Annotated in this window: 53 protein-coding genes and 1 pseudogene (2 of these 54 cut by a window edge); 12 read left to right on the forward strand and 42 right to left on the reverse strand. The window is 68.0% G+C overall.

The features are described from left to right. Positions 1-721 carry the 3' portion of a LysR substrate-binding domain-containing protein gene (locus BMY35_RS10180; protein WP_093197746.1) on the forward strand. 203 nt of this gene lie to the left of the window's left edge, so the window shows 721 of its 924 coding nt (coding positions 204-924); the start codon falls outside the window, past its left edge; its stop codon occupies positions 719-721. Between the two features lie 31 nt (positions 722-752). Here the strand turns inward: BMY35_RS10180 and BMY35_RS10185 are convergent, their stop codons facing one another. The 3 genes from BMY35_RS10185 to BMY35_RS10195 all read right to left on the reverse strand — a co-directional run bounded on the left by BMY35_RS10185 (position 753) and on the right by BMY35_RS10195 (position 3,423). After that, the gene (locus BMY35_RS10185) at positions 753-1,286 is read right to left on the reverse strand and encodes a putative immunity protein (protein WP_093197748.1); all 534 of its coding nucleotides are present in this window, start codon (positions 1,284-1,286) and stop codon (positions 753-755) included. Positions 1,287-1,377: 91 nt separating this feature from the next. After that, the gene (locus BMY35_RS10190) at positions 1,378-2,451 is read right to left on the reverse strand and encodes an L-idonate 5-dehydrogenase (protein ID WP_093197751.1); all 1,074 of its coding nucleotides are present in this window, start codon (positions 2,449-2,451) and stop codon (positions 1,378-1,380) included. Between the two features lie 15 nt (positions 2,452-2,466). Beyond that, the gene (locus tag BMY35_RS10195) at positions 2,467-3,423 is read right to left on the reverse strand and encodes a 2-hydroxyacid dehydrogenase (RefSeq protein WP_093197753.1); all 957 of its coding nucleotides are present in this window, start codon (positions 3,421-3,423) and stop codon (positions 2,467-2,469) included. A 161-nt stretch (positions 3,424-3,584) separates the two neighbouring features. Between BMY35_RS10195 and BMY35_RS10200 the strand changes: the two genes are divergently transcribed. Genes BMY35_RS10200 through BMY35_RS10210 form a run of 3 tightly spaced genes read left to right on the forward strand, consistent with a single transcriptional unit; the run spans position 3,585 to position 5,294 of the window. Further along, positions 3,585-4,346 carry a glucose 1-dehydrogenase gene (locus tag BMY35_RS10200; protein WP_093197757.1) on the forward strand — a complete coding sequence of 254 codons (762 nt, stop codon included), beginning with the start codon at positions 3,585-3,587 and terminating at the stop codon, positions 4,344-4,346. Positions 4,347-4,350: 4 nt separating this feature from the next. Next, positions 4,351-4,911, forward strand: coding sequence for a gluconokinase (locus BMY35_RS10205; protein WP_256228292.1), 561 nt, complete (start codon positions 4,351-4,353; stop codon positions 4,909-4,911). A 44-nt stretch (positions 4,912-4,955) separates the two neighbouring features. Next, on the forward strand, positions 4,956-5,294 hold the full coding sequence (locus BMY35_RS10210; protein ID WP_093197761.1) for an antibiotic biosynthesis monooxygenase family protein: 339 nt from the start codon (positions 4,956-4,958) through the stop codon (positions 5,292-5,294). Here the strand turns inward: BMY35_RS10210 and BMY35_RS10215 are convergent. Then, positions 5,260-7,194, reverse strand: a complete 1,935-nt coding sequence (locus BMY35_RS10215; protein ID WP_093198449.1) for a glycoside hydrolase family 15 protein — start codon at positions 7,192-7,194, stop codon at positions 5,260-5,262. The genes BMY35_RS10210 and BMY35_RS10215 overlap by 35 nt on opposite strands. 288 nt (positions 7,195-7,482) lie before the next feature. On the opposite strand from BMY35_RS10215, the gene BMY35_RS10220 reads away from it, so the two are divergent. Further along, positions 7,483-8,139: a hypothetical protein gene (locus tag BMY35_RS10220; protein WP_143080669.1), complete on the forward strand. Its 657-nt coding sequence runs from the start codon at positions 7,483-7,485 to the stop codon at positions 8,137-8,139. Here BMY35_RS10220 and BMY35_RS10225 read toward each other — a convergent pair. From BMY35_RS10225 to BMY35_RS10275, 11 genes are all read right to left on the reverse strand, one after another. After that, the gene (locus tag BMY35_RS10225) at positions 8,129-9,076 is read right to left on the reverse strand and encodes a PhzF family phenazine biosynthesis protein (protein WP_093197766.1); all 948 of its coding nucleotides are present in this window, start codon (positions 9,074-9,076) and stop codon (positions 8,129-8,131) included. The two genes, BMY35_RS10220 and BMY35_RS10225, sit on opposite strands and share 11 nt — an antisense overlap. Positions 9,077-9,089: 13 nt before the next feature. Further along, positions 9,090-10,085, reverse strand: coding sequence for a Bug family tripartite tricarboxylate transporter substrate binding protein (locus BMY35_RS10230; RefSeq protein WP_371287146.1), 996 nt, complete (start codon positions 10,083-10,085; stop codon positions 9,090-9,092). 129 nt (positions 10,086-10,214) lie between these two features. Continuing rightward, positions 10,215-10,988, reverse strand: coding sequence for a helix-turn-helix transcriptional regulator (locus BMY35_RS10235; RefSeq protein ID WP_093197771.1), 774 nt, complete (start codon positions 10,986-10,988; stop codon positions 10,215-10,217). A gap of 148 nt (positions 10,989-11,136) precedes the next feature. Then, on the reverse strand, positions 11,137-11,907 hold the full coding sequence (locus BMY35_RS10240) for a class II aldolase/adducin family protein (protein WP_093197774.1): 771 nt from the start codon (positions 11,905-11,907) through the stop codon (positions 11,137-11,139). Next, the gene (locus BMY35_RS10245; protein WP_093197776.1) at positions 11,904-13,610 is read right to left on the reverse strand and encodes an ABC transporter ATP-binding protein; all 1,707 of its coding nucleotides are present in this window, start codon (positions 13,608-13,610) and stop codon (positions 11,904-11,906) included. The genes BMY35_RS10240 and BMY35_RS10245 overlap by 4 nt, the downstream gene beginning before the upstream one ends. Before the next feature lie 4 nt (positions 13,611-13,614). Continuing rightward, the gene (locus tag BMY35_RS10250; protein ID WP_218152982.1) at positions 13,615-14,505 is read right to left on the reverse strand and encodes an ABC transporter permease; all 891 of its coding nucleotides are present in this window, start codon (positions 14,503-14,505) and stop codon (positions 13,615-13,617) included. A gap of 22 nt (positions 14,506-14,527) precedes the next feature. Continuing rightward, positions 14,528-15,469: an ABC transporter permease gene (locus BMY35_RS10255; protein ID WP_093197778.1), complete on the reverse strand. Its 942-nt coding sequence runs from the start codon at positions 15,467-15,469 to the stop codon at positions 14,528-14,530. 39 nt (positions 15,470-15,508) lie between these two features. Next, positions 15,509-17,086 (reverse strand): ABC transporter substrate-binding protein, encoded by a 1,578-nt coding sequence (locus tag BMY35_RS10260; RefSeq protein WP_093197780.1) that lies wholly within the window; start codon positions 17,084-17,086, stop codon positions 15,509-15,511. Positions 17,087-17,140: 54 nt separating this feature from the next. Next, entirely contained in the window at positions 17,141-18,586 is a 1,446-nt protein-coding gene (locus BMY35_RS10265) for an amidase (protein ID WP_093197783.1), read from the reverse strand. After that, on the reverse strand, positions 18,583-19,098 hold the full coding sequence (locus tag BMY35_RS10270; RefSeq protein ID WP_093198454.1) for a RidA family protein: 516 nt from the start codon (positions 19,096-19,098) through the stop codon (positions 18,583-18,585). Before BMY35_RS10270 ends, BMY35_RS10265 begins: the two co-directional genes overlap by 4 nt. A gap of 251 nt (positions 19,099-19,349) precedes the next feature. Next, positions 19,350-20,036: a helix-turn-helix domain-containing protein gene (locus tag BMY35_RS10275; protein ID WP_093197786.1), complete on the reverse strand. Its 687-nt coding sequence runs from the start codon at positions 20,034-20,036 to the stop codon at positions 19,350-19,352. A 233-nt stretch (positions 20,037-20,269) separates the two neighbouring features. On the opposite strand from BMY35_RS10275, the gene gabT reads away from it, so the two are divergent. The 3 genes from gabT (at position 20,270) to BMY35_RS10290 (ending at position 23,437) form a co-directional block, all read left to right on the forward strand. Beyond that, on the forward strand, positions 20,270-21,550 hold the full coding sequence (gabT, locus tag BMY35_RS10280) for a 4-aminobutyrate--2-oxoglutarate transaminase (protein ID WP_093197788.1): 1,281 nt from the start codon (positions 20,270-20,272) through the stop codon (positions 21,548-21,550). 95 nt (positions 21,551-21,645) lie between these two features. After that, entirely contained in the window at positions 21,646-22,485 is an 840-nt protein-coding gene (locus BMY35_RS10285; RefSeq protein ID WP_093197791.1) for a 2-hydroxyacid dehydrogenase, read from the forward strand. 4 nt (positions 22,486-22,489) lie between these two features. Continuing rightward, positions 22,490-23,437, forward strand: a complete 948-nt coding sequence (locus tag BMY35_RS10290; protein WP_177213602.1) for a helix-turn-helix domain-containing protein — start codon at positions 22,490-22,492, stop codon at positions 23,435-23,437. Positions 23,438-23,443: 6 nt separating this feature from the next. On the opposite strand, the gene BMY35_RS10295 is transcribed toward BMY35_RS10290, so the two are convergent. The 27 genes and pseudogenes from BMY35_RS10295 to fliE all read right to left on the reverse strand — a co-directional run bounded on the left by BMY35_RS10295 (position 23,444) and on the right by fliE (position 51,613). Next, a complete protein-coding gene (locus tag BMY35_RS10295) occupies positions 23,444-24,256 on the reverse strand; it encodes a carbon-nitrogen hydrolase family protein (RefSeq protein WP_218152983.1) in 813 nt (270 codons plus the stop codon). Next, entirely contained in the window at positions 24,256-25,944 is a 1,689-nt protein-coding gene (locus BMY35_RS10300) for a flavin monoamine oxidase family protein (RefSeq protein WP_093197795.1), read from the reverse strand. Before BMY35_RS10300 ends, BMY35_RS10295 begins: the two co-directional genes overlap by 1 nt. A 240-nt stretch (positions 25,945-26,184) precedes the next feature. Continuing rightward, positions 26,185-27,137, reverse strand: a pseudogene (locus BMY35_RS10305) (IS481 family transposase). Positions 27,138-27,234: 97 nt separating this feature from the next. Then, entirely contained in the window at positions 27,235-27,969 is a 735-nt protein-coding gene (locus BMY35_RS10310; protein ID WP_093197798.1) for an RNA polymerase sigma factor FliA, read from the reverse strand. A gap of 21 nt (positions 27,970-27,990) precedes the next feature. After that, positions 27,991-28,791: a nucleotide-binding protein gene (locus BMY35_RS10315; RefSeq protein WP_093197800.1), complete on the reverse strand. Its 801-nt coding sequence runs from the start codon at positions 28,789-28,791 to the stop codon at positions 27,991-27,993. A 10-nt stretch (positions 28,792-28,801) separates the two neighbouring features. Beyond that, a complete protein-coding gene (flhF, locus tag BMY35_RS10320; protein WP_093197803.1) occupies positions 28,802-31,318 on the reverse strand; it encodes a flagellar biosynthesis GTPase FlhF in 2,517 nt (838 codons plus the stop codon). Then, positions 31,315-33,417: a flagellar biosynthesis protein FlhA gene (gene flhA / locus BMY35_RS10325; protein WP_093197806.1), complete on the reverse strand. Its 2,103-nt coding sequence runs from the start codon at positions 33,415-33,417 to the stop codon at positions 31,315-31,317. The genes flhF and flhA overlap by 4 nt, the downstream gene beginning before the upstream one ends. Further along, entirely contained in the window at positions 33,414-34,565 is a 1,152-nt protein-coding gene (flhB, locus tag BMY35_RS10330; protein WP_093197808.1) for a flagellar biosynthesis protein FlhB, read from the reverse strand. Before flhB ends, flhA begins: the two co-directional genes overlap by 4 nt. 132 nt (positions 34,566-34,697) lie before the next feature. Further along, positions 34,698-35,339 (reverse strand): protein phosphatase CheZ, encoded by a 642-nt coding sequence (gene cheZ / locus BMY35_RS10335; RefSeq protein WP_093197811.1) that lies wholly within the window; start codon positions 35,337-35,339, stop codon positions 34,698-34,700. 1 nt (position 35,340) lies between these two features. After that, the gene (cheY, locus tag BMY35_RS10340; RefSeq protein WP_164546721.1) at positions 35,341-35,736 is read right to left on the reverse strand and encodes a chemotaxis response regulator CheY; all 396 of its coding nucleotides are present in this window, start codon (positions 35,734-35,736) and stop codon (positions 35,341-35,343) included. Between the two features lie 36 nt (positions 35,737-35,772). Beyond that, positions 35,773-36,849, reverse strand: a complete 1,077-nt coding sequence (locus BMY35_RS10345) for a protein-glutamate methylesterase/protein-glutamine glutaminase (protein ID WP_093197816.1) — start codon at positions 36,847-36,849, stop codon at positions 35,773-35,775. Beyond that, positions 36,846-37,487, reverse strand: a complete 642-nt coding sequence (gene cheD, locus BMY35_RS10350; protein WP_093197819.1) for a chemoreceptor glutamine deamidase CheD — start codon at positions 37,485-37,487, stop codon at positions 36,846-36,848. Before cheD ends, BMY35_RS10345 begins: the two co-directional genes overlap by 4 nt. Further along, positions 37,484-38,353: a CheR family methyltransferase gene (locus tag BMY35_RS10355; RefSeq protein ID WP_371287147.1), complete on the reverse strand. Its 870-nt coding sequence runs from the start codon at positions 38,351-38,353 to the stop codon at positions 37,484-37,486. Before BMY35_RS10355 ends, cheD begins: the two co-directional genes overlap by 4 nt. A 66-nt stretch (positions 38,354-38,419) precedes the next feature. Next, positions 38,420-39,712: an EAL and HDOD domain-containing protein gene (locus BMY35_RS10360; RefSeq protein WP_093197822.1), complete on the reverse strand. Its 1,293-nt coding sequence runs from the start codon at positions 39,710-39,712 to the stop codon at positions 38,420-38,422. 20 nt (positions 39,713-39,732) lie between these two features. Next, the gene (cheA, locus tag BMY35_RS10365; RefSeq protein ID WP_093197824.1) at positions 39,733-41,826 is read right to left on the reverse strand and encodes a chemotaxis protein CheA; all 2,094 of its coding nucleotides are present in this window, start codon (positions 41,824-41,826) and stop codon (positions 39,733-39,735) included. A gap of 25 nt (positions 41,827-41,851) precedes the next feature. Then, positions 41,852-42,721: a flagellar motor protein MotB gene (gene motB, locus BMY35_RS10370; protein ID WP_093197827.1), complete on the reverse strand. Its 870-nt coding sequence runs from the start codon at positions 42,719-42,721 to the stop codon at positions 41,852-41,854. Positions 42,722-42,752: 31 nt separating this feature from the next. Continuing rightward, positions 42,753-43,613: a flagellar motor stator protein MotA gene (gene motA, locus BMY35_RS10375; protein WP_093197830.1), complete on the reverse strand. Its 861-nt coding sequence runs from the start codon at positions 43,611-43,613 to the stop codon at positions 42,753-42,755. Between the two features lie 76 nt (positions 43,614-43,689). After that, a complete protein-coding gene (gene flhC / locus BMY35_RS10380) occupies positions 43,690-44,286 on the reverse strand; it encodes a flagellar transcriptional regulator FlhC (protein ID WP_093197832.1) in 597 nt (198 codons plus the stop codon). Beyond that, positions 44,283-44,651 carry a flagellar transcriptional regulator FlhD gene (flhD, locus tag BMY35_RS10385; RefSeq protein ID WP_256228294.1) on the reverse strand — a complete coding sequence of 123 codons (369 nt, stop codon included), beginning with the start codon at positions 44,649-44,651 and terminating at the stop codon, positions 44,283-44,285. The genes flhC and flhD overlap by 4 nt, the downstream gene beginning before the upstream one ends. A 336-nt stretch (positions 44,652-44,987) precedes the next feature. Next, complete coding sequence (locus tag BMY35_RS10390) at positions 44,988-45,263, reverse strand: EscU/YscU/HrcU family type III secretion system export apparatus switch protein (protein ID WP_093197837.1); 276 nt, start codon at positions 45,261-45,263, stop codon at positions 44,988-44,990. Beyond that, positions 45,260-46,564, reverse strand: a complete 1,305-nt coding sequence (locus tag BMY35_RS10395; protein ID WP_093197840.1) for a flagellar hook-length control protein FliK — start codon at positions 46,562-46,564, stop codon at positions 45,260-45,262. The genes BMY35_RS10390 and BMY35_RS10395 overlap by 4 nt, the downstream gene beginning before the upstream one ends. 43 nt (positions 46,565-46,607) lie before the next feature. Next, the gene (locus tag BMY35_RS10400) at positions 46,608-46,940 is read right to left on the reverse strand and encodes a flagellar protein FliT (protein WP_256228295.1); all 333 of its coding nucleotides are present in this window, start codon (positions 46,938-46,940) and stop codon (positions 46,608-46,610) included. Positions 46,941-46,968: 28 nt separating this feature from the next. Beyond that, the gene (gene fliS / locus BMY35_RS10405; RefSeq protein ID WP_093197841.1) at positions 46,969-47,388 is read right to left on the reverse strand and encodes a flagellar export chaperone FliS; all 420 of its coding nucleotides are present in this window, start codon (positions 47,386-47,388) and stop codon (positions 46,969-46,971) included. Between the two features lie 33 nt (positions 47,389-47,421). Then, entirely contained in the window at positions 47,422-48,864 is a 1,443-nt protein-coding gene (fliD, locus tag BMY35_RS10410) for a flagellar filament capping protein FliD (protein WP_093197844.1), read from the reverse strand. Between the two features lie 49 nt (positions 48,865-48,913). Then, the gene (locus BMY35_RS10415; RefSeq protein WP_177213603.1) at positions 48,914-49,261 is read right to left on the reverse strand and encodes a flagellar protein FlaG; all 348 of its coding nucleotides are present in this window, start codon (positions 49,259-49,261) and stop codon (positions 48,914-48,916) included. Between the two features lie 184 nt (positions 49,262-49,445). Continuing rightward, a complete protein-coding gene (locus BMY35_RS10420) occupies positions 49,446-51,104 on the reverse strand; it encodes a FliC/FljB family flagellin (protein WP_093197849.1) in 1,659 nt (552 codons plus the stop codon). Between the two features lie 191 nt (positions 51,105-51,295). Beyond that, positions 51,296-51,613, reverse strand: a complete 318-nt coding sequence (gene fliE, locus BMY35_RS10425; RefSeq protein WP_093197852.1) for a flagellar hook-basal body complex protein FliE — start codon at positions 51,611-51,613, stop codon at positions 51,296-51,298. Between the two features lie 284 nt (positions 51,614-51,897). Between fliE and fliF the strand changes: the two genes are divergently transcribed. The 4 genes in view from fliF to fliI are tightly spaced (at most 5 nt apart) and all read left to right on the forward strand, a layout consistent with a single transcriptional unit that may run on beyond the window. Then, positions 51,898-53,637: a flagellar basal-body MS-ring/collar protein FliF gene (gene fliF, locus BMY35_RS10430; RefSeq protein WP_093197854.1), complete on the forward strand. Its 1,740-nt coding sequence runs from the start codon at positions 51,898-51,900 to the stop codon at positions 53,635-53,637. Further along, on the forward strand, positions 53,630-54,628 hold the full coding sequence (gene fliG, locus BMY35_RS10435; RefSeq protein WP_093197857.1) for a flagellar motor switch protein FliG: 999 nt from the start codon (positions 53,630-53,632) through the stop codon (positions 54,626-54,628). Before fliF ends, fliG begins: the two co-directional genes overlap by 8 nt. Next, positions 54,615-55,442: a flagellar assembly protein FliH gene (gene fliH, locus BMY35_RS10440; protein ID WP_093197859.1), complete on the forward strand. Its 828-nt coding sequence runs from the start codon at positions 54,615-54,617 to the stop codon at positions 55,440-55,442. Before fliG ends, fliH begins: the two co-directional genes overlap by 14 nt. A gap of 5 nt (positions 55,443-55,447) precedes the next feature. Then, on the forward strand, positions 55,448-56,588 hold the 5' portion of the coding sequence (gene fliI, locus BMY35_RS10445) for a flagellar protein export ATPase FliI (RefSeq protein ID WP_093197862.1). It continues 344 nt past the right edge of the window; 1,141 of the gene's 1,485 nt are visible here — the first part of the coding sequence; the start codon lies at positions 55,448-55,450; its stop codon lies beyond the right edge, outside the window.

The following is a 56,588-nucleotide window of genomic DNA, read 5'->3' on the forward strand; positions in this document are numbered from 1 at the left end:
GCGCGGCATCCTGCGCGACGTGGAGGCGGCCAAGGGCGAGGCGCAGAGCGCGGCCTCGGGCGAGGTCGGCAGCATCGCGCTGGGCTACACGGCGTCGTCGATGCTCTCGCCCGCGCTGCCGGCGGCCATTCTTCGCTTCCGGCGCGAGCACGCCCGGGTGATCCTGACGCTGAAGGAAATGACATCGCTCGACCAGCTCGACGCGGTGCACGGGCGCGGCCTCGACGTCGCCGTGCTGCGCCGGCCGAACGTGGAGATCCCTACCGGCATCGTGGTCGAGGAGTGGTACCAGTCGCCGCTGCTGGCCATCGTGCCGCGCGAGCACAGGCTCGCCGGCAAGCCGCTGCGCATCGCGGACCTGCGCGACGAGCCGCTGGTGATGTATCCGCGCAATGCCGGCATCGGCCTCTACTGGAAGGTGCAGGACCTGTGCGCCAAGGCCGGCTTCAGGCCGCGCATGGTGCAGGAAGCGCGCGAGGCATCGACCATCGCCGGGCTGGTCGCGGCCGGCGTGGGCATCGCGCTGGTGCCGGGCGACACCCGCTGCATCCAGCCGGACGGGGTGGTCTACCAGACGGTGCTCGACAAGGAGGCGGTGTCGAGCCTCTATCTCGCGCATCGTCGGGACGACCCGAATCCGTACGTGGCCCTGATCCTCAAGGAGCTTCGTGCGGCACTGAAGCGCAGGACGGCGCGAAGCGCGAAACGGCAGGTCGACTAGTTCCGCCCTTCCACCCGCAAAGGGCGGACCGTCAGCTGCGCAGGGCCGCGTCGATCCGATGGAACAGCGCGCTCGACGCTCCTTTACCGGGCGCCCGTGCCGGCAGGCGCCGCACCACCTCGCGGACCGCGGGCGACGCGTGATCGATCGCCCACCGGATCTCCGCTTCGCGGGTGCCGGCCTCGTCGGCGGCACCGCGCGAGATCGCCTGCACGCTGTAGGCCGCGGGGCCGATGATGTGATTCACCTGGTGCGCAGTCTCAAGCGGATGGGTGTAGGCCGACCCGGCGGCCGTGGATGCCGACCGCGCGGCGGCGGCCGCGGCCTCGTCGCCCACTTCGCGCGCAGCCGCCAGGGCGGCCCAGGCGAGCTTGCGCAGGTTCGCGGTCCGCACGCCGCTGCCGGCGAAGGCGCGCGCGGCCGCGATGGCCTCGCGCGGGCGGCTGTCGCCCGGCGCCCTTGCCTCGAACACCGGCAACGCCCGCTCCGCGCAATCGGCCGCCCAGAGGGCGACATGGCGCAGGTCTTCGTTGTTCAGCAGGGGGCGGACAGGCACTTGATCCATGGCTCGGCGTATTCGCTCCCGGCCGACTGTAGCCGGACCATGAGCGCCGCCTGCCAACCCGCGCCTGCGGCTCGGGTGCTTCGTCCTGCCCTCAGGCCGCGACGCTCTCCGCCCCCGCGTCCGCGAAATCGATCAGCACCTTCATCGCCTTCTGCCGGTCGCTCGCCAGCTCGAAGGCCTGGCGCGCCTGCAGCATCGGGAAGGTGTGCGACACGACCGGGGAAAGATCGACGCGCCCTTCGTTGATGAGCTTCACCGCCAGCGCGAACTCGGCATGGAAGCGGAACGAGCCGCAGATGCTGAGCTCCTTCGCCACCACCATGTTCTGCGGAATGCTCACGTCGCCGCCCAGCCCCAGCTGCACGACCACGCCGCGCGGGCGCATCACTTCCAGGCCGTCGCGCAGAGCGCGCTCGTTGCCGGAGCATTCGAGCATCACGTCGAAGGTGCCCTTGTCGGCCGAATGACGCGACACCCAGGCCTTGTCCTTCGCGACGTTGATGACGTCGTCGGCGCCCATGGCACGCGCGATGGCCAGAGGCTCGTCGACCACGTCGGTGGCCGTGATGCTGGCCGCGCCATGCGCGCGCGCCGCCGCGATGGCGAGCACGCCGATGGGCCCGCAGCCCGACACCAGCACCCGCTTGCCCAGCAGCGGGCCAGCGCGCGACACGCCGTGCAGCCCCACCGAGAACGGCTCCGCCAGCGCGGCGAGACGCAGCGGCACGTGGTCGGCCACCTTCACGCACTGCGTGGCCTCGCACAGCAGCATGTTGCGGAAGGCCCCCTGCACGTGCGGCGTGCGCATCGCGCTGCCGTAGAAGCGCATGTCGAGGCACTGGTTGGGCAGGCCCTCGAGGCAGAACTTGCAGGCGCCGCAGGGGCGGCTCGGGTTGACGGCCACCTTGTCGCCGATGCGAACGTTCTCCACGCCGGGCGCCACGGCCACCACGGTGCCGGCCACCTCGTGGCCCAGCACCATCGGCTCCTTGATGCGCACGGTGCCGAAGCCGCCGTTGTGGAAGTAATGCAGGTCGGAGCCGCAGATGCCGCCCATTCCGACCTTCACCAGCACCTGGCCGGGGCCGATCTCGCCGGCGTCCTGTTCGTCAAGGCGCAGGTCGTCGGGGGCGTGGATCACGAGGCACATGCAACGCAGGCGCATGGTTTTCTTCCTTTTTCAGGCAACGGGAGTGATCAGGGGCAGGCCCGCGAAGTGGGCCTCCAGGTTGCGGCGCACCAGCTCGCCCATGGCGCGGCGCGTCTGCTCGGTGCCGCTGCCATGGTGCGGGGTCAGCACCACGTTGTCGAGCGCGGCGAAGCGCGGGTCGATGCCCGGCTCGTTGAGGAACACGTCGAGCGCCGCGCCGGCGATCTCGCGCGCCTCCAGCGCCTGCAGCAGCGCGCCTTCGTCGACCGTGGTGCCGCGCGACACGTTCACGAGCCAGCCCTTGGGGCCCAGCGCGCGCAGCACCTCGGCGTTCACGATGCCGCGCGTGGCTTCGCCGCCGGGCAGGATGACGATGAGCACGTCGCACCAGTCGGCCATCGCGCTCAGGCTGGCGAAGTGACGGTGCGGGCTGTCGGCCTTCGGCGTGCGGCTGAAGTAGCCCAGCTCCACGTCGAAGCCCGAGAGCCGCCGCGCGATGGTGCCGCCGATGCGGCCGAAGCCCGCGATGCCGACGCGCTGGCCGAAGACGCGCGTGGCCAGCGGCAAGGCCCCCTTGGCCCATGCACCGCTTCGCACGAAGGCGTCGCCCGCCGGAATGCGGCGCTGCACCGCGAGCATGAGGCCCACGGCAAGGTCGGCCACGTCGCCGTTGAGCACGTCGGGCGTGTTGGTCACGCGGATGCCGCGCGCGCGGCAGGCGGCGAGGTCGATGGCGTCGGTGCCCACGCCGTAGCAGGAGACCAGCTCCAGCTTCGGCAGCGCGGCAATGAGCTCGGCGCTCGCGCCCAGCTCGCCGCGCGTGGCGATCGCACGGATCTCCTGCGCATGCGCGGCAATGAAGGCCTGCCGGTCGGGCGCCTCCCACAGGCGATGCAGGGTGTAGGACTCCCGCATCGGCGCCATGTCCCACTCGGGGTAGGCGCCCATCATCAGCACGTGCGGGGAAGCGGCGGCGGTAGCGGTCAAGCGGGTGTCTCCAGCGGATGGCAGCGGTTCTGGCTCAATCTGATACCGGTAACTTTAGTCGATACGTGAATGTAAAGCCAGCGAAGGTTTCACCCATTGACGAAATCAAAAGATACCGGTAACTTTCTTCGCCAGTCTCGCCCCTCATCCAGGAACTCCCCTTGAAACTGTTCGACCTCTCCGGGCGCACCGCCCTCGTCACCGGCTCCAGCAAGGGCATCGGCTTCGCGCTGGCCGGCGCGCTGGGCAATGCCGGCGCCCGCGTCGTGCTCAATGCGCGCGATGCCGCCGCGCTCACCGCGGCCCGCGACGCCCTGCGCGCCCGGGGCATCGCAGCCGAGGCCGCGGCCTTCGACGTCACCGACGCCGCCGCGGTGGAAGCCGGCGTGGCGGCCATCGAGGCCGACATCGGCCCCGTCGACATCCTCGTGAACAACGCCGGCATGCAGCATCGCGGGCCGTTCGCCGAGTTCCCGATCGACGCGTGGCACAAGATCACCACCACCAACATCGACAGCGTGTTCCTGGTCGGCCGCGCCGTCGCGCAGCGCATGATCGAGCGCAAGCGCGGCAAGATCATCAACGTGTGCTCGGTGCAGAGCGAGCTGGGTCGCCCGGGCATCGCGCCCTACGCCGCCACCAAGGGCGCCGTGAAGATGCTCACCAAGGGCATGGCGATCGACCTCGGCAAGCACGGCATCCAGGTCAACGGCCTCGGGCCGGGCTACTTCAAGACCGAGCTCACGCAGGCGCTGGTGGCCGACGAGGCCTTCACCGCGTGGCTCTCGGGCCGCACGCCCGCCGGCCGCTGGGGCGACGTGGAAGAACTGGGCGGCGCGGCCATCTTCCTGGCCTCCGACGCATCGAGCTTCGTCAACGGCCACATCCTGTACGTGGACGGCGGCATCACCGCGAGCCTCTAGCGCCGTGCCGCCGCTGCAGTTGCCGTCATTCCGCCTGCCCGTGGTGGTGATGGGCGTATCGGGCACCGGCAAGAGCAGCGTGGCGGCCGGACTCGCGCAGCTGCTGGGCATTCCGTGGATCGACGGCGACGACCTGCACGCGCCCGAGGCCGTGGCCCGCATGCGTGCCGGCCTGCCGCTGGCGGATGAAGACCGCTGGCCCTGGCTCGACCGCGTGGGCGCCAATCTTGCCGACCGCACGGCCGCGCCCCGTGGCGTGGTGGTGGCCTGCTCCGCACTGCGGCGCGCCTACCGCGACCGGCTGCGCGCCGCCTCGCCGGGCCTGCGCTTCGTGTTCCTCGACGGCCCTCCGGCGCTGGTGCGCCAGCGCATGGAACAGCGCACCGGCCACTACATGCCGGCCACCCTGCTCGACAGCCAGCTGGCGACGCTGGAACGACCGGACGCCGGCGAGCCCGACGTGCTGCACACCCCGATCGACATGCCCGTTGCGCTGATCGTCGCCGGCATCGGTGCGCAGCTTCTCAGACAGGCGGAAGAAGCCTCCGCGAAAGTCTCCGCCTGACGGCCACGCCGCACGGGCCCGAACCGGCAAGCAAGGAGAAACCGATGTTCATCCGCTGCGCATTCTTCAGGGGCCGGGTCAAGGCCGGCATGGAAGAGGCCTTCGACCGCCACGTGCACGAAAGGCTCGTGCCGCTGTGGACTCGCTTTCCCGGCGCGCTCGAGGTGCGCGTACTGCGCCAGGTCGAAAGCGACGTGAGCGACCCCGAGCTTGCGATGGTCTTGGCCATCCGCTGGGCGAGCCGCGAGGACATCGCCCGCGCGCTCGACTCGCCCGTGCGCTACGAAAGCCGCGAAGTCTCGAAGAAGCTGTTCGAGATGTTCGACGGCACGGTCTTCCACACGGTGTTCAGCGCCGGGGAGTTCGCGCTCTCGGCCTCTTGAGCGGAGCGCTCTTCTCGCTCTTCTTCACCGCTTTCTTCGCCGCCTTCTTCGACGACGCCTTGCCGTCCAGGTCCGCCAGCTCCCACACCCCGCCGGCCGCCGACACCAGTGCATGCGCGCTGTTGATCAGCCCGATGTGCGAGAAGGCCTGCGGAAAATTGCCGAGCTGCCTGCGCGCCACCGGGTCGTATTCCTCGGCGTAGAGCCCCAGGTCGTTGGCCAGCGCCAGCAGCCGCTTGAACAGCGCCCGCGCCTTGTGCAGCCTGCCCATGGCGACATACACGTTCGCCAGCCAGAAGCTGCATGCGAGGAAGGCGCCCTCCCCGCCGCCGAGCCCGTCCACGCCCTTCTCGGTGCGGTAGCGGTACACCAGCCCGTTGAAGATCAGCTCCTTCTCGATGCGCGCGATGGTGCCCTGCACGCGCGGGTCGTTGATCGGCAGGAAGCCGATCAGCGGCATCCACAGCAGCGCGGCGTCCACCGTGTCGGCGCCGTAGTACTGCATGAAGGAATTGGACGCGGCGTCGTAGCCGCGCGCGCAGACCTCGGCGTGGATCTCGTCGCGCACTTCCCGCCAGCGATCGACCGGGCCTTCGAGCCCGAACTCGGTGGCGCTCGCGATCACCCGGTCGAAGGCCAGCCAGCACATGACCTTGGAGTGCACGAAGTGGCGCGGCTCGCCGCGCACTTCCCACAGGCCGCAGTCGGGCTCCCGCCACAGATCCATCAGCTGCTTCGCGATGGCGCGCTCCAGCGGCCACAGCTTGTCCATGTCCGCCAGCCCGGCCTTGCGCGCCGCATGAAAGGCCGCGATGACGGAGCCGTAGACGTCGAGCTGCCGCTGCCCGTGCGCGCCGTTGCCGATGCGCACCGGGCGGCTGCCTTCGTAGCCGGGCAGCCAGCCGAGCTCGAGCTCGGTCAGCGAGCGTTCGCCGTGCAGGCCGTACATCACCTGCAGCTCCTCGGGCGAGCCGCCGACCGCGCGCATCAGCCACCAGCGCCAGGCGCTGGCCTCCTCCACGTAGCCCGAGCCGATCAGCGCGTAGAGCGTGAGCGCCGCGTCGCGCAGCCAGCAGAAGCGGTAGTCCCAGTTGCGCTCGCCGCCGGGCAGCTCGGGCAACGATGCACTGGGCGCGGCGACGATGCCGCCGGTGGGTTCGTAGGTGAGCGCCTTGAGCGTGAGCAGCGAGCGCATCACCGGCTCGCGAAACTCTCCGTGGTAGCCGCAGCGCTCGGTCCACGCGCTCCATTCGGCGACGGTGCGCGCCAGCAGCGCATTGGCGTCGCGCGTCACGGGCGGCTTGAGGTGCGAGGGAAACCAGTCGAGGCTGAAAGCGATGGACTGGCCCGCCGACACGGTGAAGTCGGCGAAGCTCGCGAAGTTCTCGTTGGTCAGCGGCACGCCGGAGCTGATGCGCACGGAGTCGGGCCCGGCCGTGGCGAACACCGCGCCGTCGCGCCGGTCCATCCACGGGCACCACTCGCCGTAGTTGAAGCGGATGCGGAACTCCGTGTGCATGGCGACCGTGCCGCGCACGCCCCGCACGATGCGCACCACCTCGTGCGTGCCGTCGAGCGCGGGGCGAGGCATGAAGTCGGTGACGACGGCCGTTCCGCCGGCCACGTGAATCGTCGTCTCCAGCACCACGGTGCCCGGCAGATAGCGCCGCGCGATGCGCGCCTTGCGGTCGGTCGCGCGCATCGACCAGTGGCCGTTGCGCTCGTCGCCGAGCAGGCTGGCGAACATCGCCGCGGAATCGAAGCGCGGCAGGCACAGCCACTCGATGTCGCCGCCGCGGTGCACCAGCGCCGCGCTGTGGGTCGATCCGATGAGCGCGTAGTCGCCGATGGGGCGGTCGCCGTGCAGCTTGACGGAAGGTTGCTTGGAGGTCTTTGGCAAGAGCCCGAGCTTTGCCGCCCGCGCGGGCACGGCGCGCCAGCGCAGGGCGCGCATCCCTGACGGACAACGCCTGCCCCGCTCGAAAGTGAGCAGCAACCGCGCGAAGCACGCACCTCTACTTGTTCCTGGGGATAGTCCTTCCACCATCGCGCTCCTACCATCACCTGAGCAAGAAATGACGGGGGTCTTTTGAAAGTGAAGCGGGACGCGGGACGGGCCCACACCCGGAACCCGAGGTGACGCGCCTCACCTCGTGCCTTCCCATTCCGGAATCAGCGAGCATCACACATGAACGGACACAACAATCTTTTCCGGGCCGACCCCATTGCATATGCAAGGCTTCGGGCAATCAACGGTGTTGTGTGGTTCATGCAGAACGCACAGGCGCAGCTGAATCCCGCCTTCATCATGCAGATGCAGGTACTCAACGTGGCCAGGGTGGGCTCGTTCGATCTGCAAGGTACCGCGCAAGCCCTTCAGGTCACCCTGAGGCCGGTGGGAAACGTCCTCCATCAGGATCAGCCGATCACAGCGTACTGGTGCCCTTTCATCCAGGGCAACGTGATGCCCGGATTTGTCGACGTACCCCGGCACAACCCGCAGTACAAGTACGTCTTCACCGCTGCCATGAACGGCTGCGCCCTTATGGTGACGAACTCGCCGCTCGGGGCGCACCTGATCAGGGTGTATCACCACCAGCACCCCGGGCAGGCCAACATCAATCAGATGATCCAGGCGCAAGGGCAAGTCGTAATCTCCTACATCGGCTTCGACGACTACGGCCACGCCAACCAGCATGTTCCGCTGCCGAACGCCTTCAACTTCCTCTACTACAGGAACGGCGCCTGGAAGTACGTTCTGCAACCCCAGCTGTTCGATCCGCTCACGAACAATGTGACGCTCAACGGCCTCATTCCCTCGCAGGTGCTCGATGCTACTTTCTGATCCGCGCGGCGACTGTGGCGTCGGAGCCCGCTAGATAGCGCGAACGATCCCACGCGACATCCCCGCTCAGCCAACACCCGGACATGGCTCCCGCTCCGTTGAAGCGCGGCCGAACGGCGATCGCCGATGGCCGTCCCATGGCTTGGCCCTGCCGCACGGTACAGGTAACCGGTGCGCCGGCCGAGCCCACCTGAATGGTGCCCTGGGCGGCCAGGTGCCCCCACAGCGCGGCTGCGGCGATTCCGGTCGCGGCGTCTTCCGGATAGCCGGAAGCCCGCGGGAATTGCCGCGCGGCCACCACAGGTTGCCCCGGCGCGGCCAGCTGGTCCAGCGCGTAGGGATACAGCCCGGTGGAGCCGATAGAGATGCACAGCGCCTCCATCGCGGCGAAGTCGGGCTGGAGCGCATGCAACGCAGCTACATCGGGAATGCGAATCAGGGTCTTGACCCGGCTGGTACTTGCATTGGTCATCGACGGCAAGGCCGTGCCGGTCAGCCCCAGCACCGCACCGACGCGCAGCGCATCCTCTGCTTTCAGCGCTGCCGCCTGCACGGCTGGCTGCGAGACCCAGACCCGCTGGCCGTCTTCGTCCCATTCGGCCTCGACGATGCCGCTCAAGGTTTCGACGCGCGCCGTATGTGTCGTCCACCAGCCCCATTGCCGCATGGCCCACAGCGTGCCGACCGTGGCGTGGCCGCACATCTCCATCTCGTGCTGAGGCACGAAGAAGCGAAAGCGCCAATCGACGTCGGACCGGGAAGGCTGCAGGACGAAGGCCGACTCATGTCCGGTGGCACGGGCAATGCCCAACATATCCTGCGCGGACAGCATGGATGCGTCAGCGACCAGCGGCACCGGGTTGCCACCGCCTGGGCCACCGATGAACACGTCGACCTGACGGAGTTCGCCCGCCGCTGGCGGTACTGCGGGTGACATGGATGCTCTCGTTTCAATCAATCTTCGCTCCCACGGCCTTGGCGATCTGGCCCCAGTAAGGGATGTCTGCTGCAACTGCGGCCTGCAATTCAGCCGGTGTGCCGGGACGGGCGTTGATGCCTCTGGTAGCGAGATCTGCGGACACCGCTCGGTCGGACAGCACCTTGTTCAGAGCCTGGTTGAAACGCTGCACCACGGGCGCCGGCGTACCCTTGGGAAAGGCCACGCCGTACCAGAGCGACTGCGTGAAGTTGGGGATGCCCTGCTGCGCGAAGGTCGGAACGCCGGCCAGCAGCGCGTTGGGGGCGGTCGTCGCCACGGCCACCAGCTTGCCACTTCGGATGTACGGAACCAGGCCGGCCGGGTTGTCCAGCATCAGCTGCACCTGGCCTCCCATGAGGTCGGTATAGGCAGGGGCTGCGCCGCGGTAGGGAACATGCACCAGTGGCACGCCGGCGACGGCCTTGAACTGCTCGCCCAGCAGGTGCGACACGGTGCCCGCCCCCACCGACGCGAAGCTGTACGCCTGGGGCTTTTGCTTGAGCGTGGCGACCAGGCTCTTAACGTCGGTGGCCTGCACGGAGGGGTGGACGGCCATCACGTAGGGCGAGGTGCCGACAAAGCCCGCGTAGACGAAGTCATGCGTCGGGTCGTAGGGCAGCTTTGGATAGACGCTTACGCTGACCGCATGGGTGCTGGCGGTGGCCAGCACGGCGGTATAGCCATCGGGGGCGGCCTTGACCACGTACGCCGAGCCAATGGTGCCGCCGGCCCCGGCGCGATTGTCGATGACAACGGGCTGGCCCAGTTCCTTCTGCAACTGGGGCTGGATACTGCGGATGGCGACATCCGTTCCTCCACCCGCCGGAAAGGGCACGACGATGGTGATGGGCCGGCTGGGCCAGTCCTGCGCCATGGCGGCCGCAGGCGCCAAGGAGGCCGCCATCGCGGCAGTCGCGACGACAGCCAGCGCGCGCTGGCGTGCGTGGGGAGGTAAGTGTTTTGGCACAAGAGTTCCAAGTGGCATGACGATGGCTTCATGCTAGGAACCGCGGCTTGCGCATGCGAACCCAAAGGCGACATGCCGGCAACCCATTCGCGACAGACTGTGCCGGCCACCAATGGCCACCGCAGTCAGTCAGGCCGGCACGCCCCGCAGCAGCCGGTTCAGGTGCCCGCTGTGGGTGAAGCCCAGATGCGAGCTGATGGTGGCCGGCACCATGCCTTGGGCGATCAACTCACGGGCCTTGGCGGCCAGCAGCAGCCGGCGTATCGCGACTGGGCTGTTGCCCAGTTCCGTCGCGCAGGAGCGCTGCAACTGGCGCACGGACACACCGAGCTCGGCGGCCACCGCTTCCACCGAAGGCATGGTGGTTTCCAGGTCGAGGGCGCGCGCGTAGCACTTGAGCATGCGCTGCGACACCGACTCCGACCGGTCCATGCGCCCCGGATGCAGCCACTGCCAGGGCCGGCGCGCGGCCAGTTGGGCCATGAGTGCATGCACCAGGGGTTCAGCGCCGTCGGGCGCCAGCGTGGCGGCCGCCAGCGCGTCCAGCATGGCCACGGCAGCGGCATCCAACCGGAACACGCCGAAGCGGCTGTGCCGGCCTAGCAGCTCCGGACGCAGGTACAACTCGCCGTGGCGTTGCCGCTGCGCCGGCGAGCGCGTGCTGTGCGCGGCCGATACGGGCAGCAGCAAGGCCGTGTGGCGCACCAGCTGCAGCGCCTGCGGATCGGTACCGGGTTCGGCCAACCAGCGGCTGTCGAGCGCACCGAACTGGGGCCACAGCAACATCGCGCAGTCGTGCATGTGCCAGTCGAAGTGGTAGTTGGGCTGACTGCTCTGACGCAGGAAGTAGCCTTGCTCTGCAGTGACGGCCAGCTTCGACGAGAGAGGAATGGAAATGGCCATGACGTTCCTTGATGACGCCGGGCAAGCGATTTTCGCGCCACATTGCGCCCTGCTGCTGTGCCAGGCGACCTGGCATAGCGCAGCGCTGCCGCAGCAACGCCGAAGCCTACTCCGCCGTCATTGATCCGTCTACGCGGCGCGAGTGCGCCTAGTCTGCGTAGGACTCTCCGAGCCTGTTCAGCATGCGCATCAGGGCCGGCCAGTCGTGCAGCTCGCTTCCATCAGGCTCGGAGAATTGCCGGGCGACCTTGGCGGCTATCGCCTCGCTGCATTCGCGCACCTCGGCGCCGCCGGCTAGCGCGGCGACTTGGGCTTGGCAGGCGCGCTCCAGGTAGAACATCAGGTCGAAGGCTTCGCGCACCGTGGCGCCGGCCGTCAGCAGGCCATGGTTGCGCAGGACCATGGCCTTGTTCGTCGGGCCGAGGTCGCGCACCAGACGCGGCTGTTCATCAGCGTCCAGCGCGACACCCTCGTAGTCATGGTACGAGAGCGCACCGTGAAAACGCATCGCGTGCTGCGAGAGCATGCGCAGGCCCTGCGTCTGAGCCGCCACGCCGATGCCTGCCGCCGTATGGGTGTGGATCACGCAGTGCAGGTCGGCCCGGGCGCGGTGGATGCAGCTGTGGATCACGAAGCCAGCTGGGTTGCAACCCAGGCCGGTGGCGTCCAGCAGCGAGCGCCCCTCATGGTCGACCTTGACCAGGTTGGACGCGCTGATCTCGTCGAACATCAGGCCGTACGGGTTGATCAGGAACTCACCCGCTGTGCCCGGCACGCGCGCCGACACATGGGTGTAGATCAGGTCGGTCATGCGGTAGTGCGCCAGCAGGCGGTAGCAGCCCGCCAGGCACACGCGCTGCGCCCATTCCGCCTCGCTGACGGTGTCCCGCACTTCTGGATAGGTGTAGCGCTTGCTCATACGGCGGATGGGCTCGTGGCTTCGGCCTGGGCTATGAACGTCGCGGCGGCGCCATGCGGGCCGGCTTGGCCGGGGATGGCCGCGACCAGCTCGCGCGCATAGTCACTGGCCGGGCGCAGGAACACGTCCTGCGCCCGGCCGATCTCGATCAGTTTGCCGCGCTGCATCACGGCGATGCGGTGGCACAAGCGGGCCGCCACGCGCAGGTCGTGCGTGATAAAGACCATGCTCACGCCCAGCCGATCGCGGATCGATTCCAGCAGGTCCAGGATTTGCGCCTGTACCGACACGTCGAGCGCGGAGACGGCCTCGTCGGCGATCAGGATCTCGGGCTCCATCATCAGCGCGCGCGCGATCGACAGGCGCTGCCGCTGGCCGCCCGAGAACTCGTGCGGAAAGCGGTCCAGCGAGCCCGGGTCCATGCTGACCAGCTCCAGCATCTTGAGCATCCGGCCACGCACCTCGGCCGCGTCCGCGCCGAAGTTCATTGGCCCCTCGGCCAAGGTGCAGCCCACCGTGCGGCGCGGATTGAAGGAGCGGAACGGGTCCTGGAACACCATCTGGACGCGCTTGCAATAGCCCCGCGCAGTAGCGCCGATGAGGTCGCATACGGACGTACCGTCGATCAAGATGTCGCCCGCCGTGGGCACGGCGAAGCGTGCCAGGCAGCGGCCCAGCGTGGTCTTGCCCGAACCCGATTCGCCGACGATGCCCAACGTCTCGCCGCGTGCCAGTTGCAGCGACACCTCGTTCAGCGCATCGACGTGGCGGCGCTTGGACTTGAACATCGACTTGGTCTCAAAGCGCATGCCCAATCCGCGCACCTCGAGCACCGGCGCGGCGGCTGTCTCGGGGGCGACGGCACGGAAGTCGCCGCGCGGACGCGCGTCCAACAGCTGCCGTGTGTAGGGATGGCGGGGATGCTGCAGCACCTCGGCTGCCGTGCCCTGCTCGACGATGCGACCCGACTGCATGACCACCACCCGGTCCGCGATCTCGGCCACGACATCGAAGTCGTGCGTGATGAACAGTACGCCATTGTCATGGCGCCCGCGCAGCTCGTTGAGCAGTCGCAGCACCTGGGCCTGCGAGGTCACGTCCAGTGCCGTGGTGGGTTCGTCGGCGATGATGAGGCCGGGTTCCATGGCCAGGGCCATGGCGATCATCACGCGCTGGCGCTGGCCGCCGGAGAGCTGGTGCGGGTAGGCGTGCTGGAGCGTCTCCGGCGCGGGCAGACGCACGTCGCCCAGCAGGGCCAGCACGCGTTGGCGCACGGCCTCGCGGGCCAGCTGTTTGGCGTGGAACTCGAACACCTCGGCGATCTGGTCGCCCACGCGCATGAGCGGGTTCAGCGCCGTCATCGGCTCCTGGAAGATCATCGCCATGCGGTCACCGCGCAGCTTCTGCAACGTGTCGAGGCCCGCATGTGTGATGTCGCGCCCGGCCAGCAGGATCTGGCCGCTTTCCAGCGTCAGCACGCCCTTGGGCAGCAGCCCCATGATGGCGCTGGACGTGACCGACTTGCCGGATCCCGATTCGCCCACGATGCAGACGATCTCGCGTGCGGCCACGGTGAGCGAGATGTTGTCCACGGCATAGCGGCGGTCGCCGCCGCCGGGAAGGCGCACCTTCAGATTGCGGATGTCGAGGATGGGGCCGGCAGCGGCCGGTGCGGTGGAGAGAGAGCGGAGGGTCGCATCCATGGCGTCATGCCTTTTTCGTGCGGGAGAAGCGGGGGTCGAGCCGGTCGCGCAGCGCGTCGCCGAACATGTTGACGGCGAGAATCAAGAGCGCGAGGAAAACGCCCGGGTACAGCACGATCCAGGGCGCGCGCTGGAAGAACGGCCGCCCCTCCGCGATGATGGTGCCCAGGCTCGGGATCTCTGGTGGGAATCCCAGGCCCAGGAAGCCGAGAACAGCCTCCGTCAGGATGGCGGCCGCGCAGACGAAGGTCGCCTGCACCACCAGCGGGTTGATGGTGCTCGGCATGATGTGGCGCCAGAGCACCTTCAATGTCGGCGTACCGGAGCCGATCGAGGCCTCCACATACGGCGCCTCACGCACGGACAGCACCACGCCACGCACCAGGCGCGCGACACGCGGGATCTCCGGGATCGCGATGGCCACCACCATGGTCAGGATGTTGGCGCCGCCCAGCGAGACCATGGCCACGGCCAGCAGCAGTCCGGGGATGGCCATGATGCCGTCCATCATGCGCATGATGGGGGCGTCCAGCTTGCGCGCATAGCCGGCGGCCAGGCCGATGGCCAGGCCGGCCAGCACCGAGATCAGGCTGACGAACACCGCCAGCGTGATCGACAGGCGCCCGCCGTAGAGCACGCGGGCCAGCAGGTCGCGGCCCAGCGAGTCCGTGCCCAGCCAGTAGACCGTGGACGAGCCCTGCAGCCGCGCGCGCGGCGTCAACGCGCCGGGGTCGTGCTGGGCTAGCAGCGGCGCACCGACCGACATGAAGACCAGCAGCAGCAACAGCAGCAGCGAGCACAGCATCACAGGATCCTGGACCAGGGCGGTGGCGCCCTGCCGCAGCCGCGAGGGCGGCACGGCGAGCGCGAGTGTGGAAGAGGGAGACGATGACATGGCGTGGCTCCAAGCGAGCGCGTCAGTAACGGATCCGTGGATCGAGGACGACGTAGGCCATGTCGATCAACAGGTTCACGAAGACATAGATGAACGAGAAGAACAGGATCGTTCCCTGCACGACCGGGTAGTCGCGCGCCAGCACGGCGTCGACAATCAAGCGGCCAACGCCTGCGATGTTGAAGATGGTCTCGGTCACGACCACGCCACTGATCAGCGTGGTGAGCGCCACGCCGACGATGGTGACGATCGGAATGGCCGCATTGCGCAACGCATGGCGAAACAGCACGAAGCGCTCCGTCGCGCCCTTGGCGCGGGCGGTGCGCACGAAGTCTTCACCCAGCACGTCGAGCAGGCTGGCTCGCGTGATGCGCGTGATCAGCGCCACGAAGACCATGGACAGCGTGAGCGTGGGCAGCACCATGTGCGCGGCATGTGCCGCCAGGCCGTCTGCCAGCGGGGCGTAACCCTGCACCGGCAGCCAGTTCAGCTGCACCGAGAACACCAGGATGAGCAGGTAGCCCACCACGAACACCGGCACCGAGAAGCCGAGCACCGCCACCGCCATGATGCCGCGGTCGGCCAGGCTGCGGTGTCGCCAGGCGGCCAACACGCCGAGCGGAATGGCCAGGGCGATGGTCAGTGCGATGGCCCACGCAGCCAGGGCAAACGTGGGACCTAGTCGCGCCTTGATCAACTCGCCCACCGGTGTCTTCGACTGGATGGAGTGACCGAGGTCGCCCTGGACCAGCGAGCCCATCCAACGCAGGTACTGCGTGACGACGGACTGGTCCAGCCCCATCTCGGCGCGGATCTGGGCGATGGACTCCTCGTTCGCCATGTCGCCGGCGATGACACGTGCCGGGTCGCCCGGCGCCAGCCGCAGCAGCAGGAACACTACCGTGGACACGATGAGCATCACCGGGATGGCCGCCAGCAGCCGTTTGAGTACAAGTTCGAGCATGGTGTGCGTGCCCTAGTCGGTTGTGCGCGGCCCGGGCGCTTACTTCTTGGCGGACCAGAACAGGGGCACCAGCGCGTCCGTCATGCCCTCCAGTTTGGCCGGGTTGTAGGCCTTGAACTTGGAGTAGCTGCCTAGCGGAACGAACAGCACTTGATCGTAGTTCAGCTTCTGGATCGCGATGGCGATCTGCTTTTTCTTGGTCACGTCGCTTTCCTCGGCGAACTGGCCGCGCAGCTTCTCCATCTCGTCGCTCTTGGCCCAGCCGACGTAGCCGGCCTCGCCACGCCCGTCCAGGTTCGGGTTGGTCAGCGGGCTCATCAGGTCCAGGCTGGCAAAGCCGGTCTGGAAGATGCTCCAGCCTCCTTGCGCGACCGGGTCCTTCTTCGAGTAACGGGACAGCAACGTGGCCCAGTCCATCGACTGGATCTCCACGTTCATGCCGATCTGTTTCAGCGCTTGCGCCGTGACCGATGCCAGGCTGGACAAGGTGGCCAGGTCGGTCGGGTGCATGATCACGACCTTGGCACCGTCGTAGCCGCTCTCCTTCAGCAGTGCCTTGGCACGGGCGAGGTCGGGCTTCTTCGTCTGTGTCGCGCCTTCCTCGGACGCATACGGCGACGCACAGGACAGCACGGCCCCGCACAATTGGTACAGCTTGGCATCGCCAATCTGCGCGTCCAGGTAGTCGGCCTGATATACCGCTGCCAGCGCCGCGCGGCGCACCTTCACGTTGTTGAACGGCGGCTGCAACCAATTCATGCGCATAGTGAACATGTTGGTGCTCTTGCCGTAGGGCTTGAGCGCGACCCCCTTGGCTCCTTCGAGCTGCGGCATCAGGTCCGGCGGCACGTCCTCGACGAAGTCCACTTCGCCGTTGCGCAGCGCGTTGATGGCGGTCTGCGCGTCGGAGATGTTGATCAGCTCGATGCGGTCGGCGATGGCGATCTTGCCGCCCGCGAAGGCGCTGGACGGCTCCGCCCGCGGCAGGTAGTCGGCGAACTTCACGTACGAGGCCTTCACCCCTGGCTGGAAGTTGGCGGCGACGAAGCGGTAGGGCCCAGTGCCGACCACCTCGGTGATCGCCTGCGAGACCGGGGTCAAGGCGATGCGCTTGGGCATGATGAAGGGCGCCGGCAGGTTGGGCTTGGCCAGCGCCTCGAACAGCAGGCCGAACGGCTGCTTGAGCTGGATCACGACGGTGGCGGCGTCGGGGCTTTCCAGCTTCGCGGTGACGGCCATCAGCCGCTGGCCCACGGCGTCGCGGTCGGACCAGCGCTTGAGCGAGGCCACCACGTCCTCGCCGGTCACGGGCGTGCCGTCGTGGAACTTGAGGCCCTTGCGCAAGGTCAGCGTGTAGCTGAGTTTGTCGGGCGATTCTTTCCAGCTCTCCACCAGCGCTGGCTGTGCCTTGCCCGAAGCATCCAGCGCGAACAGGGTCTCGTACACCAGATAGGCGTGGTTGCGCGTGACGTACGCGTTGGTGAAAACGGGGTCGAGCACGCGCAAGGGTGCCTGGAAGACGACCTTGGCCGTCGTCTGCGCGTGCACGACGGCCCACGGTGCCAGCGCACTGGCGGCGATGACGGTGGCGGCCAACGGGGTCATCAAGTTTCTCATGGCGGTTCCTTCTGGTTGAAAAGGGTGAGCAAGGCGGTGCGGGATCGCGCCCGTTCAGGCGAACGAGGGCCTGCGGCCGGACCAGGGCGCCAGGCGCTCGAGCTGGGCGGAGAGCGTGAGCAGCACGTCCTCGCGCCCGAAGTGGCCGATCAGCTGCGTGGCCACGGGCAACCCCTCGGCGGTCGTCGCAAGCGGCAGGCTGACGGCCGGCAGGCCGGCGCCATTTACCACCGGCAGGAAGGTGGAATAGCTGGCGGCACGCGTGCGGTAGGCCCGAAAGCCCAGGCCGTCGGGTGAGTGCAGCGCCAGGTGGCCGAGCTTGGCCGGCAGCTGCGCCAGCGTGGGCGTGAGCAGCACGTCCACGTCGGCCATGGCCAGCGCGAAGGCGCGGCCCACGGCGTGCAGGCAGGCCACGGCCTCCACGTAGGCCGCGGCGGACAGCCCCTTGCCGACCTCGTAGCCGTCGAGCAGCACGGATTCGAGATCGTCGTCGCGCAGTGTGCGGCCGAGCGCCTTGAGGCGCGTGTCGACTGCGACCACGATGTTGCTGGCCAGGATACTGCCGTGTGCCTCGACGAACTGGTTGTAGTCGAGTGCGGGCAGCGTGCCCTCGACCACCACATGGCCCAGCGATGTCAGCAGCGCAGCCGTGTTCTGCACGGCCGAGTCGCATTCGGGCGCGATGCCGATGCTATTCCAACCCTGGCGCAGCATGCCGACGCGCAGCGGTCGGACATCGGCCTCGCGCACCGCGTCCAGGTAGGAGCCGGTCTTGGGCGGCGCGGCGTAGGGCGCGCCTGGCACGTAGCCGGCGATCATGTCCAGCGCGGCAGCCGTGTCGCGCACGCTCATGCTGAGCACGCCGTCCGTCGCCATGCCGGCCCAGCCCTCGCCGCGCTTTGGGCCGGCGGTGACAAGCCCGCGCGAGGCCTTCAGTCCGAACACGCCGCAGCACGCAGCCGGGATGCGAATCGAGCCACCGCCGTCGCTGCCATGCGCCACCGGCACGATGCGCGCCGCCACCGCCGCCGCCGCTCCGCCGCTGGAGCCGCCGGCCGAACGCGTACGGTCCCAGGGGTTGGGCGTCGCACCGTTGTTGCGCAACGCTTCGGTCGTGCCGGCCATGCAGAGTTCCGGTACGGTGGTCCGCGCGAACGGGATCAGGCCGGCCGCCTCGAAGCGATCCGCCACCGTGGCGTTGTAGTCGTACGTGAGGTCGTTCAGCAACCGTGAGCCGATGCTGCACGGGAAGCGTCGATGGGCCAGGCCCGAGTCCTTCAGCAGAAACGGAATACCGCCGAACGGCCCCCGCAGCGTCCAGTCGGCCGCGATGCGGCGCGACTCCTCGTAGCGCGGATAGGTGATGGCATTGAGTTGAGGATTGCGCGCTTCGGCCAGCGAGATCGCGCAGTCCATCAGCTCGGCGGACGTGGCCTCGCCGCGCTGGAGCAGGTCGGCCAGGGCAAGGCCGTCGAAATTCTGGTATTCGTTGAGATTCATGCTTGCACCTGGGAGGGATGACTGGCAGCCGGGGGCAACACGGCGTCCAGTTCGATTTCGATGAAGGCGCCGTCGGGCAGGCTTCCCACGCCGACGGCTGTGCGTGCGGGGCGCGGCGCGTCCGGCCAAGCGCTGTGCAGCACGTCGGACGCTGCATCGAGCACGGCGCTATGGGCCGTGAAGTCGGCGCTGCTGCGCACGAAGCCGCGCAGGCGGCAGACGTCGAGATGCGCTGGCAGGGCACCACCGCAGGCCGCAGCGACTACCGCCAGCACATTCCGCATCGCGACCTGTGCGGCAGCGCGGGCGGGTTCAAGCGGCAGCCCAGGAGCACAGATGCCTGCCAGCGCCAAGCCCTCGACGCGGCAGGTCTGGCCGCTTACGGTGAGATGGCGGCTGCCGTCCTGAAGCGAACGCAGATGGAAGGGCGCGTAGTGGCCGCGCGGCTGCGGCGCGGCCGGCAGTTGATGGCCGGCTGCCGACAAGCGTTGTTCGGGTGTGATCGTGCTCATGCAGCGCGCGAAGCTGTAAGCGCGGAGGCCGGCAAGCGACGGGACGGACACGGGAGAGGTAGGAGCGACAGCATTGTTCCATCGGCATGAACGTGGTTCCCATGCTAGGAGCGCGTCGCGCGCCAGACCAACCGAAACGCGACATCGCGCGAACCCATTTGCGACAGCGAGGGCTGCTGCCATGCAGCTGTCATCATCCGCCACGGCCGGCGTTGGCGCCCCGCGCCATGGGCAGGGCGACGCTCAGCCGCTCAGTACGAGGGCGGTGTCACGACCCACAGCAGCTCTGCCACCGTGTCGCCAGGATTGCGATAGCGGTGCGGCGTGCTACTCGGGAAGTTGAAGCTGTCGCCCTCCGCCAGGAGAAGATGCTGCTCTCCGACCCACAACTCGAGTGCGCCGCGCAGGACCACACCGGCCTCATGCCCGGCATGGTCGTAAAAGGCATGGCCGCTCTCGGCGCCAGGCTCCATGGTTGACCACAGCAGCTCCAGCGGACCATCGAGATTGGGCGACAGAAGGTAGTCCGAGATGCCGGAGGCAAAGCTCAACCGGCGCCGCCGCGACTTCCGAACAACGACACCGCCATCGGAGGGATCCGCACCCGCGCCGTCTGGAAAGAACCAGCTGACCTGCACTTCCAGTGCATCGGCGATCTGCCGCAGGTCGCTGATGGAGGGCGTGCTCAGGCCCCGTTCCACCTGGCTCAGGAAGCCAACCGACTTGCCGCAGGCGTCGCCGAGTTTCTGCAGCGACAGCCCCTTGGCCTTGCGCAGGCTCTTGATTTCGTGGCCGATCCATTGCACTGAATCGGCTCCTGTGGCTTCGGGCGGTGTCGGTGCTGCGGCCGTCGCCTTTGTCTTCGCATTCGTCTTTGCCAGCGCTGCCTGGCGAAGACGGGGCGCGGCGCTACTGGCCGTTGCAGCCTTGATGGGCATGGACGGCTGACGGGTGTTGGAGGGCTTTCTCATAAGGCTACGGCGGGGCGGTTCGGCGCGCCTTGCTCGGCGGCGCGAGCGTCCATCGTACCTTGGGCGACGACATCCGCCTGGCGGGGCTCCGGACTTCGCCGTGAGAAAATAACAATGAACATTCATATACGTGAAAATTGATTGATAAATTTTCACAAATTGGTCTAAAGTGGCGCATCGCCTTCAACCCAGGATCTTTCATGCTGCAAGCAATCGACCAGAACATCGCACTCGAACAACGTCGACAGGCCGCGTGCCCACGTGGTGTGGGCGTGCAGACGCAATCGTTCACGGCGCACGCCCAGAATGCAGAGATCTGGGACGTCAATGGCCGGCGGCTCATCGACTTCGGCAGCGGCATCGCCGTCCTGGCCACGGGCCACAGGCATCCGCGTGTACTTGCCGCGGTGCAGCAGCAGCTAGAGAGCTTCCACCACACCTGCTTCCAGGTGACCCCCTACGAGAGCTATGTTGCGCTGTGCGAGCAGCTCAACGACAAGACGCCGGGCAGCTTCGCGAAGAAGACGGCGTTGTTCACCACCGGCGCGGAGGCGGTGGAGAACGCCGTCAAGGTGGCCAAGGCCGCGACCGGGCGCAGCGCCGTCATCGCCTTCTCGGGAGCCTTCCACGGCCGCACGCTGATGGGCATGGCTTTGACCGGCAAGACGTTCCCCTACAAGGCGGGCTTCGGCGCCATGCCGCCCGACGTGTGGCATGTACCGTACCCGGCCGACGCGCTCGGCGTCAGCATCGAGGACAGCCTGCTGGCCATCGAGCGGCTCTTCAGTGCCGACGTGGACCCCCGGCGAGTGGCGGCCATCATCCTCGAGCCGGTACAGGGCGAGGGCGGTTTCTACGTCGCGCCCACGGCCCTGTTGCGGCGCCTGCGCGAGATCTGCGACGAGCACGGCATCCTGTTGGTCGTGGACGAGGTACAGACCGGCTTCGGCCGCACTGGCAAGATGTTCGCCCTTGAGCACCATGGCATCGACTTCGACCTGATGACCATGGCCAAGAGCCTCGCCGGCGGCTTTCCGCTGTCTGCCTTAACCGGCCGCGCCGAGTGGATGGATGCCGCGGCGCCGGGCGGCCTGGGCGGAACCTACGCCGGCCATCCGGTCGCCGTGGCCGCGGCGCTGGCGGTGTTGGACATCCTGGCACAAGACGACCTGCCGCGGCGCGCCGAGGTGCTGGGCAAGCGCCTGGTTGCCAAGCTCGAAACGCTCAAGGCGGACGTGCCCGCGATCGCCGAAGTGCGCAACCTGGGCGCTATGGTCGGCGTGGAGTTCAGGGACGAGGCCGGCGTGCCGCTGCCCAAGCTGGTCAAGCGCATTCAGGAGCTGGCCCTGGCCAAAGGCTTGCTGCTGCTCACCTGCGGCGTGCATGGCAACGTGATCCGCTTCCTGTTCCCGCTGACCATCGAGGACGCGGTGTTCGAGGAAGGACTTGCGCTGCTCGCCGCATCCCTGCTGGAGGCTTGACGGCAATGCCCGCGCTCGCGCTCGCCGGCTCCTTTCTGCACGGCAGTATGCTTTTCAAGCAACTGCTGGCCAAGAGACTCCCGGACTGATCGATCATGAACTGCACGGACGTAGCCGCGGCGGAGGCTGAGGTGGTGGTCTGCTGGAACCAGCCGCATGGCATATGGGACCAGCTGCCCGCGGTGCGCATGGCGCATTCCATCGGCGTTGGGGTCGACCACGTGCTCGCGGACCCCACGTTCCCGGATGTGCCGGTCTGTAAAGTCATCGATGACGCGCAGGTTCAACGCATGGCCGAGTACGTGCTGTGGTGCACGCTCTACTACCATCGCGGGTTCGACCTGACCGCGCGCCGGCAACGCGAGAAAGTCTGGCAACGTCCGCCGAATCGGCGGGCCGACCAAGTAGTGGTGGGCGTGATGGGTCTGGGTCAGATCGGCGCGCAGATCGCGGCCGCACTGCAGCGGCAAGGCTATGACGTGCGGGGATGGTCGCGGTCCGGCAAGCCGATCGAGGGCGTGCGCGTCTATGGTGGCGAAGCGGGCCAGGATGACTTCCTGCGCGAGTTGGACCTGCTGGTCTGCATGCTTCCGCTGACGAGAGACACCACTGGCATCCTCGACAGCAAATTGTTCGCGCGCCTCAAGCCTGGAACCCGATTGATCCAGTGCGGAAGGGGGCCGCAGCTCAACGAACCGGACCTGGTCGCGGCGCTGAATTGCGGCCAACTGGGTGGTGCCGTCGTCGATGTTTTCCACGATGAGCCGCTGCCGCAAGACAACCCGCTTTGGGAGCACCCTGGCGTGCTGGTCACGCCGCATATGGCCGCAGTAATGCCGCTGGCGGATGTCGTGGAGCAGATCGCGGAGAACTGCGAGCGGCTGCTGTCCGGTGAACCCTTGCTGCGGGTCGTCGAACGCGCGGCGGCCTACTAGAGTCATGAGCGCTGGCCTCCAAAGACCTGGCAGCCTCGAGCGGTCGAGCACGCTGCGATCGTTCGAGCAGCTCTGCCAGGAGACGGACGAAGGTTGGCTGATCGCCGCCGAGGAAGGGCATGCCACGCAGTCCAACAGCGGTGCGTACGCCCAGCCCTGGCACTGGCACGACTGCGTGATGTTCATCCTACCCAGCCGCGGGGCGCTGGAACTCAGGCATGAGGACCGCTGCGAGGGGAGCTGGCTGACGCACGAGCGCTTCGCCGTCGTGCCCGCGCATCGGGCCCACGAGACACGGGCCGGCATGGGTGCCAACAGCCACGCCGCGCTCTATGTGACGGGCGCGATGCTGAACAGGCTCGACCGCGCGTACGGATCTCTGCGCGAGTTCCAGCGCCGCACCCGCGCGGTCGTGCTGCTACAGCGCACGCCGGCCATACGTACGCTGCAGCAGTTGGCGACCCTCCCCGACGACGGCGGCTATGGCTACTCGGGTCGCACGCGCGCGCTGGCGGTCGCCTTGACAGTCCAGTGCATCGCGGAAGCCACCACCGGCCAGGTCTTGCCGGCGGTCTCGAAGACAGAGCACGGCCTTGCGCTCGTCGAGGAGTTGAAGGACTACATCCGCCTGCACGCTGACCAGTTCATTTCGCTCGATGCGCTGGGCGAGCGCTTCGGCGTCTCGCGGCGCCACATCACTCGGCTGTTCCGCGACGGGACCGGGCTCTCGGTGGGCGAATTTCGGCTGCGCGTGCGGCTGAAGACGGCCTGTGAATTGCTGGGCGGCACGGACCTGCCGGTCGGCGAGGTGGCCTTCCGCGTTGGCTTCGACAGCGGTGCCGCGCTGGGCCATGCCATGCGGCGCGTCAAAGGCTGCTCGCCGTCCGACGTGCGACGGGCCTCGATGTCCCGGACCGGGATCGCGGCGCCTGTGCTTGGGCGTGAGCGTTGAACCGCGTCAATCCGCGGCCGCCGGATCGGCATCATGCAGCGCGCGGCACAGCGCGAGATGCCCAAGGTGCTGTCTTGCGGCAGCCAGCCGGCTTTGGTCCAGCCGTGCGAATACCAGCGATGGATCGCGCGCTGCCTGCGCAAGAACGGCGCCGTCGGGCGCGGCCACGCAGCTCAGTCCGTCGTAAGTGATGTCGGCTTCCTGGCCGCAGAAGTTCGCATAGGCGACAAACAACTGGTTCTCGTAGGCGCGGGTCGGGACCAGGTGTCGCGGCACGAAGTCGTACCCCTCCATGTTCGCCGTCGGCACCACAAGCAGGTCGGCCCCCTCCAGTGCGAGGCGGCGCGCATTCTCCGGAAACTCCACGTCGTAGCAGATCAGCATGCCGACCTTCCAGCCATGGAAGTCGAACGGAGGCTCGTCGCCCCGCCCCGCATTGAACATGCCCTGGTCGAGATCGCCGAACAGATGCGACTTGCGATGGCGGCCCAGCACCCGGCCATCGGCGTCCACGCCGACGCACGTGTTGCACACAGCACCGGTGTCGTCATGCTCGGGGTGGCCGAACACGATTGCCAGCCTGTGCCTCCTTGCGATCTCGCCCGCGGCCACCGTGCGGGGGCCGCCGGGAGGCTCGGCGAACTGCGCGGCCGCGTCGCGCCCGATGTTGTAGCCGGTCAGGAACATTTCGGGCGTAACGAGCAGATGCATGCCTGCAGCGGCGGCCTCGCGGCACGCGTGGTCTAGCCGCTGCAGGTTCAACGCCACCTCGCCCGGGGCGGACGCACACTGCAGCAAGGCGAGGCGCAATTCGTTCATCACTCCGGCAGCACCATTGGCCCGATGCTCGCGAACACATCGCCGGGACCAGGATTGGCGGGGTGGCTGCGCCCGCCGAAGTGGTGCAAGATGCCCCATACGGCATTGAGCGAGGTCTGCACCGCGCCTTCCACCCAGGCCGGCGTCCAGGACACATCGTCCCCCGCGATGAAGATCCCTCGCTCCGCGGCTGGCAGCGCGTCCTGCATGAAGTGCGCGAACATGCGCTGGTTATAGCGGTAGTGCCCGGGCAATGCACCCTTGAATGCGCCGAGGAAATACGGATCGGCTTCCCAGGATATCGTGATCGGGTCGCCGATGATGTGGCGGGTGATGTCCACCTTCGGGTAGATCTTCTTCAAGGCTCCCAGCGCCAGCTTGACGCGCTTCTCCGGCGACTGCGGCAACATCTTCAGCGCATCGCCCATCCAGGCGTAGGACAGGCAGATGACGCCCGGCTTGCCCTGGCCGTTGTCGAACAAATAGGTGCCGCGCGTGAGCCGGTCCGTCAGCGTCATGCTCATCACATCCCGGCCGGTCTCCGAGTCCTTGTCCTTCCAGAACGGCCGGTCGACCATCACGAAGGTCTTGCTGGACTGCATGTAGCGCGTGCGGTCGAGCGCCATCCACATCTTGTGCGAGAACAACGATTCGTCGCAGTCGATTTGGGTGGTGAGCAGCCAGCTCTGGCAGGTGGCGAGCACAGCGGTGTAAGACCGCTGCTCGCCCCAGCGGTCGATCACCGCCAGGCGGCCGTCCGACTGCCGCCGGATGGCCGCGACGCCAGCGCGCGGGGCGCCCCCGTGCAGGCTGGACAAGGTGGTGCCGGCGGGCCAATACACGGGATCACTCGGCGCGTGCTGCCACAGGCGCAGCGGCACCTGCTCCGCGCCCCCCACGATCAGCCGCTGCTCGTCGTCGCACGCGGTCATCACGACTCGCAGAATCTCCAGCATCGAATTGGGGAAGTCCGAGTCCCAGCCGCCGGTGCCGAACCCGACCTGGCCGAACACCTCGCGGTGCTGAAACGACAGCTGCGCGAAAGCCTTCGACGTGGCGACGAAATCGTAAAACGTACGGTCGTCCCATAAGGGCACCAGGCGGTTCCACAGCGCCTTCAGGGTCGGCACGTCCCGGGCGCGGATCGCGTCCTGGACTGCGGTGAACTGCGCGCCGTCCTCCAGCGCGTCGCGCCAGGCATCGGCCACCTGCCCGAAGATCGGCGGCAGGTCCGATAGCTTCTCGGCGTAGTGCGTCAGTCCTTCCAAGTCCACCACCGTGCTGCCGGATGCCGGCGTCAGCGGGTTCGGGAACGGCCGCGTGTCCAGCCCCAGTTGGTCGACGTAGTGGTAGAAGGCCGTACCGGAAACCGGGAAGCGCATGCCGCCCAACTCGGCGACCACGCCCTGGCCGCCTTCGAACGCCTGCGAGCGCAGCCGTCCGCCCATTCGCGAAGCCTCGTAGAGGACGGGCTTGAACCCGAGCTTCATTAGCTCATAGGCCGCCACCATGCCGGCCATCCCGGCGCCGACGATCGCGACCTCCGCCCCGTGGTGTTCGGGTGGCAATACGCCAAGGCCGGCCGGGTGGCGAACCCAGGCGTCGAAGGGGAAAGGGAAGTCAGGGCCGAAGACTGTGACCGGGCGCTGGCCGGCAGGAGGCGGGGGAGCCGGAGGGCGGCGGGGCATGGTTGAGTACTCTTGCGGAGGGAATGGGGAGTCTAGGAAGGAGGGCGTGCCGGGACGCGATCTAACGGGCCAAGCGTGTTGCTTGGTCGGGCCGAGCGGGAGGTAGCCACATGCGGCCGAGCGCCGTTTTTGGGAGTGCAGTCGAGCCCATCAACCGGAGGGCGTCAGACGGCGGTCAGACCCCTTGGCGCTAAGGTGGACGACGCCTTGGACATTGCCGAGCAACTCGACGTCCAGCGCCTAGAAGTGAAGTGTCAAGAGGTCATTTCTTGACGGGTTGAGTCTGGACATGGGCGCGATACCGCCGATGCCGCTATGGGGGCGGTGCCAGTTGTAGTGGTGCTGCCAGTTGGCCAGGGCGAGCGTTCTCTGGGCGGAGTTCTGATAGGTCCGGCCGTACGCCCATTTGCGTAGCGCAGACTGGATGAATCGTTCCGCCTTGTCATTGGTCTGGGGCCGATAGCCGCGAGTAAATTTGTGCTTGATGCCCAGGCAGGCACAGGTCATGGCGAACTCACGTGAACGGAAGGCCGAGCCGTTGTCCGTCAACAGGCGCTTGATGGTGACGCCGAGTCGGGCGTAGTACGCCACAGCGTCTTGCAGGAACTGCACCGCCTGATGCTTCTTCTCGTCCGGATGCATGGCAGTGAAGGCGATGCGCGCATGGTCGTCCATGGCCGTGAACAGGCGGTTCCCAGCCTGCGCCATCAATGCAGTCTTTGCGGTTGCCGGTGACGCAGTGGCTGGGGCGCACGATGCGCCCGAGCTTCTTGGGTGTCGATGTGCAGCAGATCACCGGGAGCCTCGTGTTCGTAGCGCACAACGGCTTCCACAGGCTCCAGGTCGCTCAGCTTGGACATGCCCGCTCGCGCTAGAACGCGGCTGACCGTGGACTCCGAGACTCCCACGCTGCGTGCGATGCGAGCTTGCAGCATTCGGCGTTTGCGCAGCTCCACGATGAGCAGTGCCTTGCCTGCATCGATGGCTCCGGGAGAACGTTGGGACCTTGAGGAGGCATCGGCCAGCGCAGCCTCACCGCCTGCCAAATAGCGGCCCAGCCACTTCCTGGCGGTGGGCGCGGTAACGCCGTGTGCGACTGCGGCTTGCACGGCATCAAGGCCTTCCAAACTCATCTGCTTGACCATCTCGACTCGGCGGGCAGAGGTAAGTCGGACATGCTTATGGGTGTTCATCCGGTTGGGCCTCCTGAGTGGATTGGGTGTTTGGCGACTCCAGTCTCTCAAACCCAATCCGGATGAACACCGGATACAACCTATTGGAGCTTCACAGCTAGAGCAGGTCTTTCAGCTTCGCCCGCAGCCTGCTGATCGCCTGGCTGTGCAGCTGGCACACGCGCGACTGGCTCACCTCGAGGATGGCGCCGATCTCGCGCAGGTTCAGCTCTTCCTCGTAGTAGAGGTTCAGCAGCAGCTGGTCGCGCTCGGGCAGCGCCGAGATGGCGTCCACCAGCTGGTGTCGGAAGCCGCTTTCCAGCAGCTGCTCCAGCGGGTCGTCGCTGCTGCGGCGGTCCTTGCGCGCGTCCTGCGAATGGCTGTCGAGGAAGGCGTTGTCGGCGTCGTCCTTGGAGAAGTCTTCCACGTACAGCAGCTGGCAGCCCTGAATCTCCTGCAGCAGCGACTGGTACGCCTCGATGTCCATCTTCAGCTCCCTGGCGATCTCCCCTTCGGTGGGAGAACGCCCGAGCTTGTGGCCCAGCGCCTGGATCGCCTTCTCGATGCCGCGCGCAGACTGGCGCAGGCCGCGCGAGCCCCAGTCGGCGGCGCGCAGTTCGTCGAGCATGGCGCCGCGGATGCGCTGGCTGACGAAGGTCTCGAACTGCGCGCCCCGGTTGTCCTGGTAGCGGCTGGATGCGTCCAGCAGGCCGAGCATGCCTGCCTGGATCAGGTCGTCCAGCTCCACGCTGGCGGGCAGCTTGGCCATCATCTGCAGCGCGATGCGGCGTACCAGCGGCTGGTGCTGGGCCAGCAGGTGAGATTTCTCGATGGTTCCCTGTGCGGTGTACACGGCGGTCCGTCCTTCCTGGGCTCAGGCCATGGCCTGCTGGGGCTCGGCCGCGCGCCACGGCCAGCCGTCCATCTCGCCTGCGACGCGACGCAGGTCGATCGCCGCGTGGCTCGCGGGAAAGGCCTCGGCGATGGTCTTCTTCAGCCGCCAGGCATCGGCGACCAGCGGATCGAAGCGCACCCAGCCGGCGGGCTGCAGCGACAGCGCGAGATAGCGGCTGCCGGCATGGGCGAGGTTGTTCATGATCTGGCGCGCGGCCTGGACGTCGACCACGCCGTTGACCAGGAAGCGCATCTGGCTCATGCCATGCGCTCGCTGCAGGTGCTTGATGCCCGCATAGGCCGAGGTGACCGACGAGGGGTGCGGCTGCAGCACCAGCAGCAGGTCGTCCGCGCCCTGCGCGAGCGCCGACAGCCGGCCCTCGCGGTCGAAGGCCGCATCGACGATGACGAAGCCGTCGTACCAGAACCTGCGCGGATCGTTGCCTGCGCCATGCACCGCGCCGGGCGGCGCCGGCAGCACACGCACGCCGCAGGCCGCGCGCACCTCGGCGCCGTCGAGCGTCAGGCGCCCGCCGGCCACGTCGGCCAGGCTGCCCAGCGGGTCGATGTCCCAGACCTCGCACGCCGAGCCTTCGGCCGGGCAGTGCTCGTCGAGCAGCAGGACGTTGCGGCCCTGCCCCGCCAGCGCCACCGCGAGGTTCATCGCGATGGTGGTGCCGCCCGCGCCGCTGCCCATGCCGGCCACCGCGACCACGCGCGCCTGCGTCGGCGCGAGCAGGCGCCGGAGGCCGTCCGCCTGATCCGCAACCAGCTTGTTCATTGCGCCACCCTCAATCCTGCTTCTCCAGCTTCTGCTGCTTCGCGGGCTCGCGCGGCGCCTGTACGGGCGCGGTCGATTCGGTGCCCAGCGCGTCGAGCAGCAGGAAGAGCTTGCCCACGCCCGCATACAGCGCGCTGCCGCTCATGGCGCGGCCGTTGCGCGCCGGGCGGCCCATCAGCTGGCCCAGCAGCGCACGCGCGCGGTCGGCCCACTCGCCCTCGGCCTGCAGCAGCCGCCACACGGTGGTGCTCATCTGGCCGGCGATCAGGAGCCGCTTCATGATGTCCGGGTCGCCCAGCTCGCCGATGCCGCCCACGAGCTGCACGCCGTCGCGCAGCAGGCGGAAGCAGGGCTCGGCATCCACCGCCCAGCCCAGCCACTGCGCGAGCTGCCGCGCGGAAACCTCGGAGCCGATGTTCGAAAGCGCGTGCACCTGCGCCAGCACGTTGCCGGTGCGTGCATCGACCACGCGCGTGGCGACGCAGCGCAGCGCCGGCATCTCGTCGCGGGCGATGCCCGCCGCCAGGGCCGCCGCGTTGAAGCGCAACACCACGTCGGCATGCGACTCGGCGAGCAGCGCCGCCTTGCCGCGGAAGCGCACGGGCCGCGCTTCGCCGAATTCGAAGTCCATGCGTGCCAGCGTGTCGGGTGCGCCGGTGCGCATGTCGATCACGGCGGTGGAGCCCGGCGCGCGCGCCAGCCAGCGCTGGCCCGCGGCCTGCCACTGCACCATGGCCTCGATGCCGGGCTGGCGAGTCAGCAGGTGCACCAGCGGCCGGCTGCCGAAGTCCTGCTGGCGCAGCCACGGAACCTGGCGTGCGCCGGGCTTGCGCGCGGCGTCCTTCATGCCGCGCGTGGCGGCCGTCGAGAGCCACTGGTTGGGCGCCGCCAGCGGCAGGCCCGTGCGGTCCGACAGCAGCAGGCTGCCGTGGCATTCGTAGGCGTCGCCGCCCTCGTTCGATCGCAGTCCCACCTGCCCGCACAGCGCGAGCACGTGGGTCTCGCAGGCGGCGGCCACTTCGCCGCGCGCGTGCACCAGCAGGTCCTGCAGCACGGCCTTCTGGCCCGCTTCCTCGTCGCCGGCCTGGCGCCATAGCGCGCGTGCGCGCTCGAAGCCGATCTGCGCGCCGGCCAGCGCGCTCGCGGTGGTGGCCAGCTCCTGCGCGTCGTGCGCCATGGCGCGGATCAGGTTCTGGTACTTCAGGCGCAGCAGGTCGGTCTCGCCCTGCGCGCGGGCCACCTGCTGCGAGGCGCCCGCCGCGGCGGCAGCGTCTTCCTGCAGGTCGCTCTCGGCGGGCACGAACAGCGGGCTGTGCCGGCGCGGCTGGAACACGCTGTCCACCAGCTGCGTGCGGTCGGCCTGCATCAGGTTCTCGGGCACCTTCTGGCCGCTGGAGATGTAGTGCACCGGCAGGCGGTGGCGAATCACGGTGTCGATCAGCGCGCCCGGGTGCGTGGCCTCGTCCACCTTGGTGAAGATGCAGCCGGCCAGCTCGTTGCCGTGGCGGTAGGCGTGCACCACCTCGTTGAGCGTGTCGCCGTGGCTGGTGGCGTTGAGCAGCAGCAGCTTCTTCACCGGCCTGGGGCTATGGCCCAGCATGGCGATCTGCTCGGGCACGGCACGGTCGCGCTGGCTCATGCCGACGGTGTCGATCAGCACCATGTGCTTCTCGCGCAGGTCCTGCAGCACCAGGTGCAGATCGGCGGCGTCCTTCACGGCGTACACCGGCACGTTGAGGATCTGGCCGTAGATGCGCAGCTGCTCGTAGGCGCCGATCCGGTAGCTGTCGGTCGTCACCAGCGCGAGCTTGTCGGCGCCGAAGCGCATCACGCAGCGCGCGGCCAGCTTGGCGGTGGTGGTGGTCTTGCCCACGCCGGTCGGGCCCATCAGCGCATAGACGCCGCCCGCGGCGAACAGCGCGTCCTCGTCCTCATGCACGGGCACGGCGCGGATCAGCTCCGAGCGCACGTAGGCCATGCCCTCGGCGTAGGTGCGGCCGGTGGGCAGCTTCTCGAGCATGGCCTTCGACAGGCGCGCGCTGAAGCCGGCGCCGAGCAGCGTGCGCAGCAGGCGGCCGCGCACGGGGTCGCGGCGCTGCCTGTCGTTCCACACGACGCTGGCGAGCTGCTCCTCGATCATGCCGCGCATGGAGTGCAGCTCCTCGAGCACGGTGTCGGCTGGTGCGGCGGCGGGCGCGTGGACCTGCACGGGCGCAGGCAGCGGCGCTGGAGTTGGAGCTGGAGCAGTCGGCAAGGGAGCGGGCGCCACGCGAACGGCCGGTGCCGCAACGGCTGCAACGGGTGCAACGGCTGCCACGGGCTTCGCGGCCGCGCTGCCCTGCAGCACGCCCTGCACCTCGCCCTCGACCATGGCGACGATCTCCACGCCCTCAGCGGTCGCGCGATGGGTGAGCACGATGGCGTCGGCGCCCAGCGCCTCCCTCACCAGTCGCAGGGCTTCGCGGCTGGTGGCCGCGACGAATTTGCGCGCGGTGGTGCGCACGTCTGTCTGTTGGGGGGAATTCAACCTCGTCCTCCGATGGCGGTGGTGACCTTGATGGTTCGGGAATCAGGAATCTCGGCGTGCGACAGCACCTTGAGCTGCGGCAGGCTGCGCCGCAGGAAGCGCGACAGCAGCACGCGCAGCGAGTGCTGCACGACCAGCACCGGCGCAAGCCCCATCTGCTCCTGCCGCACGATGGCGGCCTGCGCCTGCCGCAGCAGGTTGTCGGCGATGCCGGGCTCGATGCCGCTGCTGTTGCCCAGGGCCTGCTGCAGCACGCCGTCGAGCGAGCCGTCCAGGCCGATGACCTGCATCTCGGTGTCGCCCGGGAAAAGCTGCTGCGTGATCGCGCGGCCCAGCGCCAGGCGCGTGAGCGTGGTGAGCTCGGTCGGGTCCTTGACGGTCGGCGCGTACTCGGCCATCACGTCGAGGATGGTGCGCATGTCGCGGATCGGCACTTCCTCGTCGAGCAGGTTCTGCAGCACCTTGTGCAGCGTGCTGAGCGACAGCACCTTGGGCACCAGGTCTTCGGTGAGCTTGGGCGCGGTCTTGGCGATCTGGTCGAGCAGCTGCTGCACTTCCTGGCGGCCCAGCAGCTCGGCGGCATGCGTCTGGATGAGGTGGTTCAGGTGCGTGGCCATCACCGTACAGGCATCGACCACCGTGTAGCCGTACACCTGCGCCTGCTGGCGCAGGCTGGAGTCGATCCACACCGCCGAGAGGCCGAAGGCCGGGTCGCGCGTGGGCGTGCCGGGCAGCGAGCCCGTCACCTGGCCCGGGTTGATGGCCATCCACTGGTTCGGGAAGGCCTCGCCGCGCCCGATCTCCACGTCCTTCAGGGTGATGACGTAGGTGTTGGGCTTGATCTCCAGGTTGTCGCGGATGTGCACCACCGGCACCAGGAAGCCGACCTCCTGCGCGATCTTCTTGCGGATGCTCTTGATGCGGCCCAGCAGTTCGCCCTGCTGCGACTGGTCCACCAGCGGGATCAGCCGGTAGCCGACCTGCATGCCCAGCGGGTCGACCATGGCCACGTCGTCCCAGGTCGCTTCCGCGGTCTCGGCCGACGATGCCGCGAGGTTCGCGGCCTGCACGGCTGCGGCTTCCTGCGCCGCCTGCTGCTTCGGCTTGCGCTGCAGCAGCCCGCGACCCAGCCACACCAGGCCGCCCGCGATGAGCAGGAAGGCCAGGTTCGGCATGCCGGGAATCATGCCCAGCAGGCCGACGATGCCGGCCGTGAGAAACAGCACCTGCGGGTTGGAGAAGAGCTGGCCCGTGAGCTGGCTGCCGACGTCCTCGTCGGTGGTCACGCGCGAGACGATCACGCCGGCGGCGGTGGAGATCACCAGCGCCGGGATCTGCGCCACCAGGCCGTCGCCGATGGCCAGCAGCGTGTAGGTCTTGCCGGCCGTGGAGAAGTCCAGCCCGTGCTGCACCATGCCCACCACCAGCCCGCCGATGATGTTGATCACCATGATGAGCAGGCCCGCGATCGCGTCGCCGCGCACGAACTTGCTGGCACCGTCCATCGAGCCGTAGAAGTCGGCTTCCTGCGCGACCTCGGTGCGGCGCTTGCGGGCCACGTCCTCGCCGATCAGGCCGGCGTTCAGGTCGGCGTCGATGGCCATCTGCTTGCCCGGCATCGCGTCGAGCATGAAGCGCGCGCCCACCTCGGCGATGCGGCCCGCGCCCTTGGTGATCACCATGAAGTTGATGAGCACGAGGATGATGAACACCATCACGCCCACGGCGAAGTTGCCGCCCACCAGGAAGTGGCCGAAGGCCTCGATCACCTTGCCCGCCGCGTCGGGGCCGGTGTGGCCGTTCATCAGCACCACGCGCGTGGAAGCCACGTTCAGCGACAGGCGCAGCAGCGTGGAGAACAGCAGCACGGCCGGGAAGGCGGCGAAGTCCAGCGCCTTCATCGTGTACATGCTCACCAGCAGCACCATCACCGACATCGCGATGTTGAAGGTGAACAGCAGGTCGAGCAGGAACGGCGGCAGCGGCAGCACCATCATGCTCAGGATGAGGATGATGAGGATCGGCCCCGCCAGCCCCTTGAGCTGCGAGCCGGCGAACATGCGCGTCGGCATGCGCATCAGGTTTGTCATCGCGTTCATGCGTGTGCCGCCGTGTCGACGGTGTATTGGAGTTCTGCGGGAACCGGCAGATCGGTGGGCGTGCGCGGCGCTTCGCCGCCTTCGGCCTTCCAGCGCCTGAGCTGGTAAACCCAGGCCAGCACTTCGGCCACCGCGGTGTAGAGGCCGGCGGGAATCTCGTCACCCAGCTTCGTGTGTCTGTAGAGGGAGCGCGCGAGCGGCGGCGCCTCGAGGATCGCCACCTTGTGCTCCTTGGCCAGCTCGCGGATGCGCGCGGCCACGAGCTCGGTGCCCTTGGCCACCACGCGCGGCGCACCCATGCCGCCTTCCTGGTACTTGAGCGCCACGGCGAAGTGCGTGGGGTTGGTCAGCACGATGTCGGCCTTGGGCACCTCGGACATCATCCGGCGGCGCGCCATCTGCTGTTGCTGGCGGCGGATCGCCGCCTTGATGTGCGGATCGCCCTCGCTTTCCTTGTGCTCCTGGCGCACGTCCTCGCGCGACATGCGCAGCTTGCGGTAGTAGCTCCAGAGCTGGAAGGGCACGTCGATCAGCGCCACGAGGAAGAGCGTGGCGGCGATCAGCGCGCAATGCCTGGCCACCAGCACCATCGCGTGCGGCAGCGCGTACTGCGCGGGCTGGGCCATCAGAGCCATCAGCGCCTCGATGTCGCGCGACACCACCCACCACGCCACGCCGCCGATGAGCGCCGACTTGGCCAGCGCCTTCACCAGCTCCGCGAGCGACTGCGTGGAGAACATGCGGCCGATGCCGGCCAGCGGATTGAGCTTGCCGAAGTTCGGCGCTGCCGACTTGGTGGAGAACAGCCAGCCGCCGAGCATCATCGGCGCGAGCACCGCCGCGACGACCATCATCGCGAACAGCGGACCGATGGCCGTCATCGCCTGCAGCGACATCAGCCCGGTCTGGGCCAGCATGTGGGAAGGATCGAAGGCGCTGGCGCGGTCGAAGTGCAAGCCACGGCGCAGCGCGCCGCTCATGCTCGTGCCCAGGGACTGCGCCGTGAGCCACAGGCCGGCGCATGCCGTGCCCAACATGACGAAGGTGGTGAGCTCGCGCGAACGGGCTACGTTGCCTTCCTCGCGCGCCTTTTCCAGGCGCCGCTCGGAGGCGGGTTCCGTTTTCTCGAGATCGCTTTCCTCAGCCATTCATGCTCCGAACCAGCACTGGCGCAACACGCCTTGCTCATGGCCAAATTATTGGATTCGGCCCCTCGGAACAATCTGCCGATCAGGGGCCTGATACCCCTGCAGTTCGGACAATAGAAGCGACCTCCGGAATCAGAAGCCGAGGCTCTCCAGCAGGTCGTCGACCTGCGCCTGGTCGGTCACGGCATCGGGGTTGCCGGGCTTGATCTGCGGGCCGTTCTGCAGGCTTTGCACGGCCTCGTGGCGCTTCTCGGGCGCGGAGTTGTCGATCAGCACCTGCAGCAGCTGCGTCTCGACGTCGTTGACCACTTCCATCATCTTCTTGATGACCTGGCCCGTCAGGTCCTGGAAGTCCTGCGCCATGAGGATCTCCATGAGCTGCGTGTTGATCGCGCTGGCGCGGTCCGGCACCTCGTTGAGGTAGCCGCGCGTGTCCAGCACGAGCTCGCGCGCATGGTCGAGCTCGATGGGGTTCTCGAACCACTGGTCCCAGCGCTTGCTGAGGCTCTTCGCGTCGGTGGCCAGCGCTTCCTGCAACGGCTGCGCCACGTCGATGGCGTTGAGCGCGCGGTGCGCCGCACGCTCGGTGGTCGCGGCCACGTAGCTCAGGCGGTCGCGCGCGTCGGGTATGGCCTGCGCGGCCTTGGCCACCTGTTTGTCGAGGCCCAGCTCGCGCAGGCCGTCGCGCAGCTGGCGCGTGAGCTGGCCGATGCGGCCCAGCAATTCCTCGGTGGTGTTGGCGGAGTCCGCCACGGCGGCAGTGTTCTGGCTCATGTCACGCGGCCTCCTTGGCCAGCTTCTCGAAGATCTTGGTGATCTTTTCTTCGAGCGTGGCGGCGGTGAAGGGCTTCACCACGTAGCCGTTGGCACCGGCCTGCGCCGCCGCGACGATGTTCTCCTTCTTCGCCTCGGCGGTGACCATCAGCACCGGCAGCTTCTTCAGCTCCGGGTCGGCGCGAATGGTCTGCAGCATGGTCAGGCCGTCCATGTTGGGCATGTTCCAGTCGGACACCACGAAGCCGAAGTTGCCGCCGCGCAGCTTCTCGATGCCGGCGGCGCCGTCCTCAGCCTCGTCGACGTTGTGGAACTCGAGTTCCTTCAGCAGGTTGCGCACGATGCGGCGCATGGTCGGGAAGTCGTCCACAACCAGGATTTTGATGCTCTTGTCCATCACGATATTTCCAACTCCAAGGTCGTTTTCTTTCTCTCAAACTCGGTTCGCACGTTCACCGAACGTGCGAAGGTGCGTCAGCACGCGACGGCTCACTTCGGCCAGCGGCGACACGTCGTCCACCGCACCCAGCGCGATGGCCTCGCGCGGCATGCCGAAGACCACGCAGCTGGCCTCGTCCTGCGCCAGCGTGTGCGCGCCGGCGCGCCGCATGCGCAGCAGGCCCTCGGCGCCGTCCTTGCCCATGCCGGTCAGGATGATTCCGATGGCGTTCTTGCCCGCGTGCTTGGCGGCCGAATCGAACAGCACGTCGATCGAGGGCCGGTGGCGGTTCACGGGCGGCTCCTGGTCGAGATGGGCCACGTAATTGGCGCCGCTGCGCGCGAGCGACAGGTGGAAGCCACCAGGCGCGATGTAGGCATAGCCCGGCAGCACGCGCTCGCCGTGCTCGGCTTCCTTCACGGTGATGCGGCACAGGCCGTCCAGCCGCTGCGCGAACGAGCGCGTGAAGCCGGCGGGCATGTGCTGCGCGATCATCACCGCGGGCGAATCAGGGGGCAGCGGCTGCAACACTTCGCGGATGGCCTCGGTGCCGCCGGTGGAGGCGCCGATGATGATGAGCTTCTCGGTGCTCAGCAGCGGGCTGCGCAGCAGCGATTCCTGCGGTGCGTCGCCGCCCTGGCGCGCGGTCGCGGCGGGCCGCAGGCGCGCACTGGCGGCCGTGCGGATCTTGCCGGCGATCAGCTCGGTGTAGTTGAGCAGCCCGTCGCGCACGCCCAGGCGCGGCTTGGTCACGAAGTCGATGGCGCCCAGCTCGAGCGCGCGCAGCGCGATCTCGGAGCCGCGCTCGGTCAGCGACGAGACCATGACCACCGGCATGGGCCGCAGCCGCATGAGCTTCTCGAGGAACTCCAGCCCGTCCATGCGCGGCATTTCCACGTCGAGCGTGAGCACGTCGGGGTTGGTGACCTTGATGAGGTCGCGCGCGACCAGCGGGTCGGCGGCCGTGCCCACCACGGTCATGTCGGCCTGGCTGTTGATGATCTCCGTCATCACGCTGCGGATGAGTGCCGAGTCGTCGACGCACAGCACCTTGATTTTCTTGACGCTCACTGGATTCCTTTGTTGTCGGCCGCCGGTGCCGCGCGCGAGGTGGACAGCCTGCGCAGCAGCTCGCCCTCCTCGTGCTGCACCTGCCGCACCTCTGTCTGCGCCCGCAGCTTGCGCACGATGGCCTTGCCCGTCGCCGGCACGAAGCACACGCGGCGCGCGTGCGGCCCGCGCAGGTCCTGCGCCGCGACCTCGATGCGCTCCTCGCGCAGGTAGCGCAGCACGAAGTCGGCGTTGCGGTCGCCGATGTTCAGCGTGGTCATGTTGGCCAGCACCGCGCCGCCGCCGAACACCTTGGCGCGCAGCCGCTCGCGGCGCGCGCCGGCTCGAACCAGCTCGCGGATCAGCACGTCCATGGCGTAGGTGCCGTAGCGCATCGATTCGGCGGCGTCGCGCGCGGCGCCTCCCGCCCCCGATTCGCCGTCGTCGGGCAGCATGAAGTGGTTCATGCCGGCCACGCCGGCTTCCCTGTCGTGCAGGCAGGCGGCCACGCACGAGCCCAGCACCGTGCTCAGCACGGTGTTGCTCGAGGTCACGTAATACTCCGAGGGCAGCAGCTTCACGGCCATGAGGCCGACGTCGCGGTCGAAGTAGTGATGGCTGGCCACCGATTCGGGCGCCGCCGCGTTCGGGGCCGTCATGCGGAGGCACCCGGCGCACGCGTGCGCGCCAGCTCGTACACGGTCTGGCCCAGCGGCCGGAAGGCCTGGTTGACGAGCGACGCGTTCTCGGAATGTCCCGCGAACAGCAGGCCGTCTGCCTTGAGCAGCGGCGCGAAGCGGTCGAGCACCTTCTTCTGCGTCGGCTTGTCGAAATAGATCATCACGTTGCGGCAGAAGATCGCGTCCACCGGCTCCTTCACGGGCCAGCTGCCGTCGAGCAGGTTGAGCCGCGAGAACTTCACCAGCGCCGCGACCTCGGGGCGCACGCGCACCTTGCCCGCGTTCGCGCCGGTGCCCTTGTTGAAGAAGCGCCGCAGCCGCTCGGGCGCGAGCCGGCGCACCTGCTCGGTGGTGAACACGCCGGTGGCGGCCTTGGCCAGCACGGCGGTGTCGATGTCGGTGGCGATCACGCGCGAGGCTGCCGCCTTGTCGCCCAACGCTTCCAGCAGCGTGATGGCGATCGAATAGGGCTCCTCGCCCGTCGACGCCGCCGCGCACCACACGGTGACCGGCTGCTTCGCCTTGCGCACGTGGTCGGCCAGCGTCGGGAAGTGATGGGCCTCGCGGAAGAACGAGGTCAGGTTGGTGGTCAGCGAGTTGATGAAGAGCTGCCACTCGTCGCCGTCCTGGCGCTGCTCGAGCCAGTCGAGGTACGAGGCGAAGTCGGGCAGCTGCAGTTCCCGCAGCCGCCGCGACAGCCGGCTGTACACCATCTGCCGCTTCTGCTCGCCCAGGGCGATGCCCGCGCGGCGGTGGATCAGGGTCCGGATGCGCGAGAAGTCGTGGTCGGTGAAATGGAACTCGGTCGTCACGGCCAGCCTGGAAGCTTGGCTTTCAATGTACATAGCGCCCACCGTTTCCAATGGACCGATCAGACGCGCGAATGCCCTGCACTTCAGGCCTCCTTCGCGTCATGGGCCACCCGCGGCCGGGCTGGCGTCCTGCGCCCACACCAGTGCCGACAGCTGCGCCGCGTTGACCTGCGCCGGGCTCAGGAACAGGGCTTCCGACAGGCGTGCGGCCTCTCCGTCGTCGCGCTCGCAGCTCTCGGCGAGCGCGACGAAGGGGCCGTAAAGCCCGCCACGCGAAAGAATGGCCTGCTGCACCGCCTCGGTGAGCTGCACCTTGCGCAGCACGCCTTCCATCGAGACGCCCAGCAACTGGTCGAGCAGCGAGAACATGCCGGCCACGAAGAGGTTGTCGGCCTCGCTGGCCGGCAGCATGCCCTGCCCGACCAGCTCGACGAAGCGCCCGCGCAGGATGGCCTTCTTCATCATGTACGGCGAACCCGCCTTGTTGCTGGTGGCCAGCAACAGCGAAAGCCAGCGGTACAGCGGCGAGTAGCCGAGCATGGCCACGGCATGGCGCAGCGAATGGATCTCCACCGCCATGCCCACGGCGGGCGAGTTGATGTAGCGCAGCAGCCGGTAGGTGAGCGCGGCGTCGTGCTTCAGTGCAGCTTCGATGACGCGCAGGTCTTCGTTGCGCTGGAGCATCTGCATCAGCTGCACGATCAGCAGCGCCTCGGGCTGCAGCGCGTCTTCGGTCTCGCGCACCGGCGGATTGCTGAACGCGCCGTCGACGAACACGCTTACGCGACGTCCGGCGCAGGCGTCGAATGCGGTCCAGTCTTCCACGCGCGAGACGATGGGCTCCACCGGGGGATGGCCCAGCTGGGCATCCTGCCGCAGCCGCATCACTGTTTCGGCGTCGTGCGCGCCCACCTCGAAGTGGGTGACGATGGAGCGCAGCTCCGGGTCTTCAGGCAGCCCGGAGGCGCCGCACAGCATGAAGCCGAAGCCCTGCTCGCGCAGGAACAGCACGATGGAGCGCAGATCGGCGTCGAGCATTTCCTCGGCACCCATGCACAGCACCACCTGCTGCGGCGGCAGCGACTGCAGGTCGCTCTGGAACAGCGCGTCGACCGTCACGTCGACGAACAGCATCTGCGAACCCAGCAGCCAACCGCCGGACCCAGGATTGAGGTGCATGGCGAGCGTGTCCGTGAGCGCCTTGACGCCCGCGGCGCCGGACGCCTCGGAACCCTCGTCCGCGGAACGCCATGCCATGCGATAGCCGATGACGCGCCGCTGCGCGTCGAGCAGCATGGCATAGGCCACGCGGCCGTCGGCACCGGCCTCTGCATGCGCGGGTGCATCGTTGCCGGTGTCTTCGGAAGAGCGACGGAAGAAATCAAACCGCATTCAGCTGTCTCCGTCGTGTGTCAAAGCGCAATGGCGTCCGTCCTTCGGGCCGCGCCCGCGAGTGCGGCCGTGCTCGCGGCCTGCGCGCGCTGGATTCGCGGCATGGCGCCCACGTCGATGATGAAGGCCACGCTGCCGTCGCCGAGGATGGTCGCGGCGGAGATGCCGGGCACCTTGCGGTAGTTGGTCTCCAGGTTCTTCACCACCACCTGGTGCTGGCCCAGCAGTTCGTCCACCAGCAGCGCGAAGCGGCTGTCGTCGGCCTGCACGATCACCAGGATGCCCTGGGTGGGATGCGTCTGCGCACCCGCCACGTCGAACACGCGGTGCAGCTCGATCAGCGGCAGGTATTCGCCGCGCACGCGGATCACGTGGCCGTCGGCGGTGATGGAGTGAAGGTGCTCGGGCAGCGGCTGCAGCGACTCGATGACGTAGCTCAGCGGCAGGATGTAGGCCTCGCTGCCCACCTTCACCGACATGCCGTTGAGGATGGCCAGCGTCAGCGGCAGCACGATGCGCGTGGTGGTGCCCTGCCCGCCGCGCGAATGGATCTCGACGTGGCCGCCCATTTCCTGGATGTTGCGCTTGACCACGTCCATGCCCACGCCGCGGCCCGAGATGTCGGTGACCTGCTCGGCGGTGGAGAAGCCGGGCGCGAAGATGAGCTGCCACACCTCCTCGTCGGGCATCGATTCGCTGACCGGCAGGCCCTGCTGCATGGCCTTGGCGAGGATGCGCTCGCGGTTGAGGCCGGCGCCGTCGTCGCTCACCTCGATCACGATGTTGCCGCCGTGGTGCTGCGCCGACAGCAGCAGCTGGCCGGTGGCGTCCTTGCCCTTGGCCAGGCGCACGTCGGGCGTCTCGATGCCGTGGTCGAGGCTGTTGCGCACCAGGTGCGTGAGCGGGTCGACGATGCGCTCGATCAGGCCCTTGTCGAGCTCGGTTTCCTTGCCGTAGGTGTCCAGGCGAACCTGCTTGCCGAGCTTGGCGCTCACGTCGCGAATGACGCGCGGGAAGCGGCTGAACACGTAGTCCATCGGCATCATGCGGATGGACATCACCGATTCCTGCAGGTCGCGGGCATTGCGCTCCAGGTGGCCCAGGCCGCTGAGGAAGCGCTCGTAGGCCACCGGGTCGAGCATGGTCGCGGCCTGCGTGAGCATCGACTGCGTGATGACGAGCTCGCCCACGAGGTTGATGAGCTGGTCGACCTTCTCCACGTCGACGCGGATGGAGCTGGATTCCTTGGCACCGGCCGAAGCTGCCGCGGCGGGCGCGGAGGAAGCAGCCTGCGGCTTCGACGCTTCGGCGACAACTGCCGCTGCTGCAGCAGCAGCAGGTTCCGGCGCAGCCACGGGCACGGGAGCTTCGACCACGGCAGCGGCCTCTTCCGCCGCGGCGGCTGTTTCATGCGTGATGTCGATCTGCGACTCGTCGATGACGAAGCAGCAGACCGCGACGATGTCGTCGGGCGCGCAGGTGGTCTCCAGCAGCACGGTCAACTGGTCGTTGCTGCGCGTGCGCGACAGCACCTTGCCGAGGTTGGCCAGCTCGCCCGCCAGAAGATCGCATTCGCTTTCCGACAGGCGCGCGAAGCGGATGCGAAGCGCGCCGCTACCGCCGGCTGCGACCGGCGCCGCGGGCGCGGCCACGGGTGCCGGGGCCGGAACGGGTGCGGGAGCCGGAGCGGGTGCAGTCGCCGGTGCAGGTGCCGCCGCACTGGCATCGCCGCTTTCCAGCGCGAGTTGCTGGAGCACGCCGCAGATGTGCGCGACCATGTCCGGGTCCGGCTCCTTGCCGGCCTGGTAGGCAGTGAGTTGTTCTTGCAAGGCGTCCTTCGTTTCAAGGAATGCATCGATCATTCGGCCGTTCAGGCGCAGCTGCCCATGGCGGGCGCGGTCCAGAAGCGATTCGAGGACGTGCGTGGTGTTGGTCAGGGCGGTGAAACCGAAAGTCGCGGCGCCGCCCTTGATCGAGTGCGCCGCACGGAAGATGGCATTGAGCTGTTCGCTGTCGGGCGCCTCGACGTCGAGCTCCAGCAGCAGCTGCTCCATCTCCGCGAGCAGTTCGACGGCTTCGACGAAAAAGGCTTGGGTGAATTGACTGAGGTCCATCTCTTGAGCTCTTGTTGTTTTGTTGTTACGGCGCTTTCGCGGCCGCCTTGCCGATGCGCGTGCCGACGGGCTCGGTGCTGTTCTCGCGCTCGATGCGCTCCTGCGTGCGGTGGTTGAGCAGGATGATGCTGATGCGGCGGTTGATCGGGTTGCGCGGATCGGCCTTGTCCAGGTGCATGCTGTCGGCCAGCCCGATCACGCGCAGCACCTTGCCGTCGGTCATGCCGCCTGCCACGAGCTCGCGCCGCGAGGCGTTGGCGCGGTCGGACGAGAGCTCCCAGTTGCCGTAGGAACGGTCGTTGGTGTAGACGATGGCGTCGGTGTGGCCCGACAGCGTGATCTTGTTGGGCAGGCCGTTGAGCGCGGGCGCCAGCTCGCGCAGGATGGCTCGCATGTGCGGCACCACGCGCGCGCTGGCCAGCTCGAACATGGGCCGGTTCTCGGTGTCGACGATCTGCAGGCGCAGGCCCTCTGTGGTGATGTCGATCAGGATCTGCGAGCGGAACTGCTGGAAGACGGGACTCTTCTCGATCAGCTCGTCGAGCTTCTTCTTCATCTCGGCAAGGCGTTCGGCGTCGGCCTGTTCCTCGGCATCGGCCTGCCTGACCTCTCCCTCGACGTGCATCACGTCGGCGCCGCCTCCCGGAATCATGCTGGTGCTGAGGCTGGACTTGTCGCCGCCGCTCAGCGCCACGCGCAGCGGCATGCGGAAGTGCTCGGCAATGCCCTCGCGCTGCTTCGGGCTGGAGATCGACAGCAGCCACATCACGAGGAAGAAGGCCATCATGGCCGTCATGAAGTCGGCATAGGCGATCTTCCAGCCACCGCCATGGGCGCCGCCGTGCTTGCCCTTGTGGACGTGCTTGAAGATGACCCTGGGCTTCTCGTCGCTCATGACATGCGTACCTGTTCGCGTGCCTGCCGCGTCAGCGTGCCTTGACCTCGCGGACGTGGTCGTCCAGCTCGGTGAACGAGGGGCGCTCCGTCGAGAACAGCACCTTGCGGCCGAACTCCACCGCGAGCTGCGGCGCATAGCCGTTGAGGTTGGCCAGCAGCGTGACCTTGGCGCACTGGTAGATCTTCATGCCCTCTTCCACCTTCTGCTCGATCAGCGAGGCCAGCGGCGACACGAAGCCGTAGGCCAGCAGCACGCCGAGGAAGGTGCCGACCATGGCGTGCGCGATGAGCGCGCCCATTTCCGAGGGCGGCAGGTGGGCGGAGCCGAGCGCGTGCACCACGCCCATCACGGCCGCGACGATGCCCAGCGCGGGCAGCGCGTCGCCCACGCGCGAGAGGCTGTGGCCGGGCACTTCGGCCTCGTGGCGGATGGTCTCGATCTCGTGGTCCATCAGCGCCTCGATCTCGTGCGCGTCGGTGTTGCCGCTGATGACAAGGCGCAGGTAGTCGCACAGGAAGACGGTGATGCCCTCGTGCGCCAGGATGTTCGGGTAGCGCGTGAAGATCTCGCTCTGGGCCGGGTCCTCGACGTCGGTCTCCAGCTTCATCATCCCTTCCTTGCGGGCCTTGGCGAGCAGCTCGTACAGCAGCGCGAGCAGGTCCATGTAGAGCTGGCGGTTGTGCTTGGAGGTACGCAGCAGCAGCGGCAGCTCCTTGATGGTCGCCCTGATGGTCTTGCCGTTGTTGCCCGCGATGAACGCGCCCAATGCGGAGCCGCCGATCATGAGCAGCTCGACCGGCTGGAACAGCACTCCGAAGTGGCCGCCCATGAGGCCGTAGCCGCCGAACACGGCGCCTATCACCACGAGATATCCAACCAGAACCAGCACGCGCTTCCCCTATCGCCCCTTAGAGCGTCGAATCAACAAAGCCGGGCCCGCGGCATGCGCGGGCGGGGCACTTTTCCTAGACGGCGCCGCCGATGTCCATCACTGGCGTGGGCGCGATCGCCACCAGCCCGTTGCGGCGCACCTCGGCGGCCTTGCCGGGCTTGCGTGCCTTGCCCGCGCGCGAAGGCGGGCGGCACAGCACGCACACGTATCCGTTCTTGTTGTCGTGGGCATGCGCCACGAAGTGACCGCCGCAACGGCAGCAGGTGCTCAGCTGCAGCATGTCGCTGTCGAAGAAGCGCACCATGGTCTCGGCGCGGGTGAAGTCGAGCACCACCTCGCCGCCGTTGGCCACCACCTGCTCGGTGTAGAGGCGATAGGCCTTGATGAGCGCGGGCAGTTCGTTCTCGTCCGCCTCGTCGAGCATGAAGCGGTAGATGTTGTAGAACATCGACGAGTGGATGTTGGCCAGCCACGTCATGTACCAGTCGGTCGAGAACGGCAGCAGGCCCTTGGGCGGGGAAACGCCCTTGAGTTCCTTGTACAGGCGGATCAGCCGCTCGCGGCTCAGCGCGACGGCGGCCTCCAGGAACTGCAGGCGGGCGCCGAGCCCGATCAGCTCGATCGCGAGCTGCACCTGCCGGACCTCGCCCAGGACGCTCTTGGCTGTCACGCCGCGCTCGCTCCGCGCATCTGCGCCTGCGAATCGACCTGGGCCTGCGCCTGGCGCGCGGCCATCAGTATCGACATGTGGGCTTGCTGCAGCGCGGGCTCCTTGCCCTCGCCGACCACCGCGAACATCGGGCGGTCGTCCAGCCGGAAGCTACACAGGAGGAAGTTGGAAGCGGCCAGCTTCACGATCTGGCTGAGCGACATGTTCGCCAGCAGATCGGCCAGTTCGCGGCCCACGCCAAGGCGGAACATCGCCTCGGCCCGGTCCTGCTTGACCAGCTTCTGCGCCAGCAGCATATAGGCCAGATTTATCTCGCCGATTTCTCTCGAAATCACGCCGGTTGCGGTGATGTTGCAGTTTTCCACGTCTGATCCCATTTCCGATTCAAAGCTCACTTCGTGCTCCTAACAATCGTGTATACATTATATACACAAAGTTTTACATGTTGAAGTGTTTTGTATGACAGGAGGATAAAAAAAGTAGGAGGTGTCTGACACGCGACACCCGTTTCCCTAGTGAAACGTGTCGTTTACAGGCGTCAGTCTTTCCGGTAACAAATGTTTCTTGCGGAACTTTTCGAGGCCGTAATTTATTCGTGAACAACATCGAATTAATAAATACTATGAGCGTATTTCCGTTCGATGAAAGACCGTTTCCGGGGATATTCCGATCCATGAATTCACATTGATCCATATGGTCAATTAGTCGCCTGCGCGACCCTCCAGACCGTAGACCCAGGCCATCACCTCGGCCACCGCGAGGTACAGCTGCGGCGGGATCTGCCGATCCAGGTCGACCTGCATGAGCAGCTTCACGAGGTCGGCCGACGAATGCACGTACAACCCGTGCTCGCGCGCCTCGCGCATGATCGATTCGGCGACCACGCCGTAACCCTTGGCCACGACGACGGGCGCGCGCGTCTTGTCCGCATACGACAGGGCGACGGCGCTGCTGCGGTTGTCGAGCAACTCGTTCATGCCGCCACCGCCTCCTTCTCGGCCACCAGCACCTGCTGGAGCTGCAGGCCCACGGCGTCGAAGCGCTTAGCGAGCCGGCCGGCGTCGCCGCGCAGGCGCGCCATGGTCGAGGCTTCGCGCGCCAGAAGATGCGCCTGCACGGCGGAGCCTTCGAGGCTCAGGCGCAGGTCGACTTCGCCGAGCTTCGGCAGCGCCAGCGACACCGTGGTCGACCAGCGGCGCTTGCCCTCTTCCTCCACCGCACCGCTGTCGCGGGCATCGGGCTGCGCATGCTCTTCCTCGACCGACCAGCTCATCGGCACGTCGGGCCAGGCCTGGCCGCTCCAGCGGAAGACGGCGGTCGCCAGCAAGTCCAGCTGCTGGTGCACGAGCGTGACGGCCTGCGGATGGATCACTTCGCCGCCGCGCGATGCCGGCGCGGCCGCGGCGCCATCGGCCTGGCGCGCGGAGTCGCCCACGCGATGAGCGGCCATCGAAGAATCGAGCGTGCCACCGGGCGACGACGCGCTCTCCGGCTGGCGATAGGCCGCCTGCACCCGCGCCGCGTCGTTCGCCGCGGCCTGTTCCAAAGGCTGCGGTTTGCCTTGCATGAAAGAGCCGTCGGCGTTCCGCGATTGCGCATCGCCGGCGGGTGCCTGCGGTGCAACCGCATTAGCCGCGGCGACCCCATCGCCCCTTTGCGCCGGAGGTTGCGCCGGCGCCGCGAGCGAAGGCAATGCATCGGGAGAATCGACGATCGCCGCCAGCGCGGCGGCAGTCGCCGCCGGCGACGCGACCGGTGCACCGGCCTGCGCCTTCGCAGCCACCGGCACGGCCCATTGCGCCTGCGGTTCCTGCCTCATCTGCGCGAGAGAGCGGCCACCCGCCGCGAACGACGCCAGGTGCGACTCGTAGAAGAGGCCGCTGTCCGACACGGTCTGCGCCAGCACCCCGGCCAGCTGCGCCGCGCTCACGGCTTGCCCGCGCGTCGGCACCAGCGGCGCAGCGCCGCGCACCGGTCCCGGCTGCGCCTGCAGGTCGGCCAGCACGGCACCGATGACGCGCGCCGCGACCGACAGCCGGGCGGCCACCGAGGACGGGGCGCCCGCGGCGAGATGCGCGGTGCCGCCGGCTGCGGCGCCGGGAATCTGCCTGTCGAGCGCTGCATTGGAAGGCAGCCGCACATCGTTCTCGACCTTGCCGATCGCCACCGCCGGACCGGGCGCGCCTATCGCGGCCTCGGGCTTGATGCCGAGGACGTCGAGGCGCGGTGCCAGCCTTGCGGCAAGCAGTGCGTCGAGCAATCCGGCGAGTCCAGTCATGATTCGGCTTCTTCGGTGTGTCGGGTCCGGGCGGCGGGCGCGCTCAGTGCGGCGGCCCGTAGGCCCGGCCGAGGTTCTTCTGCTGGGTCAGATAGCCCATGCGCCCGATCAGGTCCTCGAGCTGCGGCTTGATGAGCCCCGACACCTCCGCCTGGTCCGAGCGGATGCGCTCGAGCAGATAGAGCACGTGCTCGACCTGCTCCGCATCCAGCGACTCGTGCGGCTCGATGACTCGCAGGCGATCCACCATGGCCGAGCAGCGCTCCTCGAGCGCGGGGAGCTGGCCCCATTCCTTGGCGTGCGCCAGCACGAGCATCGAAGCGATGGTCGCAGCCAGCTCTTCGTAGCAATAAACGACCTCACTCCGGAATGCCATGTTTTCCTGTTTCTCTTGCGGTTGCATTTCAGCTGCGGGCCCGCTCGTCGATCTCCCGCCAGGCGGAAGCGATGTTCTCGAGCAGCCGGTCGGCCTCTTCCAGGGCCTGCACGTCGTTGTGCAGGTTGGCCCGGAACAGCCGCTGGACGATGTAGTCATACAGCGCCGACAGGTTGCCCACGAGTTCGGCGCCGGCCTCGCCGGCTGCCTTGGCGTCGAGAGCGGCCTTCAGGCCGTTGTCGACGATGCCGATGGCCTTGGAGATCGCATTGCCCTTGGCCTCGATCTCGCCTGTCGCCATGTGGTGCCGGGCCATGCCGATGGCGGTCTTCGCGCCATCGAAGAGCATCACGATGAGCTGGTGCGGCGACGCGCTCATCGCGCTCGTTTCCACGCCGACGCGGGCATACGCGCCGGCGCCCGTGCGCATGTTGTGGGAGGTGTACATCCGCTGGTCTCCGTGTCTGCTGCTTCAGTACGCCTACTTGCTGCTGCTCGACATCGCCTCGAACTGCTGCGTGAGGTAGTTCTTGGTGTTGTTCATCTTGTTGATCAGCACGTCGAGCTGGTTGAACTGCGCGCGATAGCGGGCGACCGTGGAGTCCACGCGCAGCTGCATCGCGTCGTACTGGGTGTCGAGCTCCTTGATCGTCGCGGTCACGCCGTCGCTCGCCACCTTCAGGGAACCCTTGGTGACGTCGTCCACCAGGGCGTCGATCTGCTTGCCGTAGCCGGCCGTGCTGCCCGTGGCGCTGGAGAACATGTTCGCCACGCCCTTCAGGTTATTGGCGAGGGCCTTGTCGAGCTTGTCGGAATCCACGGCCAGGGTGCCGTCCTTCTGGAAGGACACGCCGATCTCGGTGAGCACCTTCATGCTGTTGCCGGTGCCGGCCTGCGGCGTGGTGAGCGCCTGGCGGATGCGCGTCTGCAGGTTGCGCAGCGTGCTGTCGCCCACCAGCGCGGCGGCGGTGTTGGTGTCGGCGTCGTACGTGGTCAGCGAGGTGGCGGTGCTCTGCAGGGCGTTGTAGGCCTTCACGAAGTCGTTGATCGCAGTCTTCGCGCCGGCCGTGTTCTCCTTCATCGAGAGCCCGGTCTTTCCGGTGTTCACCAGCGTCAGCGTGGCGCCCTGGATGGCTTCCTTCACGGTGTTGGTCGCGCTGGTGATGTCGATTCCGTTGACGTTGAGCTTCGCGTTCTGCGCCGCGGCCGTCTGCTTCAGGTTCTGCGTGCCGGCCGGGTCGTTGTTCAGCAGGTTCTGCAGCGCGGCGTCGCCGTCGACCGAAATCCGCATGCTCGACTTCTCGCCGGTCTGCGAGGAAGTCAGCACCAGGCGGTTGGGCGTGCCGCTGCCGTCGTTCACGATGCTGGCCGTGACGCCGGCGTTGGCGCCGTTGATCGCGTTGCGGATGCCTTCCAGCGTGTTGTTGGTCGGATCGATGGTGATCGACTTGGCTGTCTGGCTCGCGTCCGCGGTGAACGTGGCCCCGGTGTACTTGCCGGTCGCGGCGTCGAGGGTGCCGCCCGAGACGGCGCCGAAGTCGATGGTGATCTTGCCGTTGCCGATCGCTGTCTTGGTGTCGGCCTGGCCCGCGCTCACCACGGTCTGCGCCTGCGCGAGCTGCGTCACGTCGATGGTGTAGTTGCCGGCCGCGCTCGCGTCGGTGGCGGTTGCCGACAGGATGCCGCTGACCGTCGGCGTGCCGGTCACGCTCTGGAACAGCGTCGGGTCGCCCAGCTTCTTGGCCGCCGTCTGCAGCGTGGCGAGGGCGCTCTGGATCGTGCCGTAGGCCGACAGCTTGCTCGTGTAGCTCTTGGCCTTGGCCTGCAGCGCCACCATGGGCTGCTTCTCGGCCGTCTCGAGCTGCGTGAGCAAGGAGGCGAGGTCGAGATTGGCGCCTACGCCGAGGCTGCTGATGGTTGCCATGTGGATGCTTTCCTGTCTGTCCTTGATTGAGAGTGCCGGTGCCGGGGCCTCAGGCCGCCTGGTCCACCAGCAGCCCGTTGCCGTCGTGCATCAGCTTCGCGATGCGCACGACTTCTTCATTGGGAATCTGGCGGATGACCTCGCCGCTGGCGCGATCGACCACCTTGACGACGACCATGTCCGTTTCCTTGTCGACCTCGAACTGCAGGCCGACCTCGCGCAGCGCGAGCGACTCGTTCACCTGCCGCACAGCCTGCTCGACCTGGACCGGCGTCGCGTCGTTCTTCGCGTCGTCCTTCCCGGCCGTGGCCGCGCCGCGCACATCCGCGCCCGCCCCCGCGACGCCGCCGACGAGCAGCTGCGTCCACTGGTTGTCCTTCACGGAATTCGCCGACATGGGGTTCAACATCATTTCCACCTTGTTGTGCTGGGTTCGCTGTCCTCTGCGGCCTCGCCCACCGGGGCATGGCCGCAGAGGACAGCGCAGGCACTCCCGGCTTGCTCCGGGGGCCTGCGCCCGCCGGACCCCGCCCTTTCGGGAGGGGCCCGGCATTCCTCTTCCTTGGGTCAGTTCCTTTCGATCAACGCAGGAGCGACAGCACGCCTTGCGTGGTCTGGTTGGCTTGCGACAGCACCGAGGTACCGGCTTGCTGCAGGATCTGGGCGCGCGTCATGTTCGACACTTCGACCGCGTAGTCGGCGTCTTCGATGCGCGAACGCGACGAGGACAGGTTGGTCACCGTGGTGCCGAGGTTGGCGATCACCGAGTCGAAACGGTTCTGCACCGCACCCAGCGAGCTGCGCAGCTTGTCGACCTTCGACAGGGCGGCGTCGAGGGCCTTCAGCGGGTCGACGGTCGACTTGGCATCGCTCACGGCGTTGGTCGTCAGCTTGCCGGGCTTGGTGGAGTCCGCGTACACGACGCTGCCTTGCGCATCGGTCACCACGCCATTGGCATTCAGGTTGATCGATTCAGCGGCGGTCGTCGTCAGGCCGCTCACGCCGATGTAGGCACCGGTCACGGCACCGCCGGCTGCTGCCACTGCGTAGGCAGCGGTAGCGCCACCGCCGTCGATGTCGATGCTGCCCGCGCCAGCGTTGATCTTGGCGGCAACCTGGTCGGCCGTGGCGCGCTCGCCTGCAACCGCGAAGGTGCTGGCGCCGGCTGCTGCCGTCACCACGGTGTACGAAGCGCCGGTCGCGCCGATGGTGATCGAATCGCCAGCAGCGGACATGCCGGTGGCTTGCTCGAGCACCGACGACAGCGTGGCAGCGGTCGTTGCGCCAGCGCCCGTCTTGGTCAGGTTCTTCGAAGCGTCGAGGTACAGGGCCGAGCCGTCGGCTGCGTCGGTCATCGCGCCGTTGCTGTCGATCTTGACGTCCATCGAACGGTTGCCGAGCTTGACCGTGGCGGTCACGCTGGTGCCGGCCGGCGGGGTCAGGGATGCGAGCGTGTTGGCCTGGCTGCGGGTGGCTTCCGTGGCGGTGTAGCTCTTGGTCGCTGCGCTGTAGGTGTAGGTTGCGCCGCCGGTCATGGTGACCGTGCCGCCGTCCTGCATCTTGGCCAGCACGTCGTTGGCCGTGGCGCCGTTGGCGGCAGTGGTCAACGTGCGGCTGTAGGCCGTGATGCCGTTGGTCGTCGCACCAGCGGTGAAGCCGGCGACCAGCAGGTCGGAAGCCGTGGCGGTCTTGTTCTTCGAACCGGTGTTGTTGACGTTGAAGCCGTCCAGGCCCAGGGTCTTGGCGCTGATTTCCTGCAGGTCGATGTCGATGGTTTCGCCATCGTTCGCGCCGACTTGCACGGTCAGCTTGCCGGCGTCAGCCGACAGGACCTTCACGCCGTTGAACTGGGTCTGTTCCGACACGCGGTTGATTTCGTCCAGACGCTGGCTGATTTCCGACTGGATCGAGTCCAGGTCGCTGGCCGAGTTCGTGCCCGTGCCGGCTTGCACCGACAGTTCGCGGATGCGCTGCAGGTTGTTGTTGACTTCGGTCAGGGCGCCTTCGGTCGTCTGGGCGATCGAGATGCCGTCGTTGGCGTTGCGGGTCGCTTGCGTCAGGCCCTTGATGTTGGCCGTGAAGCGGTTGGCGATGGCCTGGCCGGCGGCATCGTCCTTGGCGCTGTTGATGCGCATGCCCGAAGACAGGCGCTCGATGGCGCTGTTCAACGCCGACTGCGACTTGTTGAGGTTGTTCTGCGTGATGAGAGAGAGGCTGTTCGTGTTGATGACTTGCGCCATGTTCGACTCCTGATTGATGAAAAAAGGTTGTGGACTCCGGCTTTCGGCCGTAACGCTGGACCCGCTTCCACTGTGAGACTCAAGCCATCGTTGACTTGGTTATCGGCCAGCGTCCTGGAACCTTTAGGGGGCCGTACGAAAAAGTTCGCCTGCGCGCCCCGGAAGCCACACCCTTCGAGTCTTCAACCCGGTCAGGCCTGCAGATTCATCACTTCCTGGTAGGCCGTCACCAGCCGGCTGCGCACCTGCAGGCCGGTCTGGAACGCGACGTTCGCCTTCTGCAGGTCGACCATCACGTCGTTGAGCGCGACGCCGGGCTTGCCCAGCTCGAAGGACTCGGCCTGCGCATAGGCCTGCTGCTGCGCGCTGCTGATGTTGGCGAGCGAGCGCTTGAGCTCGGCCGCGAAGCCTCCGGCCTCGGCCGGCGCGGCCGTAGACGGCGCAATGCCCGTCTGGACCGCGGTGGTCCGCATCTGCTGCAGGACCGATTCGATGGCGCTGATGGACATGGTGATCCTCTTCCTCTTGTATGTCTGAACACTTCCGCGTGACTTGACACGGAGGAGCGAAGTCCTCCGGCTGGCTTGCAGCGTATCAAGGGAAGACCCCGATTCAAGCGCGCAACTGAGGGCAAAAACCCCGGCTGTTCGGCCATTCGAAATCCGGGTGACTGCTGACAATCGTCCGCGAAACGAACAGGCCGTGGACGACATCACCGGCCCTCCGGAATGAAATCTCAACATCGAAATCCCTCTCCCAGCATGGCAACGGCCGCGAAGAAGAAGGTGCATCCATGAGCACGGCTGCGCCAGCGGGCGCGCTGCCCGCGGCAGACAACGGCCCTGCCTCGGCCTCGCTCATCGAACGCATGCGCGCGCAGCCCCGGCTGCCGCTGATCATCGGCGGCGCGGCCCTTGTGGCCGCCGCGGCCGCGTTCATGCTCTGGAGCCGCGGGCCCGACTACAAGGTGCTCTATACCAATGTGTCGGACCGCGACGGCGGCGCGATCATCGCGTCGCTGCAGCAGATGAACGTGCCCTACAAGTTCGCCGACGGCGGCGGCGCGATCCTGATCGCGGGCGACAAGGTGGCCGAGACGCGCCTCAAGCTGGCGGCCCAGGGCCTGCCCAAGGCCGGCGGCGTGGGCTTCGAACTGATGGACAACCAGAAGTTCGGCACCAGCCAGTTCGCGGAGCAGGTCAACTACCAGCGCGGGCTCGAGGGCGAGCTGGCGCGCTCCATCGAATCCATCGGCGCCATCGAGTCGGCCCGCGTGCACCTGGCGCTGCCCAAGCCGTCGCTGTTCGTGCGCGAGCAGAAGAAGCCCTCGGCCTCGGTGGTGCTCGCGCTGGCGCGCGGACGCGGCATCGACGAGGGACAGGTCAGCGCCATCGTGCACATGATCTCCAGCAGCGTGCCCGACCTCGACGCCAAGAGCGTCACCGTGGTCGACCAGCGCGGCAACCTGCTGTCTTCCGCGCGCGGCACCGACCGCGGGCTGGACGTGAGCCAGCTCAAGTACACGCAGGAGATCGAGCAGGGCTACATCCGCCGCATCGAGGCGATCCTGCAGCCGATCGTGGGCGCGAACAACGTGCGCGCGCAGGTGGCGGCAGACATCGACTTCTCGGTGGTCGAGCACACCGACGAGAAATACAAGCCCAACCAGGACCCGTCGCAGGCCGCCATCCGCAGCCAGCAGAGCAGCGAGTCGGCGCAGCACGGCGGCGGCCAGCCCGGCGGCGTGCCGGGCGCGCTGTCGAACCAGCCGCCGGTGAACCCGACCGCGCCGATCACCGGGCCGCGCGCGCCGAACGCGCCGGGCACGCCGCCCGCACCGGGGACTCCGGGCGCGCCGGGAGCACCGGGCGCCGCCGCCTCGACGGCAGGCACCGCCTCCACCGGCCCGAGCAGCTCGCGCAAGGACACCACCACCAACTACGAACTCGACCGCACCATCCGCCACGTGCAGCAAGCCGCCGGCGGCGTGAGACGCCTGTCGGTCGCCGTGGTGGTGAACAACCGCGACGCGGTGGACGCGAGCGGCAAGACCGCCAGCCGCGCCCTCACCCCGGCAGAACTGGAGCAGATCCGCAACCTCGCGAAGGAAGCCATGGGCTTCAGCCAGGACCGCGGCGACTCGCTCAACGTGGTGAACAGCGCCTTCGCACGCGATGCCGACAGCGGCCCCGCGCCCGAGGTTCCGTTCTGGCGCGACCGCGAGAACCTCGACCTCGCCAAGACGGCCGGCCAGTACCTGCTGTACGCGCTGCTCGCGCTCTTCGCGTGGCTGGCCGTGCTTCGACCGCTGATGCGCAAGCACCTGGCTCCGCCGCCCGCGCCCGTGGCGGCCGCCCCGGTCGTCGCCGCCCCCGCCGAGCCGGACCCGAACGCACCGTCGGCCGACGAGAGCCTGCGCGAACGCGAGGCCAACCGTCGCAAGGCCGACATGGAATACGCCCACCAGGCCGCCGACAAGGATCCGAAGATGGTCGCGGCCCTGATCCAGCACTGGATGAACAACGATGAGTAGCGAACAGGGAACCCGCAAGAGCGCCATCCTGCTGATGGCACTGGGCGAAGACCGCGCCGCCGCCGCGCTGCACCAGCTGCCCACCTCCGAGGTGCAGGCGCTGGGCCTCGCGATGTCGAAGCTCAGCTCCGTCTCGAAGGACGAGCTGGCCGCGGTGCTCGCCGAATTCCGCCAGGAGACCGAGCAGCTCTCGGCCCTGCACCTTGGCTCGACCAGCTACATCCGCGCCGTGCTCAAGAAGGCGCTGGGCGACGACCGCGCGAGCAACCTGCTCGAGGACATCCTGCAGCCCGACGAGCCGCGCGGCGGCATCGAGCGCCTCAACGAGCTGGAGGCCGGCGAAGTGGCCGAGCTCATCCGCGACGAGCATCCGCAGATCCTCGCGACGCTGCTCGTGCACCTGGACCGCATGAAGGCATCGGAAGTGCTCGAGAAGCTGCCGGCGCGCCTGCGCCACGACGTGATCATGCGCGTGGCCACCTTCGGCGGCGTGCAGCCCTCGGCACTGAACGAGCTGACCGACGTGCTCACCGAGATGCTGGCCGGCCAGGGCGTGCGCCGCAGCCGCCTGGGCGGCGTGCGCACCGCGGCCGAGATCGTCAACCTCATGAGCACGAGCGTGGAGGAAGAAGCCATCGCCCACGTTCGCGAACAGGACGAGACGCTGGCTCAACGCATCGTCGACGAGATGTTCGTGTTCGAGAACCTGCTGGGGCTGGAAGACCGCAGCATCCAGCGCCTGCTCAAGGACATCGAGAGCGACTCGCTCATCATCGCGCTCAAGGGCGCGCCGATGGAGCTGCGCGACAAGTTCCTCAACAACATGTCGCAGCGCGCCGCCGAAACGCTGCGCGAAGACATGGAGCTGCGCGGTCCCGTGCGCGTGTCGCAGGTCGAGACCGAGCAGAAGGCCATCCTGCAGGTTGCCCGCCGCCTCGCGGAGGCCGGCGAAATCGTGATCGCAACGCCTGGCACCGATGAGTTCGTCTGACACCACCGCCGGCGCCTTCGGCGAATCGCGCGAGCGCCTCGCCGCCATCCACGCAGCTGCGCGCCATGCGGCCGGCGGCCCGAGGGCCTCGCGCCCTCTCTCCGCCGCCGTGAATCCGCCGGCGCTCTCCGCATGGGAGCGCTGGGAGATGGGCACCATCGACGGCAGCCCGAAGCCTTCCGCCAGCCGCAAGGCCGCCGAGCGCAAGAGCGCCCCGCCCCAGCCTTCCCAGCCGCCCCAGCCGAAGATCGATCTGGCCGACCTCGCGCGCATCCGCAAGGAAGCCCGCGTCGACGGCGAAGCCGAGGGCCGGGCCGCCGGCCTCGCGGAAGGCCGCCGAACAGGCCACACCGAAGGACTGGCCACCGGCCTCGCCGCCGCCAGCGCGCACGCGGAACGCCTGCGCGCGCTGGCCCAGTCGCTGCCCGACGCGCTGCGCCGCGCTGAAGAAGAGCTTTCGCGCACCGTGCTCGCGCTCGCGCTCGACGTGGCGCGCCAGGTGGTGCACCGCACCCTGAAGACCGAGCCCGAGTGGGTGCTGCCCGTGGTGCGCGACCTGCTCAACACCGAGCCCGCGCTGCGCGGGGAGCCGCGCCTGCTGCTGCATCCCGACGACGTGGCGCTGGTGAGAAGCAGCCTCGGCGAGGAGATCGAGGCCGCCGGCTGGCAGGTGCGCGCCGACGACGGCATCACGCGCGGCGGCTGCCGCGTGCAATCGGCCACCGGCGAGCTCGACGGCACGCTGGAAACGCGTTGGAAGCGCGTCGCCTCCGCGCTCAACGGCGACGCCGACGGACTGGCCGAGACGCAGTGACGAGCATGCAGGCCAACACCGCGACCATCGCAACCGCAGCGACCGCCGCCCCCAACCCGCACCTTCAATCGGTGCTCGGCACGCTGGAGAAGGCGCGCGCCAACATCGCGCGCTGCGAGACCACCATCGCCTCGGGCCGCCTCACGCGCGCCGTCGGGCTGGTGCTCGAAGCCGTGGGCCTGCAGCTGCCCGTGGGCAGCGACTGCCTGATAGAGCTGCCGCCCGGCCACCCGCAGCGGCATGCCGAAGCCGAGGTGGTGGGCTTCGCCGGCGACCGGCTCTTCCTGATGTCGCAGACCGAAGTCGCGGGCCTGCTGCCGGGCGCGCGCGTGTACGCACGGCCCGGCGCGCCGGAGCCCGACGAAGCGGGACTGACCGGCAACGCCCACACCAAGCGCCTGCCCGTGGGCGAAGGCATGCTCGGCCGCGTGGTCGACGCGGCCGGCCGGCCGCTCGACGGACTCGGCCCGCTGGACATGGCGCGCAAGGTGCCGCTGAGCTCCCCGCCCATCAACCCGCTGTCACGCGCGCCCATCGATTCGGTGCTCGACGTGGGCGTGCGCGCCATCAACGCGATGCTCACCGTGGGACGCGGCCAGCGCATGGGCCTGTTCGCCGGCTCCGGCGTGGGCAAGAGCGTGCTGCTGGGCATGATGGCGCGCTACACCAGCGCGGAGATCATCGTGGTCGGCCTGATCGGCGAACGCGGCCGCGAGGTGAAGGACTTCATCGAGAACACGCTGGGCGAGGAAGGACTGGCCCGCGCCGTGGTGGTGGCCGCGCCCGCCGACAACTCGCCGCTGCTGCGCCTGCAGGGCGCGGCCTACGCGACCTGCCTGGCCGAGTATTTCCGCGACCGCGGCAAGGACGTGCTGCTCATCATGGACTCGCTCACCCGCTACGCGATGGCGCAGCGCGAGATCGCGCTGGCCGTGGGCGAACCGCCCGCCACCAAGGGCTACCCGCCCTCGGTGTTCGCCAAGCTGCCCGCGCTGGTCGAACGCGCCGGCAACGGCGCGCGCGACGCGAACGGACGCGGCGGCTCGATCACCGCCTTCTACACGGTGCTGTCGGAAGGCGACGACCAGCAGGACCCCATCGCCGACTCGGCGCGCGCGATCCTCGACGGCCACGTGGTGCTCTCGC

Origin of the sequence: Variovorax sp. YR750, assembly GCF_900109805.1 — a bacterium.
Lineage (GTDB): Bacteria > Pseudomonadota > Gammaproteobacteria > Burkholderiales > Burkholderiaceae_C > Variovorax > Variovorax gossypii.

Excerpts from the sequence above, each read along its gene's own strand:
- BMY35_RS10360 (WP_093197822.1), bottom strand. The coding sequence starts at position 39,712 with ATGCGGTTTGATTTCTTCCGTCGCTCTTCCGAAGACACCGGCAACGAT.
- BMY35_RS10190 (WP_093197751.1), bottom strand. The coding sequence starts at position 2,451 with ATGCGCCTGCGTTGCATGTGCCTCGTGATCCACGCCCCCGACGACCTG.
- motB (WP_093197827.1), bottom strand. The coding sequence starts at position 42,721 with ATGAGCGACGAGAAGCCCAGGGTCATCTTCAAGCACGTCCACAAGGGC.
- gabT (WP_093197788.1), top strand. The coding sequence starts at position 20,270 with ATGCTGCAAGCAATCGACCAGAACATCGCACTCGAACAACGTCGACAG.
- fliF (WP_093197854.1), top strand. The coding sequence starts at position 51,898 with ATGAGCACGGCTGCGCCAGCGGGCGCGCTGCCCGCGGCAGACAACGGC.
- BMY35_RS10245 (WP_093197776.1), bottom strand. The coding sequence starts at position 13,610 with ATGGATGCGACCCTCCGCTCTCTCTCCACCGCACCGGCCGCTGCCGGC.
- flhB (WP_093197808.1), bottom strand. The coding sequence starts at position 34,565 with ATGGCTGAGGAAAGCGATCTCGAGAAAACGGAACCCGCCTCCGAGCGG.
- BMY35_RS10295 (WP_218152983.1), bottom strand. The coding sequence starts at position 24,256 with ATGAACGAATTGCGCCTCGCCTTGCTGCAGTGTGCGTCCGCCCCGGGC.
- BMY35_RS10395 (WP_093197840.1), bottom strand. The coding sequence starts at position 46,564 with ATGACTGGACTCGCCGGATTGCTCGACGCACTGCTTGCCGCAAGGCTG.
- fliD (WP_093197844.1), bottom strand. The coding sequence starts at position 48,864 with ATGGCAACCATCAGCAGCCTCGGCGTAGGCGCCAATCTCGACCTCGCC.
- fliH (WP_093197859.1), top strand. The coding sequence starts at position 54,615 with ATGAGTTCGTCTGACACCACCGCCGGCGCCTTCGGCGAATCGCGCGAG.
- fliG (WP_093197857.1), top strand. The coding sequence starts at position 53,630 with ATGAGTAGCGAACAGGGAACCCGCAAGAGCGCCATCCTGCTGATGGCA.
- BMY35_RS10300 (WP_093197795.1), bottom strand. The coding sequence starts at position 25,944 with ATGCCCCGCCGCCCTCCGGCTCCCCCGCCTCCTGCCGGCCAGCGCCCG.
- flhA (WP_093197806.1), bottom strand. The coding sequence starts at position 33,417 with ATGAACGCGATGACAAACCTGATGCGCATGCCGACGCGCATGTTCGCC.
- BMY35_RS10260 (WP_093197780.1), bottom strand. The coding sequence starts at position 17,086 with ATGAGAAACTTGATGACCCCGTTGGCCGCCACCGTCATCGCCGCCAGT.
- BMY35_RS10355 (WP_371287147.1), bottom strand. The coding sequence starts at position 38,353 with ATGTACATTGAAAGCCAAGCTTCCAGGCTGGCCGTGACGACCGAGTTC.
- BMY35_RS10235 (WP_093197771.1), bottom strand. The coding sequence starts at position 10,988 with ATGGCCATTTCCATTCCTCTCTCGTCGAAGCTGGCCGTCACTGCAGAG.
- BMY35_RS10290 (WP_177213602.1), top strand. The coding sequence starts at position 22,490 with ATGAGCGCTGGCCTCCAAAGACCTGGCAGCCTCGAGCGGTCGAGCACG.
- cheD (WP_093197819.1), bottom strand. The coding sequence starts at position 37,487 with ATGACGGCCCCGAACGCGGCGGCGCCCGAATCGGTGGCCAGCCATCAC.
- BMY35_RS10315 (WP_093197800.1), bottom strand. The coding sequence starts at position 28,791 with ATGAACAAGCTGGTTGCGGATCAGGCGGACGGCCTCCGGCGCCTGCTC.
- BMY35_RS10400 (WP_256228295.1), bottom strand. The coding sequence starts at position 46,940 with ATGGCATTCCGGAGTGAGGTCGTTTATTGCTACGAAGAGCTGGCTGCG.
- BMY35_RS10185 (WP_093197748.1), bottom strand. The coding sequence starts at position 1,286 with ATGGATCAAGTGCCTGTCCGCCCCCTGCTGAACAACGAAGACCTGCGC.
- BMY35_RS10270 (WP_093198454.1), bottom strand. The coding sequence starts at position 19,098 with ATGAGCACGATCACACCCGAACAACGCTTGTCGGCAGCCGGCCATCAA.
- BMY35_RS10225 (WP_093197766.1), bottom strand. The coding sequence starts at position 9,076 with ATGTCACCCGCAGTACCGCCAGCGGCGGGCGAACTCCGTCAGGTCGAC.
- BMY35_RS10250 (WP_218152982.1), bottom strand. The coding sequence starts at position 14,505 with ATGTCATCGTCTCCCTCTTCCACACTCGCGCTCGCCGTGCCGCCCTCG.
- BMY35_RS10285 (WP_093197791.1), top strand. The coding sequence starts at position 21,646 with ATGAACTGCACGGACGTAGCCGCGGCGGAGGCTGAGGTGGTGGTCTGC.
- cheZ (WP_093197811.1), bottom strand. The coding sequence starts at position 35,339 with ATGAGCCAGAACACTGCCGCCGTGGCGGACTCCGCCAACACCACCGAG.
- BMY35_RS10420 (WP_093197849.1), bottom strand. The coding sequence starts at position 51,104 with ATGGCGCAAGTCATCAACACGAACAGCCTCTCTCTCATCACGCAGAAC.
- cheA (WP_093197824.1), bottom strand. The coding sequence starts at position 41,826 with ATGGACCTCAGTCAATTCACCCAAGCCTTTTTCGTCGAAGCCGTCGAA.
- BMY35_RS10210 (WP_093197761.1), top strand. The coding sequence starts at position 4,956 with ATGTTCATCCGCTGCGCATTCTTCAGGGGCCGGGTCAAGGCCGGCATG.
- fliS (WP_093197841.1), bottom strand. The coding sequence starts at position 47,388 with ATGTACACCTCCCACAACATGCGCACGGGCGCCGGCGCGTATGCCCGC.
- cheY (WP_164546721.1), bottom strand. The coding sequence starts at position 35,736 with ATGGACAAGAGCATCAAAATCCTGGTTGTGGACGACTTCCCGACCATG.
- BMY35_RS10265 (WP_093197783.1), bottom strand. The coding sequence starts at position 18,586 with ATGAATCTCAACGAATACCAGAATTTCGACGGCCTTGCCCTGGCCGAC.
- fliE (WP_093197852.1), bottom strand. The coding sequence starts at position 51,613 with ATGTCCATCAGCGCCATCGAATCGGTCCTGCAGCAGATGCGGACCACC.
- BMY35_RS10390 (WP_093197837.1), bottom strand. The coding sequence starts at position 45,263 with ATGAACGAGTTGCTCGACAACCGCAGCAGCGCCGTCGCCCTGTCGTAT.
- BMY35_RS10275 (WP_093197786.1), bottom strand. The coding sequence starts at position 20,036 with ATGCCCATCAAGGCTGCAACGGCCAGTAGCGCCGCGCCCCGTCTTCGC.
- BMY35_RS10415 (WP_177213603.1), bottom strand. The coding sequence starts at position 49,261 with ATGTCGGCGAATTCCGTGAAGGACAACCAGTGGACGCAGCTGCTCGTC.
- BMY35_RS10220 (WP_143080669.1), top strand. The coding sequence starts at position 7,483 with ATGAACGGACACAACAATCTTTTCCGGGCCGACCCCATTGCATATGCA.
- BMY35_RS10255 (WP_093197778.1), bottom strand. The coding sequence starts at position 15,469 with ATGCTCGAACTTGTACTCAAACGGCTGCTGGCGGCCATCCCGGTGATG.
- BMY35_RS10240 (WP_093197774.1), bottom strand. The coding sequence starts at position 11,907 with ATGAGCAAGCGCTACACCTATCCAGAAGTGCGGGACACCGTCAGCGAG.